This window comes from Actinoplanes sp. ATCC 53533, from assembly GCF_003947245.1.
In genome coordinates, this window is the sequence record NZ_QHHV01000059.1 from 170,724 (window position 1) to 223,099 (window position 52,376).

Here is a 52,376-nt window from a genome sequence, read left to right on the forward strand (position 1 = left end):
CCCGGCGACCTACCGGCTGATCGGGGAGCGGGCGGTGGCGATCGCCGACCACACCAACCGCGCCGACGACGGCACCTCGAAGATCAAGGAGGGCACCGTCCAGTACCTCGTGGTGCGCAGCGGTGCCGCGATCGTCGACACGCCCGGCCAGACCGGCTGACCCGTTGCCCCGCCCTCGCTGCTCCTTGCATTTTCCCGAACGTTCGGTAAACTATGGCCATGGGCAGAGCCGCGAGTGTCGACGATGAAGTGATCTACGCGCGGCTCGCCGAGGTCTTCCGGGTGGCCGGCTATGCGGGGGCCTCGCTGTCCGCGCTGTCGGAAGCGGTGGGGCTGCGGCGGGCCAGCCTGTATCACCGGTTCCCGAGCGGCAAGCCCGCGATGGCGGCGGCCGTTCTGGACAGCGTCGAGGTCCAATTCGCCCAGATCCTGCAGCCGCTCGCATCGGCGCCGGAGGTCGCCAGTGGCGTGGCCGAGATGGCCAGCCGGATGGCACGCTTCTACACCGACGGCCGCCTGGCCTGTGTCCTGGACACGATGACCCTCGCCGGGGCGCCTGAGGAGCTCAAGGCGCAGGCTGCCCGCCTCGCCCGGGGATGGATCCAGGCCATGGCCGACGCGGCGGTCCGGGCGGGGGCGACCGAGACCGAGGCGAGCGGCCGGGCCCGCGCGGCGCTGGTCCGCATCGAAGGCGCCCTGGTGGTGTCGCGCGTCCTCGACGACCCCTCCGTGTTCGAGCAGGTCCTCGCCGACCTGCCCGGCCTGCTCGCGCCCTGACTCGACCTGCCCGACCTGCTCGCGTCCTGAGCCGACCTGCCCGGCTGCTCGCGCCCTGGGCCGGCCTGGGAGAGGGCTGCCCGCAACACCTTCCGACTCGCCTGGCGGCGACCCCATCGAGGAGCAGCGGATGTCGCATTCCATCGACCAGCGGCCCCGGTCCGGACCGGCCCGGACCACATCGTCTACCAGGGACGGCTTGGGCGCCGATCACGCCGGCGAGCAGGCGATCCAGCAGCAGGCGCACGAGGGCGGCCCGGGCTGGGGATCGTCCATGTTCGGCCCGGAGATCCCGCACGGGTTCTACCCGTTCATCCGCGCCCAGCGCATGCTGATCATCGGGGCGGCCGACGACGAGGGCGCGATCTGGTCGTCGATCGTGTCCGGGCCGCCCGGCTTCGCTCAGCCGCTGGATGACCGCACCGTCGTCATCGACGCGCTCCCCGCGCCCGGGGATCCGCTTCGCGAGGTCTTCGCGGCGGAGCGGGACATCGGCATCCTCGCCCTCCAGCCGCAGACCCGGCGCCGCATCCGGGTGAACGGAGTGGCCAGGCGCGAGGGGGACCGGCTGCTGGTGCGCACTGAGCAGGTGCTCGGCAACTGCCCGAAATACCTGCAGGCCCGAGTCGTGACCGGAACGGCCGAAGCCGAGTCCGCGGGGGCCGCGGTGACCGGCCGGGAGCTCACCGAGGGCCAGCGGCGCTGGATCGAGGAGGCGGACACCTTCTTCATCGCCAGCCGCTCGCCCGAGCACGGGGCCGACTCGTCGCATCGCGGTGGCATGCCGGGCTTTGTCGCCGTGCCGGGGCCGCGCCGGCTCCGCTGGCCCGACTACACAGGCAACCAGTTCTACATGACGTTGGGCAACCTGCACCTCAACCCGGCGTCCGGCCTGCTGTTCCTGGACTGGGAGCACGGACACACCCTGCAACTGACCGGCGCGGCCCGGATCGACGCGGATCCCGGCAGCGCCAAGGCATACCCCGGCGCTCTGCGGGTCGTGGAGTTCGACATCGACACCGTGGTGCAGATCGACAAGGCGAGCCCACTGCGGTGGGAATTCCAGGAGTATTCCCGCTTCAACCCGCCCACCGGCGCCCACTGACGGGTGGTCGACGATCGCGGCCCAAGGTCTCCTATGCGACGTCGGGGCGTGTCATCAGCGGCGACCGCAGATGCAGCGCCAGGCTGGGGCCGGTCAGAGGCACGGTGCTCCACGTCGCGACGGCTGTCTCGGCGTCGGCGTCGATCACCAGCCGGACCCGGTGCGGGGTGGTGATGACGTAGAGGTCGGCGACGAAGGTGTCGTCCTGCCAGGCGCCGGCCGCGACGACGGGGCGGCCCAGCGGTGAGCTTTCCCGCCATTCACCGTGGCCGACCCCGACGGCGAGGGACGGCCCGAGCCGCAGGAGCCACCCACGGTCGGCGGGATCGACGATCACCGTGGTTCCGTCGGGCAGGGCCGAGTCCTCGGCGCGGGCGTCGAGTCTCGCCTTGACGGAACGCTCCGGGGCGGCCGAACCCGGCACCGCCGCGAGTGACAGCCGCCGCAGCCGCGCGGCGAGGACCTCGTCGTCCCGGGTGCTCGCCGCGTCGTCCAGGCCGGGCAGCAGGCACTCCCAGAGAGCGTCGAACACGCCCTGAGCCTCCCCTTGGGCGGTCACGGCGACCACGAGATCGTGCTCCGGCACCACCACGCACTGCTGGCCGAAGGCGCCGTGACCGTGGTAACCGTGCCGCGACATCCAGAACTGGTAGCCGTAACCGCAGCCGAAGTCGACGTCGTCCGACCCGTCGTCCTTGAATTGCACGCTGTCGATGTGCCGTCCGGTCGCGAGCCGCACCCATTCGCGCGGGACGAGCTGCCGGTCGCCCCAAACGCCGCCGAGCAGCAGCAGTTCTCCGAAGGCGGCGACGGCCTCGGTCGTGAGGTGCAGTCCGTGGAAGCCGAAGGCGGCGCCGCTGGCCACCCGATCCCATTCGGCGTGGTCGACACCCATCGGCTTGAAGAGGCGGTCGTCGAGCAGCTCCGGCAGGCCGCGCCCAGTGACCCGTTCCACCATCCGGGCCAGGACGTAGCTGGTCGGGTTGTCGTAGGCGTGCCGCGTTCCCTCGGCTTCGGGAAACGGTACGCGCAGGAAGCCCTTCACCAGGTCGTCCGGTTCCAGTCGCCAGGCCTCGGCGAGGCTGTCTGTACGGTGCCCGGTCGTCATGGACAGCAGGTGGTGAACGGTGAGGCGGCGTGCGCGTGCCGAGATGCCGGCCGGCACGTGCTCGGGCAACACGTCCACCACCCGGTCGTCCAGCGAGAGCAGCCCGTCGGCGATCGCGAGCCCCACGGCGACCGAGGTGAACGACTTGGTCAGCGAGTAGAGCAGGTGCGGGCGCTCGGCCGAGTACGGCGCCCACCAACCCTCGGCGACGACGTGACCGTGACGCATGATCATGATGGAGTGACACTCGATGGAATCGGCTTCGAGCCGGTCCAGCAGCGCGGCGATCGCACGGGACGACGTCCCCGAGGCGGCCGGTGTCGACCGCGGCAGCAGGGCGCGCTGAGAAGGCATCCAGGCACCCTAACAAGGCCGCTCCCTCGATCCTCGCGCCTGTTGAGCCATCAACCGTGTGGAGGCCTTCCGGCCCCGTGATCTCAGGCCGGTCATTCGCCGATGTCGTTCCAGTAGCCGCAGCCGGCAGCGGTGGTCGATCTCGACGACGTCACAGACCTCGGGTTGTCCAGCAACGCGCTCCATCCATTGTGCAGTCGGCGCCCCGTGCACCGTCGGAACAGTCGCCGACGATCCGCGACCTGTGCTGTCGGTTCGATGTTCACCGGCGGCGCGCGACTCTCGGCCATATGGTCGGAGATAGCGGACCGATCCTGTCCGCTAGGGGTGGCAGGGTGGGCTCATGGACCCGAACGGCTCGACGGCCCCATCCCGAGGCGCCCGGAGCCGATCCGGTGCCGGTGCGACGTCTGTCCGCACCCGAAACCGTCCGCACCCGAATCTATCCGCACCCGAAACCCGACACGAACGGAGCAACCCGATGAGCCGCGAGATCCAGGTCACCTTCGATGCCCACGACCCGGCGGCGCTGTCGTCCTTCTGGCGCGACGCGCTGGGCTACGTCCACCCCGGTCCGCCCGGAGTCGATCTGCCCGCGGGTGCCGACCCGCTGGCCGCATGGGCCGAGTTCCTCGACCGCATCGGTGTGCCCGAGGACCAGCGCAACACGCGATCGGCCATCGAAGACCCGGACGGGCGGGGCCCGCGGTTGTTCTTCCAGCAGGTGCCGGAGGACAAGGTCGCCAAAAACCGTCTCCACCTCGACGTTCGTGCGGCCCCCGGCCTGCAGGGCGAAGAGCGCATGGCTGCGCTGGAAGCCGAGTGCGGCCGGCTCGAGGCGCTGGGAGCGACCAGGATTCGCCGGTACGAGCCTGAACCGCCCATGAGCGCCGGCTTCATCGTGATGGCCGACCCCGAAGGCAACGAGTTCTGCCTCGACTAGTGCGCTGACCTTGAAGGACCGCCGGACTCGGCCAGTGCTCCGGGTGTGCGGTGTTGGCTGCCGCGAGGTGCGCTCGGTAGCCTCGGCCCGTGCGCGCTGATCTGCCCGTGACCCAGTTCGCCTTTCCTGGTCCGCTGCGCGACAAACTGGTCGCGGCAGTGCTCGACGGCACCAAGACCGCCACGACGGGTCTGCTCCAGGACTACGAGCTCGATGACGAACCGCTGCCGGTTGTCGGCGCTCGATCTGCCGTGGTCGACTCGGCCGGTCATCGGGTCACGGTGATCGAAGTGACCGAGGTGCGTGTCACCCGACTCGGCGATGTCGATCTCGACCATGCCCGAGACGAGGGTGAGGGGTATGACTCGGTCGCTGCCTGGCGAGCCGGTCATGAAGAGTACTGGCATGGCACTGACTACCGAAGCTGGTTGGGCCGGCCAGGATTTGTCGTGAACGACGACACGCTGGCGCTCCTGAAGCGGTTCCGTCTGGTCGAGAGGCTCTGACCCCTGGCAGGTCGCCGGGAGTCGGTCGGGATGTTCACGAGCAGCCCAGCAGGTGCCGTGGCAAGGGCGGATAACAGCGTGCCCAGGAAGGCGCCCGGGTTGTCGGCTGCCACCGTGGTCAGTGGCTTGAACTTGCTCACCAGGATGACAATCTTCGTCCTGCGGATTGTGGCTTCCGCCGGCACTTCGATGCGCCCGTACTGGGCTGAGTCCTGGATGTCCCGATCAATTTCACAGTTTGTCGCGAAGCGCGAAGCGATCTGTCGTGCGAGACGACTGAATGAATCTGCGACCTCGGCCCGACCGTAGTCAGCCGGAAATTCCGGCCATTCGGGATCATCCAGGGCTATTGAGTAATTCTTCAGGCATTGAGCGTAGCGAGACGCCGACCGGTCGCGAGGATGGGCGTCCTTGCCTGCTGCCGACGTGAGTGTCGGCCTCGCCGCAGCCCTGACGACCGCCCTCATCACGCGCGGGCTGGCAAGCGCGTCGCTGGGCCGGGGGAACCTTCGGGCGGGTCCAGAGCCCTTAATAGGGGTATGGGCTTGCATCGTGGGGCGGATCCCGCCGGCTATGAGGATTTCGTCGCCAGCCGGTACCGCGAACTCGTTCGCTTCGGCGCGTTGCTGATGGCGGACGCCAGGCTGGGTGAGGACCTCGCGCAGGAGGGGCTGATCGCGGCTTATCGGTCGTGGCGCAAGCTGGCTGTTCCGGAGGGGCGACCCGAGGCGTACGTCAGGCGGGTGATGGTCCGTGCCGCGCGGCGGGCCCGGCGCCGGCGTTGGCGCGACGAGGTGCCGACCGGGGAGCTGCCGGATGCGTCCGGGCTTGATTTCGAGGGCCAGTCGGATCTGAGCGTTCAGGTGTTCACCGTCCTGCGCGGGCTGCCCGTCGGTCAGCGTGCGGTGCTCGTGTTGCGGTTCTGGGCCGACGCCTCCGAGGCGGAGGTGGCGCAGGAACTCGGCATCGCCGTGGGCACGGTCAAGAGCCGCATGTCGCGTGCCCTCGCGGCGTTGCGCCCCGTCGGCCTGTCTTTCGAGACTTCCAAGGAGACTTCGTGACTTCCGACAGCATCGGTGAGCTGCTGGAACGGGCCGCCGCGTCGGTGACGCCGACCGAGCCGGATCCCGCCGCCACAATGGTCAGTCTTGGGCGGCGCAGCGTACGTCGCCGCCGTGCCTGGGGGGCCGCCGGGGCCGTCGCCGCCGCGGTGGCGGCGGTCGTGGCCGTACCCCTGGCACTGTCTTCGCCGGAGCGGTTTGACTCCGCTCAGCCGAAAGGTACAACGGTGGAATACGGCGGCCTCAAGGTCGTCGTCCCGCAGGGCTGGCGGACCAGCAGGTCCGCGCAGTTCGACGCCTGCAACGCCGAGGAGCACACCGTCTACCTGGCCGAGCAGTGGGACTTCCGGGCCGGGCCGCAGTCCGGTGGCACCTGCAAGTCCGAGGGCAAGGTGTGGATGGCCGTCACGCTCAACGGCGTCGGCCAGCCCCTCAGCCCGAACCTCCTGATGGTCAAGGACGAGCAGGTGATCGATGTCGAGCAATCCGACCGGCTCCCGTCCGTGTGGACCTACGTCGCGCTCGACAACGGGACACCCCATCCGGCCGCCTTCATCTCGGCGGACGAGGCGGGCCGCCAGAAGCTGCTCGAGCGCATCACCTGGCCGGCCGGCCCACCGGCACCACCCTCGGGTGGCCTGGCGTTGCCCGACCGTCCCACCAGCATCGTCGCCGACGGGCCGCCGCCCAGCAACTTCATGGCGGTCGTGGACGACGCCAAGACGGTCGCGCGGATCCGGGGAAAGCTCGCCGAACTGCGTGATCCGGTGCCGGCCGGCGAGGCCTGCATCCTGCGGAAGCCCGGCTCGGTCGGATTCTCGCTCGATGCCGACAAGGATGGAGTGCTGATCGTGGTGGGCGACGCGTCCTGCCCGCAGGCGATCTCCACCGGCGGCGGCCGCGTCCAGGTCCCGGCCGGGCTCGGTCAGGAACTGTACGACCTCATCGTCGCGAAGAGCATCAAGTGAGCTGACAGGCGAGAGTCCCGCCGCGGCACAAGCCGGAGACGCGCGCGCGAAAGTGAACGCTTCTGGCTACCGTGGCCGGATGGATCATCCCGATCAGGTGGCCGGTTACGTCGCCCGGACCGTGCTGGGCGAAGCGAACACTCCGGAGTCGTTGGCCGCCGGGGCCTGGTCCACGGCGTACGCGCTGACCATCGCCGGGCGGGCCATGGTGCTGCGGGTCAGCCGGTACGGCGGGGACTTCGCGAAGGACGAGGCCGTCAGCGCGGTCGTGGGTGGCATGCTGCCGGTGCCGGCGATCACCGCCCGGGGCGAGGCCGCCGGGTGGGCGTACGCCGTGTCGGAGCGGCTGACCGGCACGGCGCTCGACGATCTCGACGCGAGTGCCGTCGCCGCCGTCCTGCCCGACCTGTTCGATGTCATGGACGCCATCGGCCGGATCGAGGTCAACGGCCACGGCTACGGCACCTGGGATCCGTCCCGAACGGCTCCCTACCGCTCCTGGCCGGAATACCTGCTCGCTGTCGAGCACGAGACGCCGCGAGTGCCGGGTTGGCGGGCCGCCCTGGCCGCGTCCGACATCGGTCTGGAGCCGTTCGAACGGGGCCTGGCCACGCTGCGCCGGCTCGCGCCGGACCTGCCGGACGAGCGCCGCATGATCCACGACGACCTGCTCGCCCGGAACGTGCTGGTCGAGGGCGACCGGATCTCGGGCGTCCTGGACTGGGGCAGCGCCTGCTTCGGCGATCCGCTCTACGACGCCGCCTGGCTGCTGTACTGCTGGGGGTGGTATCCGCAATGGTCCTCGGTCGACATCGAGGCGGCGATCGGACGCCGCTGGAACCCGGATCCTGCGGCGTTGCGCGCGTACCGGATCCATATCGGCCTGGGCTCGATCGGCTACTGCGCCACCCGCGACCGCTGGGACGACGTGGCCCTCAACGCGGAGTGGCTGCTCGCGCTCGCTTGACCCGAGCAGGTCTGGCTGTGCTCCGGGGGGCCGCCTCAGCAGCACGCCGACCGAAGCGTCATGCGTTGCTGCGGGCCCGGCCCGGTGCGGTAACAGCAGCAACGTCGCCCTCGCCGCCGCCGTGCACCGGCCGGTCGCGAGACCGGCCGGCAGCTGTCGGGCCGAGCCGCTGGTCACACGCTGATGGTGAGCCGCACGATGGTGGACCTCGGTGCCTCCTGGCTTCCGCCGCCGGAGGCGAACGGCACGACGTACCACTCGAAGGTGTGGCCGTTGCGGCCCGGCTTCAGCAGTGGTGCGTCCTGCGCGGACGGGGTCGTGCTCCACAGGTCGCGGCGGACGAAGTTCTCGCCGGCGGTGACGTCGCGCGAGTAGATCCAATACCACATGTCCCGGCCGTAGTCGTCCCAGCTCAGGTTCACGGTGCCGCCGGGAGTGACTGTCGCGGTGAGTGTCGTGGATCGGGTCAGTGGCGGACAGCCCCCGTTCGCCTGCTGGGCGGGCGCCCAGGCGTCATACCAGGTGTTGTCCGGAGCTGCCGCTGCCGCTGCCGCTGCCCTGCCGGTCGGGGCCGGCACGTCGGCCGGGCGTGCCGGGCCGGCGGGCCCGGGGAGGCCGGTCGCGGTGCGGATGCCGGGCCGGTACGCGGACGGGCCCGGGGTCGCGGTCGTGGGGACCCCGGACGTGGCGGCACCGGCCTGGAACATCTGCACCGGCACGTTCAGGAACCGGGGCCGGTAGATGCTGCCGTCGTGGTCGACCCGGGTATGGCAGCCGATGCTGACGTCCGAGCTGTTGACGTTGTACGAGACGACGACCGTGCCGGCCGCACCGAGGCCGGGATGCAGCCGTGCCTCGTAGAAGAACTGGCGCTTGTGCGCGGCGTCCCGTGGCCCTTCCGGCGGGGTGTAGAGGCGCACCTTGCCGCTGCCGAAGCCGTACGGCGTCGTGGCCGGGTGTGCGACGATGTCGCCGCCGTTGAGGTCGGGCTCGTGCTGGATGAGCCAGTAGGAGCCGTTGACGGACGCCACGCTGAACCCGTTCTCCACGTACAGGTCGTCGGAGACGGGCCCGGCGGCGGCCTGATCTCCCGCGGCCGACCAGGTGTTCTGCCCGTGCCCGGTGTTGAAGAGCCAGCGGCCGGGGTTGGTGAGGTCCGCAGGCGCGGCGGAGGCCAGGTAGAGCTTGCGGTTGTTGAACTGGTCGACGACGCCGGCGCCGTAGATGTAGACCGTCGAGCCCACCTGGAGCAGGCCCACACCCCAGTTGATCGGGTGGCTGCCGTAGGTGTGGCGCGGCGGGATGAGCGTCGGCTGGATGGAGATGGGGTTGGCGCTCTCCAGCGCGCTGACCGGGATCGACGCCACGGCGGCGTTGGTGTCCGTCCACGATGAACCCTGCCGCACGTTGCGGTAGAAGAACTTCACCACGTTGCTGCCGACCAGGATCCCGTCACCCGGCCAGTAGAAGCCGGCCCCGGACTCCGCGAACGGCGTCTTGGCGTACCGCTCCGCGAACGGGATCGACGTGTCGGTCTCCCGGCAGGTGTTTCCGCCGGTCACGGTCCGCAGGCTGGTGCCGTTCTGGATGATGATGGAGTTGTTCAGGAAGCTGCGGTAGAAGCCGAGCGGTCGCTCGCTCACCGCGTTGAGGTAGGTGTCGGCGAAGAACCAGGCCCGCTTGCCGCTGGGCAGCCGCACCGACTGGGTCGCGTCGGCTCCGCTCCAGTCCGCGCAGCCGGCCGCGTCGCCGTAGCCGTTGAACATGGTGTTGAGCGCCGTGTTGGGGGTCGCCGCGGCGGCCGCCTCGGCGCGGGCCGGCTGCGCTCCTGGCAGCAGGGCGGCAGCCGCGAGCGCTGCGATGAGGATCCTGGCCGGCTCGGTGATTCGTCTGCGCATCGAGACTCCTCTGTGCGTCGGGTACGTCCTCAGTCAACCCGACGGGAAGCTCTACAGTGTCGCGATGCATAGACGAACTTTCTTGGGTGCACTTGCCGGCACGGCCCTGGGCGCACCCGCCGCGGCGTTGCTCGGCGACGAGCCGGCGGAGGCGGCGACCTCCTACGTGATGGCCACCGAACAGGCGACCGGCCGCATTCTGCGGTTCAACCCGGCGCGCTGGAGCGGCGGAACGGTGCTGTGGAAGGCGCCCAGCCGCACCGGCACGTGGACCAACCTGTCCGACGTGAAGCGTCGCAGCACGAGCAGGTGGGGCAACGTCATGCTGGTCACCGCCTCCGGCGCCGGGAACTACCTGGGCAAGGTGGCGATGATCGACGAGAGTGCGATCGGCTCGGGAGGCACCGGCGGGATCGTCTGGCAGGCCAATGTGGACGGCAATCCGCACTCCATCGAGCGCATCGAGGGCAAGGGTGCGATCGTGGTGGCGACCTCCAAGGGCCCGACCGGGTCGGCCGGCGGCGGCGGGCTGAGCCTGTTCGTGCCCGCCAGCAACGGAGGTAAGCCGGCCACCTCCCGGGTGAAGTTCTACAGCTTCCCGGGTGCGCACGGGGTGCTCTACAGCCGCTCCGGCCACCTTCTCGCGGTGGGCAAGGGCGAGGTGCGGGCCTACAAGGTGACCGGCAACGGCGCCGGCACGAGGCTGGCGCGGGACTTCGGGGCCAGCTTCAGCGACGGGGCCGGCCGGGCGAAGACGGGCCACGACATCCTGCCCGACCACGACGCCGCCGACACGTTCTTCTTCACCTCGTCGTACAACGTGCGGAAGGTGAAGCTGGTGTACGACCCGCTCGGCTGGCGTTTCAGCACGCTCTCCACGGTCAGCACGGCCGACCACGTCAAGGCGTACACCCGGCTGCCCAACGGCGTGCGGACGTGGATCGTGCCGGGTAGCGGTGAGGGCGACTGGAGCAAGACGATTCACTTCTCCTCCGGCAACCACGCCAAGAGCGGAGCGCGCTTCTACCGGGTGCGCTACTACACCACCGCGTTCCACTGATCTGGATCTGACGGCGATCTGTTCGTTGCGGGCGGGTCAGGCGGAGGCCCGCCCGGCCGCGGCCATGCGGGCGCCCCGGCGGCGGTGCCGGTCGGCGGGGACGACCATGGGGGTGCCGGTCTCGGGGTCGTCGATGACGCGGCACGGCATCGAGAACACCTTCTCGACGAGGTCGGCCGTCATCACCTCGGCCGGTGCGCCCTGGGCGAGCACCTCGCCGGCGCGCATGACGATGAGCTCGGTGGCGTACCGGCAGGCGTGGTTGAGGTCGTGCAGCACCGCGACGACGGTGCGGCCTTCCTCGTGGAGTTCGGCGCAGAGGTCGAGGACCTCGAACTGGTGTGCCAGGTCGAGGAAGGTGGTCGGCTCGTCGAGCAGCAGGATGGGCGTCTGCTGGGCCAGGGCCATGGCCAGCCAGACGCGCTGACGCTGCCCGCCGGAGAGCTCGTCGACGAAGCGGTCGGCGAGGTCGGCGACCTCGGTCAGGCGCATCGCCTCGGCCACCGCCGTCTCGTCCTCCGGCGACCATTGCCGCAGCATCCGCTGGTGGGCGAACCGGCCGCGGGCGACCAGCTCCTCCACCACGACACCGCCGGGCACGACCGGCGACTGGGGGAGCATGCCCAACTGCTTGGCGATGTGCTTCGACGGGTACGAGGCGATCGCGTTGCCGTCCAGATAGACCGCCCCGGCCTGCGGCTTCAGCACCCGGGCCAGCGCGCGCAGCAGCGTCGACTTGCCGCACGCGTTCGGGCCGACGATCACGGTGAAGGATCCGTCGGTGATCCGGACGTCGAGGTTCTCGGCGACCACCCTGCGGTCGTAGGCGAGGGTGAGGGAGTCGGCCTTGAGCCGGGCGTCGTCGGTCATCGCGTCTTCCTCATCCTCGGGTGCGTCGTTCGCGGAACAACAGCCAGGTCAGGTAGACACCGCCGAGGGCGGCGGTGATGACGCCGACCGGGATGTCGTTGCCGGGCAGCGTGTGCTGCGCCGCCCAGTCGCCCGCGGCGAGCAGGGCGGCGCCCATCGCGGCGGCGGGCAGGATCCCCGCCTGCGGCGACCGCGTCAGCCGGGCGGCCAGCGGCGGGGCGGCCAGCGCGACGAAGGCGATCGGGCCGGCGGCGGCGGTCGCGCCCGCCGACAGACCCACGGCGGCGAGCGCGAGCACGGCCCGGCTGCGCTCCACGGGTACGCCGTGCAGCACGGCGATCTCGTCGCCGAGGGAGAGCATGGTGAGGTGCCGCCCGTAGTGCAGGGCCACGGGGAGCAGAACAGCCAGGGTGCCGCCGACGATCACGACCTCGGTCCAGCCGCGGCCGTTGACGCTGCCGATGAGCCAGACCTGCGCGGCGAGCGCCTCGTCGAGGTGGCTGCGGTAGATCAGGTAGGAGTTCGCGGCCTCCAGCAGGGCGGACACGCCGATGCCCATGAGGATGAGCCGGAACGGCTGGGTGCCCCGGCGAAACGCCAGCAGATAGATCGCCGCCGAGGTGATCAGGCAGCCGATGATCGCGCCCGCGGAGACCTGGATCCCGCCGCCGCCGAGGATCAGCATGACCACCAGCGCGCCGGTCGCCGCGCCCACGGTGAGACCGACGAAGTCGGGGCTGCCGAGCGGGTTGCGGGTCAGGCCCTGGAAGATCGTGCCGCTCGCGCCCAGCGCCGCGCCAACCAGCAGGGTGACCAGCACCCGGGGCAGCCGCAGCTGGTAGACGATGAAGTCGGTGCCGGCGTCGCCCCGCCCGGCGAGGCTGCGGAGCACGTCCGCGACCGGGACCGGGAAGTCGCCGCTGGACAGGTTGACCAGCGCGATGGCCAGCGCGGCGAGCAGCAGCGCGGCGCCGACGGCCAGCGCCCGCACGTGTACCCGTACCGAAAGACCGCCGCCGCGGAGCACGACCCGGGCGCCCTGGGCGCTCACAGGACACTCAGCCGGCGCCGGCGGCACAGCGCGATGAACAACGGCGCGCCGAGGAACGCGGTGACCACCCCGACCGGCAACTCGGCCGGCGCGACCAGCACCCGGCCCAGCACGTCGGCGCCGAGCAGCAGCGTCGGGCCGAGCACGAGGGAGTAGGCGAGAATCCAGCGGTGGTCGGAGCCGGTGACCACCCGGGCGATGTACGGGACGGCGAGGCCGACGAACCAGATCGGCCCGGACGCGGCGGTGGCGCCGCCGCACAGCAGGGTGACCGTGAGGATGCCGAGGACCCGGATCCGGCCCGGGTGCGCCCCCAGCGACGTCGCCGACTCGTCGCCCATGCTGAGCGCGTTCAGCTGCCGGCCGAGGACGACCGCGAGCAGGATCCCGGCCAGCAGGAACGGCATCACCTGCAGGATGGTGGCGGTCTCCCGGTCGGAGAGGGAACCGACGTCCCAGTGCCGGTAGCGGTCGAAGGCGCCGCGGTGGGTGACCAGGACGGCCCAGATGATCGCGCCGAGCACCGCCGAGAGGGACACGCCGGCCAGCACCTGTCGTTCCGGGGTCGGCGCTCTGCCGGAACCGCCGAGCGCGAACACCGCGGCCGAGGTGAGCGCGGCGCCGGCGAAGGCGAACCAGACGTATCCCGTGGCGGTGGAGACGCCGAGGAAGGCGACGGCGATCACCACGCCGGTGGCGGCGCCGAGATTCACCCCGAGCAGGCCGGGCTCGGCCAGCGGGTTGCGGGTCAGCGCCTGCATCACGGTGCCGGCCAGGCCGAGCGCGGCACCCACGCCGATCCCGAGAAGGGTACGCGGCAGGCGGAGCTGGTGGACGATGACGGACTCCGGCGATCCGTCCTCCTGCCACAGCACCCGCCAGACCGTGGCGAGGCCCACGGTGCGGCTGCCGATGGCCACGCTCAGCGCCACCGCGGCCAGGAGCAGGGCTACGCCGATCGCCAGACCGATCCACCGGCGCCCGGATCGCACGGACGGTCTGCGGGCGGCCCCGTCCGGCGTGGCCGTCCGCTGCGCCAGGGGTGTGCCGGTGCCCTGGGTCAACGCGCACTCCGTCCATCCGCCTGTTGCTGTTAGGTGAGGCTAACCTACACTTCGGCTCGAGGTCGCCGCCCAGGGGCCTCATTTACCGAGACTCACCGAGATTTACCGAGACTCACCGAAGGGATGCAGCCGTGCGGCTACTTTCGATCCGGCGGACCGCCACGGTGGCGGCGACCGGGCTCCTCCTCCTTCTCGCCGCCTGCGGCCCGAACTCGGAGCCGGACGAGGCCGCCGGGGGCAGCAGCCAGGCGGCCGCGGCTACCGGCTTCCCGGTCTCGCTGGAGAACAAGTTCGGCACGACGACGATCGCCGCGGAGCCGAAGCGGATCGTGACCGTCGGCCTGGTCGAGCAGGACGCCCTGCTCGCCCTCGGCGTGGTCCCCGTCGCCACCACCGAATGGTTCGGCAAGAAGCCCGGTGCGGTCTGGCCCTGGGCCGAGGCCGCGCTCGGCAGCGCGCCGAAGCCGCAGGTGCTCACCAACACCGACGGCGTCCAGTTCGAGAAGGTCGCCGCCCTGCGCCCCGACCTGATCCTGGCGGTCTACTCGGGCCTGACCGCCCAGGACTACGCGACCCTGTCGAAGATCGCGCCGACCGTGGCGCAGCCGAAGGACCAGGTCGACTACGGCGTCTCCTGGCAGGACCTCACCCGTACGGTGGGATCCGCCGTGGGCCGCAAGGCCCAGGCCGACAAGCTCGTCACCGACACCGAGGCCCGCTTCGCCGCCATCCGCGAGGAGCACCCGGAGTTCGTCGGCGCGACCGGCATGATGGCCACGACCTGGGAGGGCTATTACGTGTACGGCCCGCAGGACCCGCGCGGCCGGCTGCTCACCGACCTGGGCTTCAAGCTCCCCGACGGCCTCGCCGAGGTGACCGGCAAGGAGTTCGGGGCGAACCTGAGCAAGGAGCGCACCGATCTGCTCGACACCGGCGTGCTGATCTGGCTGGTCGAGAAGTACGCCCCGGACAAGGCGAAGGTCCAGTCCGACCCGCTCTACGCCAAGCTCAAGGTCAAGACCGAGGGCCGGGACATCTACCTGGAGAACGAGGAGCTCGTCGGCGCCGCCACGTCGTTCATCTCGGTCCTGAGCCTGCCGCTGCTGCTCGACAAGCTGGTGCCGCAGATCGCCGCCGCGGTGGACGGCAACCCCGCCACGGCCGTGGTGCGCGCTCCCGCCAGCTGACCGCGCCGACCGGGAGCGAGGCGTGCCGAGCCCGGCACGCCTCGCTGCCCCGGCGCCTCGCTGTCAGTCCATGACGGCGGTGGCTTCGACCTCGACCAGCAGATCCGGGGCGGCGAGTGCGCTGATACCCAGCCCGGTGATCGGCGGGGCCGTGGTGACTCCCAGCTTTGCGACCGCCCGCGAGATCCCCTCCACCAGCAGGGGCATCTTGTCGGGCGTGAAATCGACGATGTAGACCGTCAGTTTCGCCACGTCGTCGAAGGACCCGCCGGCCTCGGCCAGGGCGGTGCCGACGTTGAGGTAGCACTGCTCGACCTGGGCGGCGAGGTCACCCGGGCCGACCGTGCCGCCGTCGGCACCCCAGGCGACCTGCCCGGCGAGGAAGACCAGCTTTGAGCCGGTGGCGATGGACATCTGCATGTGCGTGTCGACCTTCGGGAGCCCTGCGGGGTTCACCAGCGTGACGGCCATGTTGCCTCCTTGGAAATTGGAGCTCGCGAAGTGCTTCCCGGAAAACATAGCACAGCTATGCTATGTATCCTGGTGTGATGGCGAGAACAAGAGACCCCGCGGCCCGCACCCTTCTCGTCGAACGCGCCGCGACGATGCTGCGCACCCGCGAACCCATCACCCTGCGCTCCCTGGTCGCCGGGACAGGCGTGTCGACCATGGCCGTCTACACCCACTTCGGCGGCATGGACGGCATGTGGCGAGCCGTGCGCCAGGAGGGCTTCACCCGCCTGGCGGCGAGGTTCGCGGCGGTGCCCACGTCCGAGGACCCGGTTCGGGATCTGACCGCCCTGGCCGCCGCCTACCTCGGCAACGCCCTCGACCACCCCGACCTGTACCGGGTCATGTTCGACGCGAACTTCGACCTCGAGGACCTCAAGGCCGCGGACGCCACCCTGGAATACATGGTGCAGGCCGCCGGGCGATCCAGGCGGGCCGGCCGCTTCCGCGCGGACAGCGATCCGCTGGACGTGGCGACCCAGACCTGGACTGTCACCCACGGGCTGGTTTCCCTGGTCGCCAACGGACCCCTGCCGCCCCGAACGCTTGCCAACGGCGTCACCCTGCTGACCGCACTGTTCATCAACACGGGCGACGACCACGAGAGATGCCGTCTATCGGTCGAGGACGGCTGGCGGCAGCCGCACGCTACCGCCGGTTCTCCCGCGTCCCTGCCTCGGCGCGTCTAGTGCCGGATTCGACGATGTGCTGACGGCGCCGAGGCGCTGATGCCGACATGGGCCCCTTCGGCCGCCGCGTGCGGCGGGACGGCGAGCAGCCGCTCATCCGTCCGGATCGTCCGTCGCGTTCCGCGGCCTTCTCGCCAGCTCGGCGAGCCGGTTCCACGCCGGCGAGGACGCGCCCGCGGAGGCGGCGGCCAGCCGGGCGATGGCCGGATCCGTCCCGCCGGCCTGCTCGCCGGCCTGATCCTGGCCGGTGAACCAGCGCCGTGCCTGGTCGGCCAGCGCGGGCAGCCGCGGGTCGTCCGGTGACCAGTCGAACGCCGCGTCGTAGGCCAGGTAGAGAGCGCGGAACTCCGGGTCGTCGAGGGCCCTGAGTTTGTCGGCGATCCAGCCGTTCGCCTCCTCCGGCGAGACTGCGTGCAGCAGGATCCACAGGTCGCGTTCCAAGTGCGCCGATTGGTCGCTGACGCCCATCTGGCGCAGGCGCTCCAGGTAGTCGGCGACCTGCGCCGACACGAAGAGCCGGTCGCCGGCGTGCAACTCGGCGATCCGTGCCCTGCTGCGGCGGATCCGCCTGGCCTGGGCCACCAGGTCGCGGTCGATCGCGGCGATCGCCGCGGCGAACTGGTCGGCGCCGGCGGCGAGCAACTCCTTGACGCGGGCCAGCGGGACCCCGGCGTCGGCGAGTGTCTTGATCTTGACAAGGTGGATCGCGTGCTGGGCGCTGTAGCGGCGGTAGCCGGACTGGTCCCGGGGAGGCTCGGGCAGCAGGCCGCGATCGTGGTAGTGGCGTACCGCCTTGATGGTGACGCCGGCGTAGTCGGCGAGCTGGCCGATGGTGAGCTGGTGCCGCCCGCCGGCCGGCTCGTCGATCATGGCCCTCATCCTCTCAGCGCGAGCCGGCCGGCACGCGCCGGGTCATCCGGCCGCCGGCGCACCGGTGGGTCGGGCCGCCGTCGCCGGTGCCGTGGTACGAGACGAGCAGCTGCCGCGCGTGCCCGTCGAGTCCTTCGAGTGGCATCCCGGCCGGTGCGAAGAGGCCCTCCCCGACCGGCACGTACCGCTGTGCCGGGATCGGGAACCCGCCGCCCGCGAACCGGCTGAAGATGCCTTCCTGAACCTCGTCCGCCGGTTCGTAGGTCATCTGCTCCTCCAACTGGCCGTCGACGATCCGCACGTCGACGCGGAGCTGATTCGACCGGTACGTGCCCGCGTACGGGAGGAGATCGATCGTCCTGGGCTCGAGATCCGCGGTCTTGACCTCCGGCAGGAGGCCCCGCAGCAACTCGTCGTGCAGGGCGAGCGCCCGCGGATCGTTGCCGAAGGCCGCGAAGACCAGATCCTGATCCGGTACGACGGCCAGGACCGCCACGCCACCGGGCGACGCCCCGGACATCGAGAGCACGGTCGTGTCGCCGTACGGGGTGAGCAACCAGCCTGTCCCGACGGGCGGAACGTTCGGCGTACCCAGGTCGTGCGAGACCGTCCGCATGCGCGCGGTCGACTCGGGGGACAGCACGCGCGCTCCCGACGGCGACACGCCGTCCGCGAGGTGGACGCGGCCCAGGGCCAGCAGGTCGCCGATGGTGCCGATCGGGGTGCTGCCGGCCGGCGCCCAGGTGTCGGGCAGCATGAACATGCCGGTAGGCCGGACCTCGCCGGTGGCCGGGTCGGGGAAGTGCCCGACCGCGGTGCTGCGCAGGATGGCCTCCTCGGCGGAGGTGCACGAGCCGGTCATGCCGGCTCTCGCGTACACCTCGCGCTCGAGAAGTTCGTGGTACGGCGTGCCGGTCACCACTTCGAGGAGGCGCCCGGCGACGATCATGCCCCCGTTCGAGTAGCTGACGTACTCGCCGGGCTCGAAGAGCGTGCCGCACTGCCGGCCCAGCCCGTCGAGGTAGACCCGCAGCGCGCCGGGGCCGCGGGCGTCGGGAAAGTACAGGTCGGCGTCGATGCCGCTGGTGTGCGTCACCAGATGCCGTACGCGGATCTTGTCGGCCGCGCCGGCGGCGGCGAGGGTGAACTCGGGCAGGTACGTGACGACCGGTTCGTCGAGGTCGAGGGTGCCCCGTTCGACCTGCTGGAGCACGAGGGTCGTGGTCATGATCTTGGTGATGGACCCGAACAGGAATCCGGTGTCCTCGTGCATCGGTGCGCCGGTGGCGACGTTGGCCGTCCCGTGAGCCAGGATGGTGTGCTCGCCGGCGCGGTAGACGCCGGCGAGGTACCCGGGGACCTTGGTGGTGTCGCAGAAAGCGGTGACCCGTTCGCGCATGCTCGCCATGTCGTTCATGCGGACCATCGTCGAGGCCTGCCCCTGGGGCAAGGTCAAGCCTGATCGGATCAGCGGCAGTTCGCACGCTTGTGGACGGGCAGCTTGTAGGTCTTCACGCGGTGCGACTTGACCTCGGTGACGCGGACCCGGGTGAAGACCTTGCGGCAGTCGGAGGAGCGGACCCGGGTGAACTTCAGCGTCACCTTCGTGCGCTTGTAGTTGCTGGCGGCGCAGCTCGGAACGCAGGTGTTGACGTTCCGGACAGCGGTGGCGCGCCCGGTCGACTTGGTGAGCGACGTCCAGCGGATCTTGCTGAAGTAGAGGTCCTTGAACGGGTAGATCGTCTTCGGCTTGACCTTGATCTTGTGGTACGCGTAGTCGACCACGACGCCGGGCTTGGGCGCCGCCGCCTGGGCGGGGCTGGCGATCAGGCCCGAGAACGCGACAACGACGACGGTCGTGAGGGCGGCAAGGCGGGTCAGTCTCATGTGATGTCCTTTGTGGTGTGCGTCGTGCTTGCGGCTGTGCCGACAAAGGTCATCCTGGTCAACCGCGACCATCCACAGTGGCGTCCGGCCGAGGTGTGGCACGAAGCGGGGACCGGCGTGCTCCGCGGCCGATCCGCCGGCGGCGCCGAGGCGTCGTTGCTCAGTAGTCGCCGAGGTCGCGGACCTTCTGCAGCGCGCAGGCGAGGATGAGCCGCGGGTCCAGCAGGCCCGCCGCCGCGGACACGTCCACCTGATACTCGCGCACCCAGATCCGCCGAACCTGCTGAATGCGCGCGACGCGGACGCCGTTGACGGTGACGTCGTACCGGTTTCTGCCGATCAGCAGCCACTGCCCGATCAAGGCCGTGACGGGCTGGGTCAGCTGCCCCAGCACCTGCTGGGACGGCCCATAGATCACCGTACGCGCGGGGCGAACGAACCCGCCCGTCGCCTCCAGCGTCCCGATGACCACGCCGAGCCGATGGTCGACGACGTCGTAGTGGTACGGCTCGAAGAGGGACACCGCCGACGACGGACGGTATGCGCGGCGCTCGCAGAGCACGAGCAGGGCGGCGACCGGCGAGGCGCCGCAAAGCTTGATGCCGGGCGGCAGGTGCGGCGACTGCGGGTACGTCTCCTTCAGCACGAGCATGGCCGGCTCCCCGCCGATCCGGAGGTGCAGCCGGCGTTTCCGCTTCTTGTCGATCAGGCCGTCGGTGAGCAGGTCGACCGCTTCGAACAGCCCCTGCACCAAGCCGTCCCGCCGGCGGGTGGCGAAGGAATATCGCCCGGTCAGTATCTGCTCGGGCCAGCCCCGCCGCAGCATGTCGATCTGCACGCCCAGGACGGTAGACCTGTGCGGCAACATCGGCGGGGAGGCTGGCGCGCGGTGCCTACGCTGTGTCGTGGCGCATCGGCCCCATGATGTCCGGGCCGCCCCGCGACTGACACAATCATGGTGCACTCTCACCATGTTCGCGGGCGGAGGATCGGTTGCGGTTCCAGGTCCTCGGTCCGTTGGCGATCATCCTGGACGGCACGCCGATTCCGCTGGGGCCGCCGGTCCAGCGCCGCGTCCTGGCCGCACTGCTGCTGCGTCGCAACGAAACCGTCGCCCGTCGCGCCCTCATCGCCGAGGTCTGGTCCGCCGACGCCGAGGTGTTCACACCCATGGAGCTGGAGGAGCGCAAACGGGGCGTACTTTTCACCTACATCGCCCGGTTGCGGGCGGCCCTCGAGCCGGTGGCCGCCGCCATGGGCGAGGATGCGCTGCTGTTCACCGAGGACAACGGTTACCGCCTGGCCGTGGCCGACAAATACGTCGACGAGACCGAGTTCCGCGGTCTCGTCCTGCTCGGCCACGCCGCCCTCGACGCGGGACAGCCCGCGGCCGCGACCCAGCACCTCGATATCGCGCTGGAGATGTGGCACGGCGAGCCGATGGGCGACCTGAGCACCGAACCGTTCGCGCTCGAGAACACGGCCCGGCTCGATGCCGTCCGACTGAGCGCGATCGAGGCGTGGGCCGACGCCCAACTGCGCCTGCGGCGGCACCGCGATCTCGTGGCGGCCGCCGGGTTCCGCCGCTGGATGCTGCGATATCCATCGAGCGAGCGGCTGCGCCACGCATTCGCCGTCGCCCTGCACCGCAGCGGCCGGACGGCCGCTGCGGTGTCCGCCTGCCGCGAGGGCATCGACCACTTGGCCGACGGTGGCGCGACGGCGGCGAGTCTGCAGCAGTTGCTTGACGAGCTGACCGCGCCGCCTGCCGCCGGGGCGGTGTCCCTGGCACGTCCCTCGCCGGCGGCTCCGAGCACCGCCGGTCTGCTGGACGCGGCGGCCGAGGCGCTGAGCCGGGTGATCCGCTGGCAGTGGCAGGCGGAGGTCGCCGTCCGGCAGTTGCCCGATCCGCACCCCATTCCCGTGCGCTGGCTGCCGTCCGATCCGGACGGTGTGCCGGCCGATATTCGCGGGGTCCTACGCACCGACGTCATCGAGCCGGTCGCTACGGCGTTTCAGGCCCTGCACCGGCGGCGCCTCGTGGTGCTGGGGCCCGCCGGGTCGGGTAAGAGCACGTTGGCGATGTTGCTGACGGTGGAGCTGGCCACCCGCCGGCGCCCGGACGAGCCCGTGCCGGTCCTGCTCTCCCTGGACTCCTGGCAGTCCGGCGAGGAACACCTGCACACCTGGTTGCGGCGGCGGCTCGCTGAGGAGTATCCCGTGCTGCTGGACGCCGGCCGGTTCGGCGGCTCCGCGATCGCGGACCTGGTGGCGGACCGGCGGATCCTGCCGATCCTGGACGGCCTCGACGAGTTGCCGGCCCGCCGACGGTCGGCGGCGCTGCGAGCGCTCAACCGTTCCCTGCTGGCGACCGATTCGGTCGTGCTCACCTCCCGGCCGGACGAATACCAGGCGGCAGCCGCTGAGGGGGAGCCGCTGGCCGGCGCCACGACCATCGAGTCCTTGCCCGTGCGCGTGCGGGACGCCGTCGGCTATCTGCGGGCCAGCACCGGCCCGGCCCGCGCCGAACGCTGGGCCCCGGTGTTCACCGAGCTGTCCGGCCGGCCGGACGGGCCGCTGGCCACGGCGCTGACCAACCCGCTGGCGCTGATGATGACCCGGCTCGTCTACGGCGGCTCCCTGGATCCAGCGGAGCTGGCCGACTCCGGGCGCTTCACCGACCGTACCGCGATCGAGGGGCACCTGTTGGGTCTCCTCGTGCCGACGCTGGTCGAGCTGGACGGCCATCGCCAGGCCCGGACCCGGCTGCGCGGCTGGGAGGCCGCGACGTTCCAGGGCTGGCTGGCCTTCCTCGCCGGCCTCACGCACCGGCAGGGCACCTACTCCATCATGTGGTGGCGGCTGCCGGAGGCGGTCGGCCCGCTCGCCGGCCGCACCGGCCGCTCGGTGGTGGCCGCCGTACTGACGGCACTGGTCGGCCTCCTCGTCATCGCGCCCACCGCGCTGCCCGCGTACGGTGTCGGGCCGGGCTTGTTGATCTCCCTCAAGCACTGCCTGGCCTACGGGTTGGGGACGCTGGCCGCCGGGCTCCGCACCGACCCCAGCCCGGCAGCCGGTGCGGTCGGCCGCGACCGGCCCCGGCGCATCCTCACCGGTGCGCTGCGCACCGGGCTGGCCGGCGGCGCCGCGCTCGGCGCGATCGAGGGGATCGGCAAGGCGATCCAGGCCGGTGCGGGTCAGGGAGTCATCACCGGAACGGCGTACGGGCTCGGCATGTCCGTGGCCTTCGGCATGGGCGCGGTGATCGCCGCCGTGCCCAGCCCGACGACCACCGACCTGAGTCTGCGCCTGCGCGGCCGGGCCTTGCTGCGGATGCTGGGCTGGGGGTTGGCCGCCGGCGCGGCCGTCGGCCTCGCGATCGGCGCGGCCTCGCAGGCGGCTTTGGCGATCGTCGGCCGGGGCGGCGTCGTGGTGGAGGAAGATCTGGTGATCGGCTTCTTCCCGGGGCTGACGTTCGGCCTCGTCGCGGGGGTCGCCTCCGCACTGATCCACTGGAGCCGGCAGCCGGTCGTGGTGGAGGAGGCGCACAGCCTGCGGTCGACTTTGGTCGCTGACCGCCGGCAGTATCTTGCCCTGCTCGGGATGGTCACCGCGACCATCATGGTCGCGTTCACCCTCGGCGCGGTGATCTCCGTGCGGGCCGACCTCGCGAGCAACGTCCGGCGCGGCATCCAGGCCGGTCTGGCCGGCTCGGTGGTGCTGGCTGTGGCGTTCGGCTTCACCGCGGCTTGGCCCCGATACCAGGTGGCGCGGGCCTGGCTGGCCCTGAACCGGCGGTTGCCGTGGCGGTTCCTCGCCTTCCTCGAGGAGTCGCACCGGATCGGCGTACTCCGCCGAGTCGGCGCGACCTACCAGTTCCGGCACGTCACACTCCAGGACCACCTCGCCGCACGCGACGAAGCGGCCGGCTGACCCTCAGGCCACCACCAACCCCACCCACACCGGCACCCCCACCGGCGGCAGCACCCCGGGGCCCCGGCGCAGGCGCGCGGCCAACGGTCAGCTCCGCGGCCGACCTGGTGGCCCAGCGCGGCCCCGCGCCCGATCAGGGTGGTGACCACGGCCGTCAGCTGTCGCGGCGGCATGCCCGGGCCGGTCGCCGATCGATCACCCGGTCCCGCGCAGTGGCCAGGCTACCCAGCTCGTGCGGGGTGGCGCCGAGCTGACGGACCAGTTCGTCGAACCGGTCGACCGGCGGCACGATCTGGCCGGTCAGGTAGGCGCCGATGATGCCGTGTGACCAGCCCGTCCGGCCCGCCAACTCCCGGTAGGACATGGCCGGCGCCCGCTGGGTGCGGGCCTGACGGTTGCGCAACCGGCGAAGCAGACCCGCGAGTTCGGCGGGAGTGGAGACCATCGTCGCGGCATCGGCCACCGTGTCGCTTGCCATCGGTTCCCCTTCGCACCCGGCCCGACCGTCGCGCCGGGCTCGCGTACAGCACAGCAGAGCACCACTTGACGACTGCTGTCCGAACGCTTGACGAGCATGGAACGCCCTGGTCAGACGGCTTGCCGGCAGCCACCGGCCGGGCCGGCCACGCGCGTGCCGACGGCCGAGGCGGTGCGCTCGGCGGTCACCGTGATGGCGGTGTGGGTCGATCCGTGTCCAGCGTTGTCCAAGATGCGGTCGTGGGCGTCGGCCGGAACAGCACAATGCTTGCGTGGTCAAGCCGACTGCGGTGCTCACCGGCGCGGACGGCGGCACCGCGCCGATCGCGGTCGGCACCGTGACCGTCAAGCGGGACACGGCGAAGCCGAAATCGGCGGTGACCAAGCCGAAGCGTCCGGTGACCGCTGTGTCGACCGACTGGTCCGACCGGGCCGGCACCACCGCCAAGGTGACCCAGAAGTTCACCCGCGCCTGACGCGACCGAGCGGGCATCGCCCCACGGGGCGATGCCCGCTCGGGATCCTCCCCAACTGCCCGAGGGCTATCCGGTCAGTGACTGTGGCCGGTGCGACAGCGGCCGGTGGGTCACTGACGCCGACCATCGACTGCCGTCAAACCGGCGCAGTCCGAGACAGTCGAGGATTCTCAGCTTGTCGGCGTTCGTCGCCAGGTAGGCGAGGTTCTCGAAGTAGCTCCAGTAGGCTTCGGCATCGCAACTCAGCGTCCGTTCCGCTTCGGCGTATGGCTGCAAGATCTTCCACGCCACCTGAACCCTGCCATGGACGTAACTGAGTATTTGCGCCCTGTCGGCGGTAGGAAGCATGACCAGCAGGCCATAATCGCCGTAGTGATGGCCGACCCGGTAGACGTGCGCTCGCACCTCCGGGGAGAGGCCGGACAATCCGACGTCGGAGCTGAATTCGTCGGTCAGTTGGCGCAGAACGAAATGTTCGCTCTGCTGGAACGCGTCGGTTCGATACTCCGCACTCAGGCTCAACAGGAGTGTCCTGGTATGTGAGTCCCGGCTCGTCGAGCGAGCGATCCGATGTTGCCGAGCGGTCAGCACGAGAGCAATGATCGAGAGCGATACCGCTACCAGGCTCTGAATCGTCCCGACGGCCATGAGATCTCCTGAGGTACGCCCCGTTTCCGCCAAGGAGGTACAGCGGCACCAGGGTATGAGATTCAGGCAAGTCGATCGTCGATGCGCCGTATCGCAGCACCTCAGTCACATCTCGGCCCGGTCGGTGATCTGCCCCGGATCGGGGGGATGCCAGCTCAGTCACCCCAGTCGAGCTGATGATCCGGCACGCCGGCGGCGCGGCCGTGCTCCACCGCGGCTCGCCTGCCGGACTCGTCGCCTATCGCGTAGCGGAACACCCGCCGCGGAAAGACAACCACGTGCTCATCGCCGACCCGAAAGTCGGCATACCACCCCCGGTCGTCCGCGAGCCCGGCGGCCAGCGCCTCGGCGAGCTCGTCGGCGGTCCGATCCGGCGCCTCGACGTCGAGCAAGGTCCACGTGTCCGGCTGGCCCGCTGCCGCCGAGCGGGACACGTCCTCGCGGGCGATGCGGACGATGCGGAGATCGGGCACCCGGATGTCACAGCCGACGCGGAGACTCTCGGCCAGGATCCGTCCCTGAAGCATCGGAGAATTGTGCCACCTCAGTCGGGCAGGCGCAGCGCATCGATGGCGTCGACGTATTTGAGCAGCAGCCTGGCGAAATCGAGCCGTTCGGATTCCGGCCAGTCGCGGGTGATGAACTCGAACGCGGCGCGCTGGTGCTGGCGGAAGCGCTCCAGGGTCGCGGTGCCGTCGGGGCTGAGCCGCAGGACCGTGCGCCGGCCGTCGCGCTGGGATGCGGCCCGGACCAGGTAGCCGGCGCCGATGCAGTCCGAGACCATGCGGCTGGCGACCGACGGGTCGATCCCCAGCCGCTCGGCGACGTCGCCGACGGTGATCTCGTCGTCGGCGGCCTCGTTGACGATGTTGAGCACGAGCGTGCGGGTCAGGTCCTTGGGCGACACCGGTTGCTGCACGTCGAGGAGCACGCTGCGTCGCAGCCGGGAGAACGCCGGACCGACCGCGTCGAGCAGGCGGGCCGACTCTTGCTTCGCTGCCATGGCCAGACCTTAAACGATTGACGGCCATGCTGCATGTGTTAGCTTGCAGACATGTGCATGACAACATGCATATCCACGAAACCCAGGGAGAAGCCATGACCATCCTCATCACCGGCGCGCGCGGCACGGTCGGCGGCGGCGTCCTCCGGCGGCTGCACGCCACCGGGCATCGCCTGCGCGCCGCCAGCCGCGAGCCGGATCGCCTCGCCGTACCCGAAGGTGTCGAGACCGCGCTGCTCGACCTGGCCAAGCCGGAGTCCGGCGCGCTGGACGGCGTCAGCCGGGTGTTCCTCTACGCGGAACCCGAGGGCATCGACGAGTTCGTCCGCGCCGCCGAGGCGGCCGGCGTCGAGCGGATCGTGCTGCTGTCGAGCTCGGCGGTGCTGTCACCGACCGCGATGGACAGCCCGCTCGGCCGCCACCACCTGTTGGTCGAGCGCGCCCTGCTGCGCTCCGGCATCCCCGTCACGATCCTGCGACCCGACGCCTTCGCGGGCAACGCGTTCGGCTGGCTGCCCGCGATCCGCGCCGGCGGCCCGGTCGAACAGGCGTATCCGGAGGCCGCCGTGGCGCCCATCCACGAGGACGACATCGTCGACGTGGCCGTGCTGGCGCTCACCGGCGACCGCCTCGCCGACCAGACCCTCACGCTCACCGGACCGCGGTCGATCAGCCTGCGCGAACAGATCCACGTGATCGCGCACCGGCTCGGCTGCGAGGTTCGCGTGCGCGAGCTGACCCGGGCCGAGGCCGAGGAGAAAATGGCCCGGTCCATGCCGGCCGAGTTCGTCACCTCGCTGCTCGACTTCTGGGCCGTCGCCGTCGCCGGTCCGGCCACCGTCAGCGACGCCGAGCGGGTGACCGGCAAGCCGGCCCGCACCTTCGAGCAATGGGCCGACGAGCGCCTCGAAACCGGCCGCTGATCTGGGCCGAAGCGTGGCCGCCGGGCCGAAGCGTGTCGCAAGCCTGGAGTGCACAGAACCGCCAGAAGCAGCCGCCGGCCGCGACGGCGCTCACGCGCTGCGTTACCCGGCGGCTCTCCGCGCTGGGGGAGGGGCGGTGCTGCCGCGGACGACCAGGTGGGGTTCGAGCACGATCTCCTGGGTCTGGGTTCGGCCGCCGTCCAGGCGTTCGATGGTCGCCTCGACGGCGAGCCGGGCCTGTTCCCGTGGTTCCTGGCTGACGGTCGTCAGGTTCACGCGGTGCAGCTGGGCCAGGATGCTGTTGTCGTAGCCGGTGACCGACATCGTCCCGGGGATGCTGATGCCGGCCCGGTCGAGGTTGTCGAGGACGCCGATCGCGCACCGGTCGTTGTAGGCGACGATGGCGGTGACCCCGGCGGCCGGGTCCAGCGCGTCGGCTGCCTGGATGCCGGTGGATTCGGTCTCGCCGCCGGGAAGGATCAGCGGCGCGAGCCCGTGGTGCTCCATCGCCTCGGTGTACGCGCGGCGGCGCTCGGCGGAGACGAAGCCGTCGCCGCCGTCGGCGTGCGCGATGCGCCGGTGGCCGAGCCCGACGAGATGGTCGACGACCAGGCGGAAGCCCTGCCGGTCGGCGGTGCGGACGACGTCGAAGCCCGGCAGCTCGATGGGCCGGCCGATGGAGACGACGGGAATCCCGGTGGTGAGCTCCGCCAGGTCCTCGGCCGGTAGCCGCGAGCCGAGCAGGAGCAGGGCCTCGCAGCGGAAGTCGAGCAGGGTCTCGATCGCCAGCCGCTCGCCGTGCGACGGGGTCACGCCGCCGAGCCCGACCTCGTAGCCGCTGAGGTCGGCCACCCGCTGGATCTCCTCGATCAGTTCCGCCTGGAACGGGTTGCCCGGGGTCATGGTCACCCCGATCATCCGGGACCGGCGCCGGGCCAGCAGGCTGGCGGTCCGGTTGGTGCGGTAACCCAGCCGGTCGGCGATCGCCAGGACGCGGGCCGTGGTTTCCGCGCTCGGGCCCGGCGTGCCGCTGAGGATCATCGATACGAGCCCCTTGGAGACTCCCGCCTCCGCGCAGATGTCGCGGATCGTCGGGCGTCGCCGGGACTCGTCCCGCGGCTGCTTCGGTGGCTGCTCGCTGGCCAAACTCGCACTCCAGGGTCGGCATCAAGCCCGAAACATGTTGTTGACACGCACGGGGGTGTGACGGATGCTACAGCCATCGTTTGAACCGGTTTAAAGGATCCGTACAGCAGAGCGAAACGCCTGCTGGGACCGGTTTCATCAGCCTGCCCAACAGTGCTCGGGAGGAGTCTGCATGCGCAATGATCGCATGGGGGTAGCGGTGATCGGGGCCGGCATGGCGGGCCGGTCCCACGCGGCCGGTTACCGTGCCGCCACCACCTGCTACGAGTCCGGCCTGCCGCCGGTTGATCTGGTCGCGATCGCCGACCTCAACCCAGGGTTCGCCGAGGAGACCGCCCGCCGGTTCGGCTACGCCCGCGCCGAGTCGTCCTGGCAGGCGATCGCCGCGGCGCCGGACATCGACGTGGTCAGCGTGGTGGTCGCCAACCACCTGCACCGGGAGGTCGTGCTGGGGCTGCTGGCGGCCGGCAAGCACGTGCTCTGCGAGAAGCCCTTCGCGCCGACCGTCGGTGACGCCGAGGCCATGGTCGCCGCGGCCGCCGCCGCGCCGCACCTGCAGGCCGGCGTCGGGTTCACCTTCCGGCGGTCGCCGGCGATCGCGGCTGTCAAACACCGGGTGGAAAGCGGCGCGATGGGCCGGCTCCGGCACTTCAACGGCCGCTACTGGTGCGACTACGGCAGCGACCCGAACGGCCCGATGAGCTGGCGTTACAAGGGCGGCCCGGGCTCCGGCGCGCTGGCCGACATCGGCAGCCACCTGGTGGACCTGGCCGAGTTCCTGTGCGGCCCGATCGCCTCGGTGCGCGGCGCGACGCTGTCCACCTTCGTCGAGCGGCGGGCGCTGCCGCTGACCGCCGGGGTGGGCCACGCCGCCACCCAACTGAGCGACGTCACGGAGCCGGTGGAGAACGAGGACCTGGTGACCTTCTCCGCCGCGTTCTCCTCCGGGACCACCGCGACGATGTCGGCGTCGCGGGTCGCCATCGGCCTGGCCAACAGCCTCGGCTTCGACCTGTTCGGCGAGCACGCCGCGGCGAGCTACGAGCTCGACCGGCCCGGGCAGTTCGGCTACTTCGACCGGGCGGTCACCGACGACACCACCGGCTACCGCACGGTGCCGGTCGGCCCGGCACACCCGTACGTGTCCGGCGGGTTCCCGATGGACTTCCCGGGCGTCGGCTTCGGGCAGAACGACCTGTTCGTCTTCCAGGCGCGCGCCTTCCTGGAACAGGTAGCCGGCCTGGACGGGCTGCCGCGGGTGCCCTCGTTCGCCGAGGGCCTGCGCAACCTCCGGCTGCTCGCCGCCGTCACCGAGTCCGCCCGCCTGGGCGGCGCCGAAGTGGAGATCCGATGAAGCTGGGTGCGTACACCGCCTGCCTGCACGACCGTTCGCTGCCCGCCGCGCTCTCCATTCTCGCCTCGATGGGGCTGGAGAGCGCCGAGGTCAACTCCGGGGGATTCATCCCGGAGCCGCACCTGCCGGTGGCCGACGTGCTCGCCGGCGAGCAGGCCCGGCAGGACTACCTGGGCGTCTTCGCCGAGCACGGGATCGCCCTGACCGCGCTGAACTGCAACGGCAACCCCCTGCATCCGCACCCGGAGGTGCGGGAGAAACATTCGGCGGACCTGCTGCGCTCCATCGAGGTGGCCGCCCGGCTCGGCGTCCGGCGGGTGGTGGCGATGTCCGGTACGCCGGCAGCCAGCGCGACCGGCACCGGCCCGGCGTGGAACGTGATGCCGTGGGACAGCGCCTATCTCGACGTGCGGGACTACCAGTGGAACGAGGTCGCGATCCCGTTCTGGCGGACCGTGCAGGAGCGGGCCGCGCACTTCGACGTCAAGGTCGCCATCGAGATGCATCCGCACAACGTGGTCTACAACCCGGCCACGCTGCTGCGGCTGGTCGAGTCGATCAACGCCACCCACGTGGGGGCGGAACTCGATCCCTCGCACCTGTTCTGGCAGGGGATCGAGCCGATCGAGGCGGTCGGCCACCTGGGCGACCTGGTCTACAACGCGGCCGCCAAGGACACCCGGATCAATGCCGCCGCCCGGATCAACGGGGTGCTCGACGACCGCTTCGCCCGGGTCCGGCCCGATGAGCCCGGCGCCGTCGGCCTGGGCGGGCCGTTCACGCTCAGCCGCTGGCCGGAGAACTCGTCGTGGGACTTCGTGGCCGTCGGCCGCGGGCACGACGTCGGCTGGTGGCGCGGCTTCCTGCGGGCGCTGGAGCAGATCGACCCGGACATGGCGGTCAACATCGAGCACGAGGACCAGGAGCTCAGCCAGCTCGACGGCCTTGGCTTCGCGGCCAAGACGCTGCTGGAGGCCGCCGGCCGCTGACGCCGGCAAGCATCGCTTGCTTTGTGAGCACGGGGGCGAAACACCCGCATTCCTCTTCCCGTAAAAGGAGCATAAAACCATGGATACCACCGTGCTGCGCCGCATACGCGGTCTGGCCTTCCTCGCCTCGGCGGGGTTGATCCTCACCGCCTGCCAGAGTGGCTCGACGTCGAACACCGACGCGAAACCGGACGCCTCGGCCGCTCCGACCGCCGCCGGCGCCGCCGCACCCAGCGGAGCCATTTCGATCTTCGTGGTCGGCGGCAAGTCCGACGACCCGTTCTGGTCGAAGGTGAAGCGCGGCGTCGACGACGCCGCGAAGGTGGTCGAGGCCAACGGCGGCAAGGTCACCTGGCTGGGCCCGCAGAACTACGACAACCTCGGGCCCGACGCCGCGAAGCTGATCTCCACCGCGAAGAGCCAGGGCGCCACGGCCGTGATCGGGGCCGACTGGGTGCCCGACGCGCAGGACCAGGCGTTCAAGGCGGTCACCAGCAGCGGTGTGCCGGTCTTTCTGTACAACGCGGGCGGGACCGAGGCCGCCAAGAAGATCGGCGCGCTGACCTACACCGGCTCCGACGAGCTGGTGGCCGGCAAAGCGGGCGGCCAGTTCTTCGCCCAGAACGGCGCCAAGAACGTCCTCTGCGTCAACACCCTGCCCGGCGCCGCGAACACCGAGGCGCGCTGCAAGGGAATCGCCGAGGGCGCGGCGCCCGGCAAGTCGACCCAGCTTCCGCTGGCCTCCTCCAACTTCGGTAACCCGACCGCGGTGACCCAGGCGATCAAGGCCGCGCTGCTGAAGGACAGCGGCATCGACGGCGTCGTCACGATCAGCACGACGGACGCCGACAGCGCCGCGGCCGCGATCGAGCAGGCCGGCGCCGGCGGCAAGGTCAAGCTGGGCACCTTCGACATGGACGACAACCAGCTCTCCCGGATCAAGGGCGGCAAGCAGCTCTTCTGCATCGACCAGCAGCCGTACCTGCAGGGCTACCTGGCCGTGTCGCAGGCGTACGCGTACAACGCCTACGGCCTGCTGCTGCCGCAGAGCGGGCTGCTCACCGGCCCGGCCGTCATCAACTCCACCAATGTCGACCAGGCCCTCGCCGGCGCGAAGGCCGGAGTTCGCTGAATCGCCGAGATGGCGGGCCCGCTCAACCGGGCCCGCCCGAGTGGATGGAGTGCAAGTGACTGTTGATAGTTCTCGTGCCGCGCCCGCGATCGCTGCCAGCCGCGACCTCTCGGCCGGGCGCCCGCTGCGCGAGCTGATGCGCCGGCCGGAGGCCGGCGCCCTGATCGGGACCCTGGGCGTGTTCGCCTTCTTCGCCGTCTTCGGCGGCGACAAGTTCCTCTCCGCCGCCGGCGCGGCCAGCTGGCTCAACGTGGCCGCGGAACTCGGCATCATCGCCGTACCCGTCGGCCTGCTCATGATCGCCGGCGAGCTCGACCTCTCGGTCGGTTCGGTCGTGGCCGCCAGTTCCATGACCCTCGCGGTCGTCTCCGGGCACTGGGGCGGGCCGATGATCCTCGGCATCGGGCTGGCCCTGGCCGTCGGGCTGGCCACCGGGCTGGTCAACGGGCTGGTCGTGACCCGGACCAACGTGCCGTCCTTCGTGGTCACCCTGGCCACCCTCTCCGCGCTGGCCGGGCTCACCCTCGGGCTGTCCCGGGTGATCACCGGCACCACCAGCGTGGGTCTGCGGCCCGATCCGGCGTCCAAGGGCGCCCTCGGCACGCTCATCGGCGGGCAGTTCGAGGTGGCGATCTTCTGGTGGATCGGGGTGGCCGCCTGCGTGGCGTGGATGCTGCAGGAGAGCCGTTACGGCAACTGGATCTTCGCGGTGGGCGGCGACAAGGAGAGCGCGCGGGCCACCGGCATACCCACCGAGAAGGTCAAGATCGCCCTCTACGCCGGCAGCGGCCTCGGGGCCGCGCTCGTCGGGGTGATCCAGACGATCATGTACAACGGCGCGCAGGTGGCCAACGGCCAGTCCTTCGTCTTCAACTCGATCATCGCCGTGGTCATCGGCGGGGTGCTGCTCACCGGCGGCTACGGTTCCGTGATCGGCGTCATCCTGGGCACGCTCACCTTCGCCATCGTCAACCAGGGCATCTACTACACCGGCTGGAATTCCGACTGGGCCGCCCTGATCCTCGGGATCCTGCTGCTGGTCGCCGTCCTGATGAACAACACCTTCCGCCGGCTCGCGCTCTCCTCCGGCCCCCGTACGAACAGGAAGGCATGACGATGGCCGCGCCCCTGCTGAAACTGGAAGACGTCGGCAAGTCCTATGTGGGCACCAACGCGCTGTCCGGCGTGTCGCTGGAGGTCGACGCCGGCAAGGTGCTCTGCCTGCTCGGCGACAACGGCGCCGGCAAGTCCACCCTCATCAAGATCCTCTCCGGGGTGCACACCCCGTCCGAGGGCACCATCGAGATCAACGGCACCCCGGTACGGTTCGCCAGCCCCCGGGACGCCGCGGCCCGCGGCATCGCCACGGTGCACCAGTTCGGCGGCACGTTCCCGCTGATGAGCGTCGGGCGGTCGTTCTTCGTCGGCGCCGAGCCGATGAAGCGGTGGGGGCCGCTGCGCCGCTTCGACAAGAAGCTGGCCGGCGAGATCGCCGTCCGCGAGATGCAGTCGCTGGGCATCACCCGGGTCACCGACGGGCGGCGCCTGGTCGGCAGCCTCTCCGGCGGTGAGCGCCAGGCCCTCGCCATCGCGCGGGCGGTCTACTTCGGCGCGACCGTGCTGATCCTCGACGAGCCGACCGCCGCGCTCGGCGTCAAGGAGGCCACGCACGTCCTACGGATCATCATGCAGGCGCGGAGCAAGGGCATCGCGGTCATCTTCGTCACCCACAACGTGCTGCACGCGATGTCGGTCGGCGACCACTTCGCGGTGCTGATCCGCGGGGAGAAGGCGGACGACTTCCGCAAGGGCGAACGCACCCGGGAACAGATCACCGACCTGATGGCCGGCGGCGAGGCCATGGCCGCCCTGGAGGCCGAGCTCGCCGACATGCAGGCCGACGCCGACCAGGCCGCCCGATGAGGAGCGCATTCGACCGATTCTGACGCCCTGAGCAGGGGAATGTGCCGTGGAGCACTTGGTGCCGCAGCTGAGGCCCGTCGTCGCGTCGTCATGCAGCAGACCCGCGCCGATAGCCCGTCCGGATGCGACCGTTCCGCTGCCCCCGGCTCGCCGGACGGTAGGTGGTGGAGGCCATGGACTGGATGCCGCCGCAGCGCTTCTGGCCGTGGGGCGGTTGCGGTCCTGTCGCCCAGAAGAGGCGCGCACGGTCCCGTCCTCCCAGATCACCGGGTCGGGGGAGCTCGCGTATCCGTCGAACATCGCCTTGTTCCGGCTGTCGACGGCTATCCCCCGCAAGGCGAAGGCGAGCCCGTCCGGGGGACGACGCCCACCCGGTCAGCTCCGTCTTGTCGCCCGTCGAAATACTGGGAGACGCGGCGGGGTTCAGGCGGTGGCCCGCATCGAGGCACCAATCGATTCCGTCGTCGGAGGCGGCGCTCGTGATGACGGCAGCTGATCGGGAGCCCGCGGGGGATCGTCGGGAGTACATCCGGAACCGGCCGGTGCCCACTCGATCGGTCGGCGGCGCGGCGACCTTAGGGGGTGCGCGGCGATCCGGGGCGTCAGTGGTGCAGTCAGTGGTGCAGGTGGATGCGGGTGGTCGTGCCGGCCGGGGTGGTGTGCACGCGGACCAGGTCGCAGAGCTGATGGATCATCAGCAGCCCTCGGCCGCCGGATAGTGAACCGGCCGGCACCGGGATTCGCCCGGCCAGGGGGTGGCTGAGGTAGCCGCGGTCGGTCACCTGGCAGACCAGCCGGTCCGGCTCGGTCCAGAGCGCGATCTCGCCGGTGCCGTCGCCGTGCTCGACGGCGTTGGCGGCCAGCTCGTTGACGGCGAGGGTGAGGTCGGCGACCCGCTCGGGGGTCAGCCCCGCCCGGTTGGCGTGGTCGGTGATGAAGCGGCGGACGGCCGGCAGGTTGCTGGGGCCGACCGTGATGGTGGCCGCGTCGGTGGGAGGGCCGGGTAGGGGCAGGTTGAAGCCGGCTGCGACCACGGTGGGGTCGTCGTAGTGGGCACTGTCGAAGCGGCGATCGCCGTCCCAAATGACAGGATGTGTGGTGTATGCGTCGGTTATCCACTCCGGGTCGAGCAGTTCGGTGTTGTAGGGGCACAGGATGGTGGCCGCCCGGCCGGTGAACGCGGCGTTGATCAAGGCCTCGTGCTGGGCGCAGGCCGGATACTCGGTGGCGCTGCGGCCGGCCCAGATGGGTTCGCCGATCAGCCGTACCCGCTGCCCGGGGTGGGCGTCGGCGAAGGCGAGCAGGACGGTGGGGATGATCCGGCCCGGGTTGCGCCCGGCCGCGGTCATGTCGCGCAGCAGCACCCGCTGCGCGTCCGCGCCGAGGGCCTGGCGGATCAGTTCCAGGTTCGGCCCGGGGACGGCGACCGCGACCGGCTCCCCGGCGGCCAGCCCGTCGCGGATGAACGGCACGGTGCCGGCCAGGTATTCCTCGTCGTCGCGGTAGAACAGCGCCGGGTGGACGAACTCCTCCTGCATGGTGGCGGCACTCATGCGACCAGCTCCGTCCCTGGGCTGTCGATTTCCGCGGCCCGGGTCAGGCACGTCTGGGACAACTGTAGAACGCCGCGATGATCGAGGACCCACTCCACCACCCCACAGGGGGGTGCGGTGGCCCGGCGGACCTAACACGTTTCTGACTTCCGGGCGAGAGGCTGGCCGCCGGCCCGGGGCACGTCCCGGCGCCGGCCGGACAGAGAGGCAGCTACATGCGGAGAAGTCGGTTACTCGTGGTGATCGCGATCGCGCTGACCGCGTTGCCGGGGTGCGGGTCGGGCCTGTCTGCGGCGGACGGGGGAGCGGCGAACGGGGGAGCGAAGGTGGCCACCCTGACCAGCGCCGGGACCGCGCCGAGCGCCTCGGCGCAGCCGAAGGCGGAGCGCCCGCGCGAGCGGCTCGACAGCACGCCCGAGGAGTACGAGGCGCTGATGGTGCCCTACAACAAGTGCATGCAGGAGCACGGTGGCGCGGTCAAGTCGAACGCCAAGGCGGGGGCGCGGGCGGTGACGAAAAAGGAAGCCGACCAGGCCGAGGAGGCGAACCGGATCTGTGAGCCGCAGTTCCTGCCGCTGCCGCCCTGGGAGAAGGACCCGGCCAATCCGCAGGCCCGGGACTTCGCGATCGCCGTGGTGAAGTGCCTGAAGGAGAAGGGCGTCAAATACGTGGAGGTCAGCGAGGACGGCATCAGCCTGGCGCTCGGCGGCGACCAGAACGACTCCCGCTCGATCAGCAAGGGCATGGACCTCATGCCCGAGTGCGAGCGCGCGGTCGCCGCCCAGCTCAAGTAGCCGACGGTGCCGACGAGCGCGGCGGCCGGATCTCCGGCCGCCGCGCGTCCCGGTCAGACGGTGGCGAGGGCCTGGGTCGGGGTCAGGCGGGCCGCCCGTACGCACGGGTAGACGCCCGCGATCACCCCGATGACGACGGCCCCGCCCACCCCGGCGGCGGCCGACCCGGTGGGCACCACGATCGGCCACTGCTGCCAGGTCGCGTAGCCGATCGTGGCGAGCAGGCCCAGCCCGGTGCCGGCCAGTCCGCCGATCGCGGCCAGCACGACCGACTCGGTGAGGAACTGGCCGCGGATCTGCCCGCGCGTCGCGCCGAGCGCCCGCCGCAGGCCGATCTCGGAGCGTCGCTCCAGCACCGAGACGACCATCGTGTTGGCCACGCCGATGCCGCCGACGATCAGGGCCACCGCGGCCAGGGCGAGGAAGAGCACCGAGAGGCTGCTCTCGGTGGCCCGCTTCGCGGCCAGCGCGTCCGAGGGCCGGGTGACCAGCACCTGGCCGGGCCGCTCGGGGTAGATCGTCTCGGCCAGGACACTGCGGACCGCCTCGATCTGCGGCTCCTCGCACTGCACGTAGAGGACGGTCGGGTGGCCGTCGAAGCGCAGCTCGGTCCGGGCCGCCGCCCAGCCGATCAGCACCGACCGGTCGATGTCCGGCGAGAGGGGGGTCGCGGCCAGGACACCGATCACGGTGAACCGGCGGTCCGCGATCATCACCTGCGGCGCGGCCTGGCCGGCGGGCAGATCGGCGATGCCGAGCCGGGTGGCGGCCACCGAGCCGAGGACGACCGTGGGAAACGCCGCCGTGGCCGGGTTCAGCCACTCGCCGTACCGGATCCGGGCGTTGATCGTGGGCAGCAGGTCCAGCTGGCTGGCGAGCACGGTCAGCCCGGAGCCGTCGTCCGGGTCGGTGCGGTCGTTGCGGCGTACCAGGGTGTGGGTGTTGCCGACCGCGCTGGCCGCGGTGATCGGGCCGATCCGTCGCACCATGCCCAGGGCCGATTCCGGCAGCCGCACCGGCGGATCCTGGTTGGGCACCGCCGTGGCCTGCAGGGTGTTCGTGCCGAGCGCGGTCAGCTTGTCGAGCAGGTCCGCCTGGCTGGACGCCGGGATGCCGGTCACCACGACCATCGTGGCGATGCCGACCGCGATGCCCAGCGCGGACAGGATCGCCTGGGCCGGCCGGGTCCGCAGCCCCATCAACCCCAGCCCGAGCAGGTCCAGCGGAGCCAGCCGGACCGGGCGCGCCGGCCGGGTCATCGACCGGCCGCCGGCGACCCGTCGCGGACCAGCCGCCCGTCGCGGATCTCGATCTGCCGGGGCAGCGAGGCCGCGATGTCCCGGTCATGGGTGATCAGGACGATGGTGGTGCCCTCCTCGTTGAGCCGGCGCAGCAGCCCCAGCACGGCCTGCCCGGTGGCGGTGTCCAGCGCCCCGGTCGGTTCGTCGGCGAGCACCAGCGACGGCCGGTTGACCAGCGCCCGGGCGATCGCGACGCGTTGCCGTTCGCCGCCGGACAGGTGCTGCGGGCGGTGGTCGGCCCGATGCGCCAGGCCGACCCGGGCCAGCGCCTGCCGGGCCCGCTCGCGCCGGTGCCGGCGCGGCACCCCGGCGTAGAGCAGGCCGGTGGCGACGTTGTCGGTGGCGCTGAGGCCGTCGGTGAGGTGGAACTGCTGGAAGACGAAGCCGATCTCGCGCGCCCGGAGGGCGGACAGGTGCCGGTCGCCGAGCCGGGCGACGTCCTGGCCGGAGATCCGGACCGTGCCCGAGGTGGGCCGGTCCAGCGTGCCGATGATGTTGAGCAGGGTGGACTTGCCCGATCCGGACGGCCCCACGATCGCCACCAGTTCCCCGGCGACGATGTCCAGGGCGGCGCCGGCCAGGGCGGTCACCCCGCCGGGATAGACCATCCCCACATCTCGCAGGGACAGGACGGGTGCCACGGTCACGAGGAGACCACCACGTCCGTGCCCTCGGTGAGTCCCTCGCCGGTGACCTCGACCCACCCGTCGGCGAACATGCCGGTGCGCACCGCGACCAGGCCGGCCGGCCCCTGCAGGGCGTAGCCGCCCTCGGTGAGCGCCACCAGCGCCTCGACCGGCGCGGCGAGCACGTCCCGCACGGACCGGCCGGCGAAGTTCACCTTGACGTCGGCGGAGTCGAGCCCGGCGATGCTCTTCGGGTCGTCGACGGTCACGGTGACGGTCAAGGTCGGGGCCCCGTCGGCGCCGCTGCCCTCGGCGGTGGCGAGGTCGCGGCCGACGGAGACGACCCGGGCTTTCGCAGTACGCTCGTCGGGCAGCACCACCGTGACCTTGTCGCCCCGCTGGATCGAACCGGCGTCGGACAGTTCCGCGGCCACGGTGACCACCTTGCGGGTCGGGGTCACCGACATCAGCACCGCGTTCGCCGGGGAGCCGGGCTGCACCGTGACCGCCTCCACCCGGATCGCGCCGCTGAGCACCTCGACGTCACCCAGCGTCACTGTGCCGGTGACCGGTTGGCCGGTGTCGTTCTGCCAGCTCTTGATCGCCTTGATCAGCCGCGCCGTGAGGACGCCCTCGCCTTCTTTGACCCGTACGGAAGTGGTCTTGCCGGCTGCGGGTTTCGGGTCGGTGGTTTTGGGATCGGCGGTTTTGGGATCGGCGGTTTTGGGGCCGGCGGGCGGCGTGGACTGCACGACCCGCTCGCCTTCCGCGGGCTGGCGGCCGATCGAGTAGCCGAGCGCCGCGAGATTCCGCGCGATGATCTGGACATCGCGGCCGACCATGTTCCCGCCGGCGATCGCGCGGTACAGCGGCATGCTGCCGTAGAACAACGTCACCGGCCGGTCGTCGGCCCGGAGCAACTGCCCGCCCCGCTTGATCGTGGCGCCGGCCGGCGGCAGCCAGGTCACCGTCGCCTCCTTGTGCGCGGCCAGCGGGCGCGGCGCGCCGTACCCGATGCTCCCCGGCAGCGACGTGGTGGTGGAGAGGTCCCGGCGCTCGATCTTCGCCGTCGCGACCGCGCCCGGCTGCTCCGGCCGCGGCGCGCCGGCGGCCCGGTGCCGGGTCACCACGACCGCCGCGCCGGCGGCCAGTGCCGCGACGACGAGGCCCGCGACCAGCCACCGGACGAACCGGCGCCGCCGCGGTGGCGGGTCGGTGACCAACGGTATGAGCTCGGTAGCGGCGTCAGGCATCGGATGCATGCCGACGAGCGTGACCGGTACTCGTTAGGAAGCTGTCAGATCTCGTCGGGCAATCGGGCGGACGGCCCCGGCCCTGCGAGAGAGCCGGGGCGACCGCCGGGTGCGCTAGATCAGGTAGCCGGCGAGGGCGATGCTCTGGTCGCGCAGGGCCTGGGCGACGGTGCGCGAGATCCGCGCCGCGCCGGCGGCCTCGAAGTGCGTGTGGTCGTTGCAGAAGAACGCCCCGACCGCACCCTGGGTGTAGTCGCCGTTGTTGGGGCACAGGCGGAGCGAGTTGTAGAGCGCGACACTGCGCTGGTGCAGGTCGATGACGGGCACGCCGTTGGCTGAGCCGGCCGCGAAGGTCTCGTTGACGAAGCCGCGGTTCCCGACGGCCGTGCTGCCCGAACACCTGATCGCGGCGACCGGCGTGACGAAGACCGGGTTGGCGCCGCGCTGACGGGCGGCCTGCGCCAGCACGCCCAGCAGTTCCCGGTAGCGCGCCGTGCCGACGTGCCGCGGACAGGCACGGTCCCCGTCGTTGATGCCGAACTGGATGAGCAGATAGTCGCCCGCCTTCATGCCGGTGCTCGTGTTGAGCATCGCCTGCCATCGGGCGGAGTAGGTCTTCGGGTTGACGACGCACTCGCCGGCGGCGTCCATGGTGCTGGTGACGTTGGGGTCGTACAGCCAGGTCTGGATGCTGCGGCCGCCCTGCGCGCTGTTGACGACGGTGACGTCGGAGGTGAACAGCGCGTCGAACTCCCGGCCCCAGCCGATCGGGCACGCTCCGCTGGAGGAGCCGTTCGCCACCGTGGAGTCACCCGCCAGCCACACCTTGATCGGTGCGGCGGCCGCGACCAGGTCCGAACCGGAGCCTTCGGTGGCGGACGCGGTGGAAGACGCGGTGGTGTTGCAGGTGGCCGCGGACCCGCCCGCGCCGGCGGCGGCGCTGTCGATCTCGTAGCCCGTGCTCAGCGGCAGGGCGAGGGCCAGGACCAACAGCCAGCGCCGGGGCTTCCAGACGTTCTTCATCGGTTCTCCCCACAAGGGTGCGACGGGTTCAGAGTCGGGCGGCGATGATCGGGGCGAGGCGATCAGCGATCTTCCGCTGGCCCTGGTCGTTGGGGTGCACGTTGTCGACCGTGTCGGTGGACTCGGTGATCCAGCCCTCGGTGTTGACGAAGAACACGTTGCGGTCGCCGGCGGTGGTGCGCGCGGTCACCGCGTTCTGGGTCTGCGTGACGAAGCGCTTGCGGAACGTCTGCATCGCGAAGATGGCGGCGTTCGGGTATTTCTGCCGGACGCGCTCCAGCAGCGTCACGTACGTGGCCTGGAACTCCGGGGTGTGCACGCCGTGGCCGGAGTCGTTGGTGCCGAGGTTGATCACCACCGCGTCGGCCCGGTAGCGCGCGAAGTTCCAGTCCGGTGAGCCGGGCTCGGCCCCGGTCTTGAGGAACTGCACGCTCAGGCCGACGCAGCCGTCGGCCGTGGCGACCAGGCAGGCGCCGCCCTGGGCGATCTGGGTGTGCTCGACCTTGAGCCGCTCGCCGACCAGCCAGCCGTACGCGGTCAGCGCCTGCTTGGAGGACAACTGGCCCACCGTGATGGAGTCACCGATGAACTCGATGGTCCGCGCGGAGACCGGCGGGGCGAACGTCTGCGCGCCGGCGTCGAGGACCACACCCTGGTACACGGCGTCGCCATGGTAGGAGCCGGCAACCGGACGGTACGACACCCGGAGCGTGTGGTTGCCGGCGGCGAGCGAGGTCGGGGTGAGGTTCACCGTGCCGCTGACGTTCTTGTACGCCACGTCCGGGCCGCCGTCGATGCTGGCGAAGAAGTCGATCGCGTTGCGCTGTTTCAGCTTCACCGTCCGGCCGGTGAAGCCGACCTTGACGTAGCCGCCGGCCCACTTGGACACGTACCGGGCGGTGGAGCTGGTGTCCCAGCGCCCGACGAACTTGACGTTCGGGTCCGTCGGCGAGCCGTCGCCGACCGCGGCGGTGGCGGGCAGCCCGGTCAGCGCTCCCACGGCGACGATCGCCACCATGGCGGCGGCGAGCAAGGCACGTCCTGGCAATGCGGCGATCGGCACGACAATGTCCTTTCTGGAGTGGCCTACCGGAGGAAGCGGACGAGGGACAGGCCACGCTCGCGGATGCCTCGCACGACGAGGTCGGCCATCTGGGTGGCGCCGTCCTGCGAGAAATGGGTGTTGTCGGTGACGCCGTCGGTCGCGGCGCTCAGGAACAGCCGCGTCGAGTTCGCCGGGCCGAGCGATTCGACCAGGGCCTCGCTGCGCGCGGTCAGGTCGATGACCGGCACGTTCCGGGCGGTGCCGAGGGCGCGCATCTCGGCGGGCAGGTCCACCCCGAGGCCGTTGACGTGCAGGGCGGTCGGGGTGAGCTGACTGCCGCTGAACAGCCGGCGCACGGGCGGGGTCACCAGCACCGGCACCCCGCCCCGGGCCCGAACCTGGCTGATCATGGTGGTCAGGTTGTCGCGGTAGGCGGCCGCGGTGGTTTGCTTGTCGTTGTGCCCGAACTGAATCAGCACCAGATCGTGCTGCCGGATCAGCGGCCGCACGGTCGGGAACAGGGCGGCGTCGGCGAGGAAACTGCCGGAGCTCTCGCCGGAGTCGGAGTAGTTGGCGACGACGGCGCCCGGGCCGACCCGGCCGGTGATCATCTGTCCCCAGCCGGTGTAGGGCTGAGTGGGCTGGTCACAGACCGTGGAATCGCCGGCCAGGTAGACGGCGAGCGGGGCACGTGCCGGAGTGACCGTTACCGCGGTGACCTTCGGCGCCGTCCCGGCGAACGTGATGTCGAGGCCGGGTGTGCCGGTGCCGCCCTGGCCGGTCGGCTGCCCCTCCGGCTGGCGCACGTTGACCGTGGCGGAATATCTCGCGACCGTTCCCGGCGCGGTGCTCACGGCGGGCAGGATGAGACGTCGGGCCTCGACCCACATCGAGGTGTTCCCGGCCGCCGCGGTGTCACCGATCGACACGGCGACGTCATAGTTGCCCGGAGCGAGGGCGTAGTGGCAGGTGACCGGTGACGTGCCCGTGCACTGCACGGGCAGCGCGGCGGTGGCGGTGGCGCCGGCGGTGGCGGGCATGGTCATCCCGATCGGGGTGCTGACGATCAGGCCCGTCACGGCGGCAGCCACCATGACACGGGCCCGTGGTTGCTTCCTCAAGCCTGTCCTCCAGCGCCGACGGCCAGCGTTGACGACCAGCCCTTAGTTAGTTTGATACCTCAACTTATCGCTTACATTCACGACAGTCAATGAAAGGTCTTCCCGATGAGATCTCCCTTCGGCCTGGAAGGTAAGACCGCCCTCGTCACGGGCGGAAACCAAGGGCTCGGCAAGGCGTTCGCCCTGGGCCTGGCGCAGGCGGGCGCGCGAGTCGCCATCTCCGGCCGGCGGGCGGAGGCGAACCGGGCAGCCGCCGCGCAGGCCGCGGAGGCGGGCTTCGACTACGTCACCATCACGGCCGACATCACCGATGACGCCCAGGTCTCAGCCATGACGGAGCAGGCGCTCAACGCCTTCGACGGCCGGATCGACATCCTGGTCAACAACGCGGGAACGTGCTATCACGCGCCGTCCTTCGACGTGACCGACGACGAGTGGTCCGGCGTCTTCGACCTCAACGTCCGCGCGCTCTGGAAGACGTCCCTCGCCGTGGGCGCCGGCATGCGCCGCCACGGCGCCGGCTCGATCGTCAACATCGGCAGCATGTCGGGCATCATCGTCAACCGCCCGCAATGGCAGCTCGCGTACAACGCGTCGAAGGCCGCGGTGCACCACCTCACCAAGTCGATGGCGGTGGAATGGGCGCCGTACGGGATCCGGGTCAACGCCGTCGCGCCCGGATACGTCAAGACCGAGATGGCGCCGGTGGACCGGCCGGAGTTCCGGCGCCACTGGATCGAGGACTGCCCCCAGCAACGCTTCGCGCTGCCGGAGGAGATCGCTCCCAGCGTCGTCTTCCTCGCCAGTGACGCCGCGTCCTTCATCACCGGGTCGATTCTCGTGGCCGACGGCGGCTACACCGCGGTCTGACGGTCTCGCCCGGTGCCGGGGCGGGATGCCCGCCCCGGCTCGCCGGTCAGCCGCAGCGCTTGCCGCTGTTGATGCAGGCGGCGATCTTCTTCATCTGGCGGTCGGAGTTGACGTTGACGAAGTCGTTGTGGTCGGAGAAGGGGTTGTGGTTCTCCTCGGGGAAGGAGTCCAGGGCGAACTGGCCCTTGTCCTGCACGGCGCGGGGGATGTCGTAGGAGATGCTGATCCGCAGCTGGGGGATGGCGGTGAAGCCCTGGGGACAGGCCCCGGTCCTGGTGTCGGCGAAGGACAGGTGGGCGCGGTGGTTGTCGCTGTCGATGTCCTGGCCGTTCCAGCAGCCCGGGAAGTCCTGGACGCGCATGACCTGGCTGCCGCCGGGGCAGATCGGGTATTTGTCGGAGAGCCGGTCGGCGAAGCCGGAGCAGGTCCAGGTGGCGCGGGCGTTGGCCGGGCCGCGGCTGGTGGGCTTGGCGTCGCCGGTCAGGGCCCGCAGGAAGCGCGGCATCGGGGTCACCTTGCTCGTGGCGTTGCCGCGGTATTCGATCAGGACGGCGGCGGGACGGACGATGGCGCCGGTGTTGCCGGGGAGTTCGAGGTTCGGGCCGCTCGGGGCCTGGAGTTCCTTGTCGCCGCCGGCGGCGGGCGGAGTGCTGGCCGGCGGGGCGCTGGGCGCCGGAGCCGGGGTGTCCTGCCCCTTGCCGATGGTGCAGGCGGCGAGCTTGTCCAGCCCGGCCGGCCGGGCTGCGCGGCGGCTGATGGCGATGCCGATCCGGTCGATCGTCGCGGTCCGCTTCGACTGCAGGGCGCCGAGCACGCCGCCGTCGCCGGGGGCCTGGACCAGGCGCTCGTCGGCGTTGGCGATCTGCTGGTCGAGCTCGGCCAGGTTGCGGTTCACCTCGTCGACGGCCTGCTCCGGGACGTCGGCGAGCTTGTCGCGTACGGAGGGGCAGCGCACGTTCGGGTTGGCGACGCTGCGGGTGTTCGCGGTGGCGTGCCCGGCGTGCATGCCGTCGTAGCTGACCTCGCACTCGACCAGGGAGACCAGCCCGGCGGGTTTGCGGCCCTGCCGGGTGAGCATGCTGCTGATCTTCTTCAGCGCGGTGGCCCGCTGGGCGCGGAGCGGCCGGATCACCGAGTTGTTGAAGTCGGCGTCGATCTGCCCGCGGCTGGCGGCGATCCGCTCGTTGGCGGCGGCCTGGGCGCGGTCCAGTTTGGCCAGTTGGCGGTCGACGGCGGCCCGTACGCCGGCCGGCATGGCCGGGAGCCGGTCGCGCACGGTCGGGCAGGAGACCGTCGGCACGGTGTCGGCGAGGGCGGCGGCGGTGTCGGCGCGGACAGCCTTGTCGATGCGGACGACGGGCCAGAAGTAGGAGGACTTGTCGCCGTTGCGGCAGGTGGTGCCGGAGGCGGCGAGGACCTCATCGGGGGTGTCGGCGGTGATGGCCTGGTTGCCGACGAAGTCGTGGACGTGCTCGGCGCCGTTCTTGATGCCGGGCTGGGCGACCGGGTTGTCGGGGCTGAACTTGCCGTTGCCGTTGGTGCCGCAGTCCACAGTGAACACGCCGGTGGCGGCGCCGCGTTGTGGTCGCGGGATCACGACGTTCGGCGCGACCTTCGCGATGGCCACGAAGTCGGCGAGGCTGGTCTCCGCGGCCGCTTCGCCCTTTCCGCCGCTGGACACGAAGTAGCCCGTGGCCCCGGCTGTCACGATGAGCGTCGCCGCCACCGCGACCATGCGTCCGGTACGGGTTCTCTTTCTGGCCTTCATCGAGGGGTCTCCTTCTGTGGGGTGAAGGGCGCGGATCGCGCTTATGTGCCGGGGTACGCACGCCCCCGGCCGGGTCGATCAGCCTTCGCCGGGTGCGTCACCGGTCGGTAAGATCTCCGCACCTTCAGGCCCGATGCGACTACGGAACGTTCAGCTCGGCGTCGTCGGCGGGAAGGCATTACGCACTGACGGCCGGTCGACCCGTTGGCGTCGCAGGAATCCCTCGTCTTCGACCGCAGGCACCACGTGATGATCGCGGTGAACGCCGGCAGCAACTCGGTCACCACCTTCCAGGTGCGGGACGGCAAGCTCACCCACCCGCGCACGGTGAAGTCCGGCGGCGACTTCCCGGCGAGCATCGCGGTGTCCGGTCGGACCGTGTACGTCCTCAACGCCGGCGGCACCACGAACGTGACCGGCTTCCGGCTGACCCACGACGGGCTGCGCCCGCTCGCCGGCTCGACCCGGAAGCTGGGCATCACCAACGACGCCGTGCCGCTGTTCACCGATTCCCCGCCGCAGGTCGGCTTCAGCCCCGACGGCCGGCAACTGCTGGTCACCACGAAGAGCAAGAACACGATTGAGGTCTTCGCGGTAGCCGAGAACGGCCTGCTCTCCGACGAACCGGTTTCCACCGCGTCGACCGGGGCCGTGCCGTTTTCGTTCGTCTTCGACCAGGCCGGTCACCTGCTCGTCACGGAGGCCGCCAAGTCCGGGGTCACCTCGTACACGCTGGGCGAGGACGGCACCCTGGACGTCATCACCCCGTCGGTGGAGTCGGGTCAGCAGGTGCTGTGCTGGATCGCCCGAGCCGGCGAGTTCTTCTATGGCACCAACCCGGGCAGTTCGACCATCAGCCTCTACACGGTCGACGGCGAGGGAAAGGTCAGCATCGGCGGCGAGGACGGCGAGCTCACCCTCGTCGAGACCGAGAACCAGGGCCTGCCCGTCTTCGCCGACGGATCCGGCATGGCGGGCCTGGTCGTCTGGTAGCAGGCGCGAGCCGCAGAAACGTATACGGGCGGGCCCTCGGGCCCGCCCTTTCGTGTGCCGCAGAGGTACGCGGTTCTGTCACCAGGTGGTGAGCAGGAGATGATTGACCACCAGCGCGAGCGTCGCCTGCACGATGAGCCAGCCGCGCCTGGTCGCGGGCGGGAGCAGCGCGGCGCCCGCCATGAGCCAGACGGCGAACGGCAGCCAGATCCGCTCCACCTCCGCCTTGCTGAGCCCGGACAGGTCGGCGGCCAGAACGGCGACCAGAGCCGCGGCGGGCAGCGACACGACCGGTCCGAGGCCGAGCATCGACGACGGGTGACGCCACACAGTGGACGGAAAGACCCGGGACACCGCTCGCCGCAGGACGACGGCGGCCACCGGGCCGGCGCAGGCCACCACCAGCGCGAGGTCGGCCCACACCCAGTACCCGTAGGGCCGGTCGCTCGCGATGCCCTGGTAATAGCGTTCGACTACCAGGCGGTAGCCGTCGAGCCACCAGAAACCGGAGAGCGTGAACGCCGCCAAGACGGTGACGCCGGCACCGGTCATGGCGCCGAGCGTGCGCCACGGCAGGGGTCCGCTCCGCCGGGCGAGGAGCACCACCGCCAGCATCGGCACCGCGATCAGGGTCAGGCCGTAGGACAGGTAGAGGCCGAGGACCAGGAGCGCGCCGGAGGCCGCGCCCGCCCAGATCCACCGGCGGGTCAGGGCGACCGCGAGCAGCGCCAGCCCGGTCGCGGCCACCCCGGCGAACAGCCCGTCGGCGGACGCGCCGATCCAGATCGCGCCGGGGAACAACACCAGGAACGGCACGGCCGCGCGGGCGGCGTCCTCGTCGCCGAGCGCGCGGATCGTCACCGGCACCGCCACCGCGACAAGTGCGCCGACGGCCACGCAGGCCAGCGCGGCCCAGGCGCCCCCGCCGAGACCGATCCGGTCGAGACCGACGAAGACGAGCAGGGCGCCGGGCGGGTGACCGGCGACGTGGGTGGTCCACGAGTCCGGCTGGAAGTCCAGGATCCGGCCGGCGAACCCGCGCAGCATGGCCGGCACGTCGGTGACCCCGTCGACCTCGCTGAGATACTCGTGCCCGGTGGTGAGCCGGCCGGCCAGCCCGCGCTGCCAGCCGTCCACCAGCGCGAGCGACACGATCCACGCGACGGCGGCGCCGTAGCCGGCGAGCATCAGCCGCCGCCAGCCCATCGTCCCGGCGAGCCGCTGTCCGTGCCATCCGACCAGCACCGCGACGGCGAGCGCCAAGGGCGTGCCCGGGCCGATGTGCGGCAGCCAGATCGCGGTGAAGGGTGCGGCGCTGGCGTGCACCGGGCGCCCGGCGAGATACAGCGCGGCACCCACGACGGATGCCAGCACGGTGAGCCCGAGGGCGCCGCCGCCGGTGACGAGGTCGGCCCGAGCGTCCTCGACCCCGGCCGGCCCGTGGATGGTCATCCGCGCAAAGCGGCGTGCGCGAACTCGGTCAGGCCGGCGACGAGGCCGACCCGGGCGCGGAAACCCAGCTCGGCGGCCGCACGGGCGGGCTCGGCGACCACGTGCCGCACGTCGCCGAGCCGGAACTCGCCGGTGACCACCGGCTCCGGGCCGTCGACCACGCGGGCCAGGGCGGCGGCCATCTCGCCCACCGTCGCGGGCTGCCCCGAGGCCACGTTGTACGCCCGCAGCCCGGCCAGGTCACCACGGGCGGTCGCGGCGAGCGCGGCGACGTTGGCCCGCGCCACATCGCTGACGTGCACGAAGTCGCGGCGCTGCGCCCCGTCCTCGAACACCCTCGGGGCGCGGCCCGCCGCCAGCGCCGACCGGAAGATCGCGGCCACCCCGCTGTACGGCGTGTCCCGCGGCATCCCCGGCCCGTAGACGTTGTGGTAGCGCAGGGCCACCACCGAGCCGCCGCACTGCCGGGCCCAGGCCGCGCTGAGGTGCTCCTGGGCGAGCTTGGTGGCCGCGTACACGCTGCGCGGGTCGAGCGGGGCGTCCTCGCCCACCGGCACGGACGTCAGCGGGAGCCCGCAGGAGGGGCACGTCGGCTCGAACCTGCCCGCGGCCAGATCGGCGACGGCGCGTGCGGCCGGGCGGGTCGGGCCGTCGGCGGGGCAGGCGTAGGCGCCTTCGCCGTAGACGACCATCGAGCTGGCCAGCACCAGGCGGTGCACGCCGGCGCGGGCCATCTCGGCGAGCAGCACAGCGGTGCCGAGATCGTTGCAGCCGACGTACTCCGGTAGGTCGTCGAGGTCGACGCCCATCCCGACCATCGCGGCCTGGTGCACGACGGCGTCGACGCCACGCAACGCGCCCGCGACGGCGGCCCGGTCACGGACGTCCGCGCGCACAACCGGTACGGAGTGGACAGTCGCGGGCAGCGGGCCAGGGTGCGCGGCCGGGTGCCCGACGTCGAGGATGCTCACCTCATGCCCGGCTTCGCGCAGGGCTGAGCTGACATGGGTGCCGATGAAGCCGGCGCCGCCGGTTACGAGTACGTGGGTCACCGCGCCGACGTTAGGCGGGTCGCGGGGCGTCGGCCGCCGATCGGCGCATCATGTCAGCGGATCGTAAGGACTTCGTACGCGTAAGAAAGCCGTAATGCCGGACCGTGGCCGGCGGCCTATGTTCGCGGGCTAGCTTCCGTTCGTGACCGATGTCGTTCTTCCCTGCCTCAACGAGGCTCCCGCGCTGGCCTGGCTGCTGGCGCGGATGCCCGCCGGATACCGGCCGATCGTCGCCGACAACGGCTCGACCGACGGCTCGGCCGAGGTGGCCCGCCGCCTCGGTGCCCGGGTCGTGACCGTGCCACAGCCCGGCTACGGCGCCGCCGTGCACGCCGGGATTCTCGCCGCCGACCCGGCCGATGGCCTGGTCTGCGTCATGGACGCCGACGGCTCCTTCGATCCCGGCGAGCTGCCGCTGGTCGCCGACCCGGTCCGCGGCGGTACGGCCCGGCTGGCGGTCGGCAGGCGCAGACCGGCCGGCCGGGGCGTGTGGCCGCCGCACGCCCGCCTCGGCAATGCCGTGCTCGCCCACCGGTTGCGCCGCACCACCGGCCTGCGGGTGCACGACATCGGGCCGATGCGCGCCGCCCGCCGCGACGATCTGCTCGCCCTCGGCCTGCGGGACCGCCGGTTCGGCTATCCCCTCGAGCTGCTGATCGCCGCCGCCCGGGCCGGCTGGGAGGTCATCGAGGTCGACGTTGCCTACCGGCGGCGGACCGCGGGCACCACGTCGAAGGTCACCGGCACGGTGCGCGGCACCGCCCGGGCGATCCGCGACATGAGCGCGGTGCTCGCCCGATGAGCGTCCAGGTGCTCGTGCTGGCCAAGACGCCGGTGCCGGGACGGGTCAAGACCAGGCTCTGCCCGCCGTGCACTCCCGGCCAGGCCGCCGTGGTCGCCGCCGCCGCGCTCGCGGACACCGTGGCCGCCGTCACCGCCGCGCCGGCCACGCGTCGCTGCCTCGTCGTCGACGGCGACCATCCGGCACCGCCCGGCTGGCACCGGACGGCCCAGCGGGGCGTGACCCTCGGCGAACGCCTGGTCCACGCCTATGCCGACACCCGGCTGGACGGCGTGGGGAGCCTGTTGATCGGCATGGACACCCCGCAGATCAGCGCCGGGCTGCTGGCCGACGCCGTTCAACGGCTCGACGAGGGCGACGCCGTGCTCGGGCTCGCCGACGACGGCGGCTGGTGGGCTCTAGGACTCCGGAATCCGTCGCACGGCAAGGCGTTGTGGCGGGTGCCGATGTCCACTCCGGACACCGGGGCACCGACCCTGGCCGCCCTGCGGGCTCGCGGTCTCCGCGTCGCGGCGCTGCCGACGCTGCACGACGTGGACACCTACGCCGACGCCCAGGCCGTGGCCGCGCTCTGCCCCGCCGGCAGTCGCTTCGCGTACGCCGTATCCGAGCTGGCCCGCCCGGTGGCGGCGGCATGACGACCACCGTCATCACCACCTCGCCGGCGGCTGCTCCCGCCGCCCTGGCCATCTTCGAGGAAGCCATCCGCCGCGCCGACGCGGGACGACCCGCCACCGCACTGCGCCGCGACGTCTTCGGTCCACTGCCGGGACACGGCCGGTGGCGGCACCTGCTGCTCGCCGACGGCAAACATCGGCATCGGCGGCGAACCCGAAACACTCCTGCGCCGATGCCGCGAGCTGCTCTCCCGCGATGGCCGGCTGCACGTCGAATTGGCTCGCCCCGGAACCCGCAGCTGGTCCGGCAACGCCCAGCTCCGGCACGAGGCGGGCGGCCCGAGCGCGCCGTTCCGCTGGGCACCATCCAGTCCGGGGTGTTCCAGGAGAACACCGCCAGCCTGGCCCTGCACCGTTCCTGCGGGTTCCGCACGGTCGGCGTCCGCGAGCGGGTCGGCCGGCACACCGCCCGGGGCAACCGGTGGCGTGATGTCGTGTTCATCGAACGCCGCAGCCCCGCCATCACCTGACATCTCACCGGGCCACACACGACCCCCTCGACTTGTTGACCATTGCTGTAAGACAGGAGCCGCTCGTGAGCACTCACCTCGACCAGTACCGGTCGTCGTCATCGGCGCCGGCCCTGTCGGGCTTGCCGCCGTCGCCGGCGCGCTGACCGCCGCCGTGCTCACCTGGGCAGTCGTCGCGATCCCGGTCGGCCGCTGGCTGGACCGGCACGGCGGCTTCTTGCACCGGAAGGACCCCAACTCCGCATGGCCGCCATCATCTACACCGACTCGCCCGCCGCCCGCGAAGCCTTGCACCGCAGAACCCTCGTCGTCGTGATGGCCTCCCAGGTATTCAGCGGTGCCGGGCTCGCCGCCGGCATCACCGTCGGCGCGTTGCTGGCCGCGGACATGCTCGGCACCAGCAGCCTGTCCGGGCTACCCGTCGCCCTGTTCACCGCCGGATCCGCCGGCGCCGCCCTCATGGTCGGCGGGCTCTCCCAGCGCTTCGGACGCCGCACCGGGCTGACCGCCGGGTACACCACCGGCGCGCTCGGCGGCGCCGGAGTCGTGCTCGCCGCCGCCGTCGACAGCATCCCGCTACTCATGCTGTTCCTGCTCGTGTACGGGGCCGGCACTGCCACCAACCTGCAGGCCCGCTACGCCGGCGCCGACCTCGTCGGACCCGGGCGCCGCGGCCGCGCCGTCAGCTCCGTGCTCGTCGCCACCACCCTCGGCGCCGTCGCCGGCCCCAACCTCGTCGCCGCCACCGGGCACGTCGCACAGCACTGGGGTATCCCCGCCCTGGCCGGACCCTTCGGGCTCGCCGCCCTCGCCTACGCCGTCGCCGGCACTGTGCTGTTCGCCCTGCTGCGTCCTGACCCTCTGCAGATCTCCCGCCGCATCGCCGCCGCCGAGCAGGAGACCGTCGCCGCCGACGTCGGGCCGGCTCCGGCCCGAGCGAAGCGCTATGCCGGCGGCGTGACCGCCGGGGCCGTCACCATGGTCATCACCCAGATCGTGATGGTCGCGGTGATGACCATGACCCCCATCCACATGCAGGCCCACGGCCACGACCTGTCCGCCACCGGTCTGGTCATCGCCGTGCACATCGGCGCGATGTACCTGCCGTCCCCGCTGACCGGGCTGCTCGTGGACCGCCTCGGCCGGATACCCGTCGCCGCGGCAGCCGGGCTGGCCCTGCTCGCCGCCGGCGTCGTCGCCGCCACCGCCCCCACCGGCTCAGTCGCCGCCCTCGCCGCGGCCCTGGCGCTGCTCGGCCTGGGCTGGAACCTCGGCCTCGTGTCCGGCACCGCCATGATCACTGATGCGCTGCCGCTGCACACCCGCGCCAGGACGCAGGGAACCGTCGACCTCTGCGTCGCACTCGCCGGCGCCGGAGGCGGCATCGCCAGCGGCATGGTCCTCTCGGCCACCAGCTACGCCGCCCTCGCCCTGGGCGGCGGGATCCTCGCGCTGGCCGTCATCCCGCTGATCACTCTGCGACGCCCGGACAGCGCGACCGCATAGCCGAATCCTGCGCCGCAGCAGTCGGCTCTGTTCGCATCGAGGCAGTCCAGGAGTCTTGACTCCGCCATCGGTAAGTCGTAGCTTACCGTTCGTGGCTACTTACCAAGCCGGTGCCGGCTGGGACGCCCTGGGCGACCCCACCCGGCGCGCCATCATCGCGTGCCTGGCGGAGCGGCCGCGGGCCGTCGGTGAGCTCGCCGAGGAACTGCCGATCAGCCGGCCCGCGGTGTCCCAGCACCTGAAGGTGCTCAAGGACGCCGGCCTGGTCACCGACCGCACCGCCGGCACTCGCCGGGTCTACCGGCTCAACCCCGCGGGTGTCGCCGCCCTGCGCGATCAACTGGACACGTTCTGGCATCGCGCGCTGGACGGTTACCAGGACGTCGTCGAACAACCGACCGAGGAGGACTCATGACCCAGGCACCGGATGTGGTGGTGCGCCGGCAGATCATCGTGAATGCGCCGCTCGAGCGCGCCTTCACGGTGTTCACCGAGCGGTTCGGCGACTTCAAGCCGCCGGAGCACAACCTGCTCGGCGTGGCGATCGCCGAGACCGTGTTCGAGCCGAAGGTCGGCGGCCACATCTACGACCGCGGCGTCGACGGCACCGAATGCCGCTGGGCCCGGGTGCTCGCCTACGATCCGCCGGACCGGGTCGTGTTCAGCTGGGACATCAGCCCGCAATGGCAGGTCGAGACCGAGCCGGACAACACCAGCGAGGTCGAGGTCCGGTTCGTCGCCGAAACACCCCAGCGTACGAGGGTCGAGCTGGAGCACCGCCACCTCGACCGGCACGGACCCGGCTGGGAATCCGTCCGCGACGGCGTCGCCCACGACGAAGGATGGCCGCTCTACCTGAACCGCTACGCCGCCCTGTTCACCACAGCAGCCTGACCGTCGCCGGATGGACCGGACGTCCCGCTTCCCCGCGTACCAGCAGGACGTCCGACCGGGTCTGGTGACGTGCCGTTCGCGTTGTTCCGGTCGGTCCGGATGGCCCGGGATGCCGCTTCGCCCAGCGTGAGATTGCCCCATGCGTAGAACCCGCACCGATGGGCGGCGATCGGAATGACGTTGTACCAGTCGCCGCCGTAGGCGGCGAGGAGCTGGTGCCATAGTGGCGCCATTATGACTTTACGTGGCGCCATAGATGTGCCATCTTGGCACCATGAACATTGAGAACAACGTGTT

Annotated in this window: 54 protein-coding genes (1 of these 54 only partly in view); 28 read left to right on the forward strand and 26 right to left on the reverse strand. The window is 71.3% G+C overall.

What is annotated here, in order from left to right; genetic code table 11:
* The 3 genes from DMB66_RS20635 to DMB66_RS20645 all read left to right on the forward strand — a co-directional run.
* Positions 1 to 160: the final stretch of a CU044_5270 family protein gene (locus tag DMB66_RS20635; protein WP_125805733.1), read on the forward strand. It extends 848 nt beyond the left edge of the window; only the last 160 of its 1,008 coding nucleotides appear in the window; its start codon lies beyond the left edge, outside the window; its stop codon occupies positions 158 to 160.
* Positions 161 to 219: 59 nt separating this feature from the next.
* On the forward strand, positions 220 to 777 hold the full coding sequence (locus tag DMB66_RS20640; RefSeq protein ID WP_158647301.1) for a TetR/AcrR family transcriptional regulator: 558 nt from the start codon (positions 220 to 222) through the stop codon (positions 775 to 777).
* A gap of 130 nt (positions 778 to 907) precedes the next feature.
* Positions 908 to 1,882 (forward strand): pyridoxamine 5'-phosphate oxidase family protein, encoded by a 975-nt coding sequence (locus tag DMB66_RS20645; RefSeq protein ID WP_125805735.1) that lies wholly within the window; start codon positions 908 to 910, stop codon positions 1,880 to 1,882.
* A gap of 31 nt (positions 1,883 to 1,913) precedes the next feature.
* On the opposite strand, the gene DMB66_RS20650 is transcribed toward DMB66_RS20645, so the two are convergent.
* Entirely contained in the window at positions 1,914 to 3,344 is a 1,431-nt protein-coding gene (locus DMB66_RS20650) for a serine hydrolase (RefSeq protein WP_125805736.1), read from the reverse strand.
* Between the two features lie 481 nt (positions 3,345 to 3,825).
* Here DMB66_RS20650 and DMB66_RS20655 point away from each other — a divergent pair, with 481 nt between their 5' ends.
* The 5 genes from DMB66_RS20655 (at position 3,826) to DMB66_RS20680 (ending at position 7,789) form a co-directional block, all read left to right on the forward strand.
* Positions 3,826 to 4,287, forward strand: coding sequence for a VOC family protein (locus DMB66_RS20655; RefSeq protein ID WP_125805737.1), 462 nt, complete (start codon positions 3,826 to 3,828; stop codon positions 4,285 to 4,287).
* Positions 4,288 to 4,376: 89 nt separating this feature from the next.
* Entirely contained in the window at positions 4,377 to 4,793 is a 417-nt protein-coding gene (locus tag DMB66_RS20660) for an ASCH domain-containing protein (protein WP_125805738.1), read from the forward strand.
* A 539-nt stretch (positions 4,794 to 5,332) separates the two neighbouring features.
* On the forward strand, positions 5,333 to 5,854 hold the full coding sequence (locus DMB66_RS20670) for a SigE family RNA polymerase sigma factor (protein WP_158647302.1): 522 nt from the start codon (positions 5,333 to 5,335) through the stop codon (positions 5,852 to 5,854).
* Positions 5,851 to 6,822, forward strand: a complete 972-nt coding sequence (locus DMB66_RS20675; protein ID WP_125805740.1) for a hypothetical protein — start codon at positions 5,851 to 5,853, stop codon at positions 6,820 to 6,822. Before DMB66_RS20670 ends, DMB66_RS20675 begins: the two co-directional genes overlap by 4 nt.
* A gap of 79 nt (positions 6,823 to 6,901) precedes the next feature.
* Positions 6,902 to 7,789, forward strand: a complete 888-nt coding sequence (locus DMB66_RS20680) for a phosphotransferase family protein (protein ID WP_125805741.1) — start codon at positions 6,902 to 6,904, stop codon at positions 7,787 to 7,789.
* Between the two features lie 173 nt (positions 7,790 to 7,962).
* On the opposite strand, the gene DMB66_RS20685 is transcribed toward DMB66_RS20680, so the two are convergent.
* Positions 7,963 to 9,687: a hypothetical protein gene (locus DMB66_RS20685; RefSeq protein ID WP_125805742.1), complete on the reverse strand. Its 1,725-nt coding sequence runs from the start codon at positions 9,685 to 9,687 to the stop codon at positions 7,963 to 7,965.
* 64 nt (positions 9,688 to 9,751) lie between these two features.
* Between DMB66_RS20685 and DMB66_RS20690 the strand changes: the two genes are divergently transcribed.
* The gene (locus DMB66_RS20690; RefSeq protein ID WP_125805743.1) at positions 9,752 to 10,747 is read left to right on the forward strand and encodes a hypothetical protein; all 996 of its coding nucleotides are present in this window, start codon (positions 9,752 to 9,754) and stop codon (positions 10,745 to 10,747) included.
* Between the two features lie 36 nt (positions 10,748 to 10,783).
* On the opposite strand, the gene DMB66_RS20695 is transcribed toward DMB66_RS20690, so the two are convergent.
* Genes DMB66_RS20695 through DMB66_RS20705 form a run of 3 tightly spaced genes read right to left on the reverse strand, consistent with a single transcriptional unit; the run spans position 10,784 to position 13,732 of the window.
* Positions 10,784 to 11,617: an ABC transporter ATP-binding protein gene (locus tag DMB66_RS20695; protein ID WP_125805744.1), complete on the reverse strand. Its 834-nt coding sequence runs from the start codon at positions 11,615 to 11,617 to the stop codon at positions 10,784 to 10,786.
* A 10-nt stretch (positions 11,618 to 11,627) separates the two neighbouring features.
* Positions 11,628 to 12,668 carry an iron chelate uptake ABC transporter family permease subunit gene (locus DMB66_RS20700; protein ID WP_125805745.1) on the reverse strand — a complete coding sequence of 347 codons (1,041 nt, stop codon included), beginning with the start codon at positions 12,666 to 12,668 and terminating at the stop codon, positions 11,628 to 11,630.
* Positions 12,665 to 13,732: an iron ABC transporter permease gene (locus DMB66_RS20705; protein WP_233624730.1), complete on the reverse strand. Its 1,068-nt coding sequence runs from the start codon at positions 13,730 to 13,732 to the stop codon at positions 12,665 to 12,667. The genes DMB66_RS20700 and DMB66_RS20705 overlap by 4 nt, the downstream gene beginning before the upstream one ends.
* Positions 13,733 to 13,863: 131 nt before the next feature.
* Between DMB66_RS20705 and DMB66_RS20710 the strand changes: the two genes are divergently transcribed.
* Complete coding sequence (locus DMB66_RS20710; RefSeq protein ID WP_125805746.1) at positions 13,864 to 14,919, forward strand: iron-siderophore ABC transporter substrate-binding protein; 1,056 nt, start codon at positions 13,864 to 13,866, stop codon at positions 14,917 to 14,919.
* A gap of 63 nt (positions 14,920 to 14,982) precedes the next feature.
* Here DMB66_RS20710 and DMB66_RS20715 read toward each other — a convergent pair whose 3' ends face one another.
* Complete coding sequence (locus DMB66_RS20715) at positions 14,983 to 15,390, reverse strand: RidA family protein (RefSeq protein ID WP_125805747.1); 408 nt, start codon at positions 15,388 to 15,390, stop codon at positions 14,983 to 14,985.
* Between the two features lie 77 nt (positions 15,391 to 15,467).
* Here DMB66_RS20715 and DMB66_RS20720 point away from each other — a divergent pair, with 77 nt between their 5' ends.
* Positions 15,468 to 16,118, forward strand: a complete 651-nt coding sequence (locus DMB66_RS20720) for a TetR/AcrR family transcriptional regulator (RefSeq protein ID WP_125805748.1) — start codon at positions 15,468 to 15,470, stop codon at positions 16,116 to 16,118.
* A 93-nt stretch (positions 16,119 to 16,211) separates the two neighbouring features.
* Here DMB66_RS20720 and DMB66_RS20725 read toward each other — a convergent pair whose 3' ends face one another.
* The 4 genes from DMB66_RS20725 to DMB66_RS20740 form a co-directional block, all read right to left on the reverse strand.
* Positions 16,212 to 16,988 carry a MerR family transcriptional regulator gene (locus DMB66_RS20725; protein WP_125805749.1) on the reverse strand — a complete coding sequence of 259 codons (777 nt, stop codon included), beginning with the start codon at positions 16,986 to 16,988 and terminating at the stop codon, positions 16,212 to 16,214.
* Positions 16,989 to 17,001: 13 nt separating this feature from the next.
* Positions 17,002 to 18,405, reverse strand: coding sequence for a serine hydrolase (locus tag DMB66_RS20730; protein ID WP_233624731.1), 1,404 nt, complete (start codon positions 18,403 to 18,405; stop codon positions 17,002 to 17,004).
* A 50-nt stretch (positions 18,406 to 18,455) separates the two neighbouring features.
* On the reverse strand, positions 18,456 to 18,875 hold the full coding sequence (locus tag DMB66_RS20735) for a hypothetical protein (protein ID WP_125805750.1): 420 nt from the start codon (positions 18,873 to 18,875) through the stop codon (positions 18,456 to 18,458).
* Positions 18,876 to 19,035: 160 nt separating this feature from the next.
* Positions 19,036 to 19,713, reverse strand: a complete 678-nt coding sequence (locus tag DMB66_RS20740; RefSeq protein ID WP_125805751.1) for a hypothetical protein — start codon at positions 19,711 to 19,713, stop codon at positions 19,036 to 19,038.
* 155 nt (positions 19,714 to 19,868) lie between these two features.
* Between DMB66_RS20740 and DMB66_RS20745 the strand changes: the two genes are divergently transcribed.
* Entirely contained in the window at positions 19,869 to 22,808 is a 2,940-nt protein-coding gene (locus tag DMB66_RS20745; RefSeq protein WP_125805752.1) for a BTAD domain-containing putative transcriptional regulator, read from the forward strand.
* Positions 22,809 to 22,962: 154 nt separating this feature from the next.
* Here DMB66_RS20745 and DMB66_RS20750 read toward each other — a convergent pair whose 3' ends face one another.
* Positions 22,963 to 23,286: a helix-turn-helix domain-containing protein gene (locus DMB66_RS20750; protein ID WP_125805753.1), complete on the reverse strand. Its 324-nt coding sequence runs from the start codon at positions 23,284 to 23,286 to the stop codon at positions 22,963 to 22,965.
* 271 nt (positions 23,287 to 23,557) lie between these two features.
* Here DMB66_RS20750 and DMB66_RS20755 point away from each other — a divergent pair, with 271 nt between their 5' ends.
* On the forward strand, positions 23,558 to 23,761 hold the full coding sequence (locus tag DMB66_RS20755; protein WP_125805754.1) for a hypothetical protein: 204 nt from the start codon (positions 23,558 to 23,560) through the stop codon (positions 23,759 to 23,761).
* 66 nt (positions 23,762 to 23,827) lie between these two features.
* Here DMB66_RS20755 and DMB66_RS20760 read toward each other — a convergent pair whose 3' ends face one another.
* From DMB66_RS20760 to DMB66_RS20770, 3 genes are all read right to left on the reverse strand, one after another.
* Complete coding sequence (locus DMB66_RS20760; RefSeq protein WP_125805755.1) at positions 23,828 to 24,409, reverse strand: hypothetical protein; 582 nt, start codon at positions 24,407 to 24,409, stop codon at positions 23,828 to 23,830.
* 155 nt (positions 24,410 to 24,564) lie between these two features.
* Positions 24,565 to 24,936: a hypothetical protein gene (locus DMB66_RS20765; RefSeq protein ID WP_125805756.1), complete on the reverse strand. Its 372-nt coding sequence runs from the start codon at positions 24,934 to 24,936 to the stop codon at positions 24,565 to 24,567.
* Positions 24,937 to 24,953: 17 nt separating this feature from the next.
* Entirely contained in the window at positions 24,954 to 25,412 is a 459-nt protein-coding gene (locus tag DMB66_RS20770) for a MarR family winged helix-turn-helix transcriptional regulator (RefSeq protein ID WP_125805757.1), read from the reverse strand.
* A gap of 95 nt (positions 25,413 to 25,507) precedes the next feature.
* Between DMB66_RS20770 and DMB66_RS20775 the strand changes: the two genes are divergently transcribed.
* On the forward strand, positions 25,508 to 26,335 hold the full coding sequence (locus DMB66_RS20775; RefSeq protein ID WP_125805758.1) for an NAD(P)H-binding protein: 828 nt from the start codon (positions 25,508 to 25,510) through the stop codon (positions 26,333 to 26,335).
* Between the two features lie 102 nt (positions 26,336 to 26,437).
* Here the strand turns inward: DMB66_RS20775 and DMB66_RS20780 are convergent, their stop codons facing one another.
* Complete coding sequence (locus DMB66_RS20780; RefSeq protein WP_233624732.1) at positions 26,438 to 27,481, reverse strand: LacI family DNA-binding transcriptional regulator; 1,044 nt, start codon at positions 27,479 to 27,481, stop codon at positions 26,438 to 26,440.
* Between the two features lie 172 nt (positions 27,482 to 27,653).
* Here DMB66_RS20780 and DMB66_RS20785 point away from each other — a divergent pair, with 172 nt between their 5' ends.
* From DMB66_RS20785 to DMB66_RS20805, 5 genes are all read left to right on the forward strand, one after another.
* Positions 27,654 to 28,835, forward strand: a complete 1,182-nt coding sequence (locus DMB66_RS20785) for a Gfo/Idh/MocA family protein (protein WP_125805759.1) — start codon at positions 27,654 to 27,656, stop codon at positions 28,833 to 28,835.
* A complete protein-coding gene (locus DMB66_RS20790) occupies positions 28,832 to 29,824 on the forward strand; it encodes a sugar phosphate isomerase/epimerase (protein WP_125805760.1) in 993 nt (330 codons plus the stop codon). Before DMB66_RS20785 ends, DMB66_RS20790 begins: the two co-directional genes overlap by 4 nt.
* Before the next feature lie 79 nt (positions 29,825 to 29,903).
* The gene (locus DMB66_RS20795; RefSeq protein WP_125805761.1) at positions 29,904 to 30,956 is read left to right on the forward strand and encodes a substrate-binding domain-containing protein; all 1,053 of its coding nucleotides are present in this window, start codon (positions 29,904 to 29,906) and stop codon (positions 30,954 to 30,956) included.
* 55 nt (positions 30,957 to 31,011) lie between these two features.
* On the forward strand, positions 31,012 to 32,070 hold the full coding sequence (locus DMB66_RS20800) for an ABC transporter permease (RefSeq protein ID WP_199752526.1): 1,059 nt from the start codon (positions 31,012 to 31,014) through the stop codon (positions 32,068 to 32,070).
* 2 nt (positions 32,071 to 32,072) lie between these two features.
* Entirely contained in the window at positions 32,073 to 32,879 is an 807-nt protein-coding gene (locus DMB66_RS20805) for an ATP-binding cassette domain-containing protein (RefSeq protein WP_125805762.1), read from the forward strand.
* 614 nt (positions 32,880 to 33,493) lie between these two features.
* Here DMB66_RS20805 and DMB66_RS20810 read toward each other — a convergent pair.
* The gene (locus tag DMB66_RS20810) at positions 33,494 to 34,432 is read right to left on the reverse strand and encodes a sensor histidine kinase (protein WP_125805763.1); all 939 of its coding nucleotides are present in this window, start codon (positions 34,430 to 34,432) and stop codon (positions 33,494 to 33,496) included.
* Positions 34,433 to 34,647: 215 nt separating this feature from the next.
* Between DMB66_RS20810 and DMB66_RS20815 the strand changes: the two genes are divergently transcribed.
* Complete coding sequence (locus tag DMB66_RS20815) at positions 34,648 to 35,226, forward strand: hypothetical protein (protein ID WP_125805764.1); 579 nt, start codon at positions 34,648 to 34,650, stop codon at positions 35,224 to 35,226.
* Positions 35,227 to 35,279: 53 nt separating this feature from the next.
* Here DMB66_RS20815 and DMB66_RS20820 read toward each other — a convergent pair whose 3' ends face one another.
* The 6 genes from DMB66_RS20820 to DMB66_RS20845 form a co-directional block, all read right to left on the reverse strand.
* Positions 35,280 to 36,485, reverse strand: a complete 1,206-nt coding sequence (locus tag DMB66_RS20820; RefSeq protein WP_125805765.1) for an ABC transporter permease — start codon at positions 36,483 to 36,485, stop codon at positions 35,280 to 35,282.
* A complete protein-coding gene (locus DMB66_RS20825) occupies positions 36,482 to 37,135 on the reverse strand; it encodes an ABC transporter ATP-binding protein (protein WP_125805793.1) in 654 nt (217 codons plus the stop codon). Before DMB66_RS20825 ends, DMB66_RS20820 begins: the two co-directional genes overlap by 4 nt.
* A 35-nt stretch (positions 37,136 to 37,170) precedes the next feature.
* The gene (locus DMB66_RS61275; RefSeq protein WP_158647303.1) at positions 37,171 to 38,415 is read right to left on the reverse strand and encodes a hypothetical protein; all 1,245 of its coding nucleotides are present in this window, start codon (positions 38,413 to 38,415) and stop codon (positions 37,171 to 37,173) included.
* A gap of 105 nt (positions 38,416 to 38,520) precedes the next feature.
* Entirely contained in the window at positions 38,521 to 39,429 is a 909-nt protein-coding gene (locus DMB66_RS20835) for an SGNH/GDSL hydrolase family protein (RefSeq protein ID WP_125805766.1), read from the reverse strand.
* 28 nt (positions 39,430 to 39,457) lie between these two features.
* A complete protein-coding gene (locus tag DMB66_RS20840) occupies positions 39,458 to 40,492 on the reverse strand; it encodes an SGNH/GDSL hydrolase family protein (protein WP_233624733.1) in 1,035 nt (344 codons plus the stop codon).
* A 23-nt stretch (positions 40,493 to 40,515) separates the two neighbouring features.
* Complete coding sequence (locus tag DMB66_RS20845) at positions 40,516 to 41,553, reverse strand: rhamnogalacturonan acetylesterase (protein ID WP_199752530.1); 1,038 nt, start codon at positions 41,551 to 41,553, stop codon at positions 40,516 to 40,518.
* A gap of 147 nt (positions 41,554 to 41,700) precedes the next feature.
* Here DMB66_RS20845 and DMB66_RS20850 point away from each other — a divergent pair, with 147 nt between their 5' ends.
* Positions 41,701 to 42,465, forward strand: a complete 765-nt coding sequence (locus tag DMB66_RS20850) for an SDR family NAD(P)-dependent oxidoreductase (RefSeq protein ID WP_125805767.1) — start codon at positions 41,701 to 41,703, stop codon at positions 42,463 to 42,465.
* Between the two features lie 46 nt (positions 42,466 to 42,511).
* Here DMB66_RS20850 and DMB66_RS20855 read toward each other — a convergent pair whose 3' ends face one another.
* Positions 42,512 to 44,233, reverse strand: a complete 1,722-nt coding sequence (locus DMB66_RS20855; RefSeq protein ID WP_125805768.1) for a DUF1996 domain-containing protein — start codon at positions 44,231 to 44,233, stop codon at positions 42,512 to 42,514.
* A 204-nt stretch (positions 44,234 to 44,437) separates the two neighbouring features.
* Here DMB66_RS20855 and DMB66_RS20860 point away from each other — a divergent pair, with 204 nt between their 5' ends.
* Positions 44,438 to 45,226 (forward strand): beta-propeller fold lactonase family protein, encoded by a 789-nt coding sequence (locus DMB66_RS20860; RefSeq protein ID WP_125805769.1) that lies wholly within the window; start codon positions 44,438 to 44,440, stop codon positions 45,224 to 45,226.
* Between the two features lie 78 nt (positions 45,227 to 45,304).
* On the opposite strand, the gene DMB66_RS20865 is transcribed toward DMB66_RS20860, so the two are convergent.
* Entirely contained in the window at positions 45,305 to 46,678 is a 1,374-nt protein-coding gene (locus tag DMB66_RS20865) for a hypothetical protein (RefSeq protein ID WP_125805770.1), read from the reverse strand.
* Positions 46,675 to 47,730: an NAD(P)-dependent oxidoreductase gene (locus tag DMB66_RS20870; RefSeq protein WP_125805771.1), complete on the reverse strand. Its 1,056-nt coding sequence runs from the start codon at positions 47,728 to 47,730 to the stop codon at positions 46,675 to 46,677. The genes DMB66_RS20865 and DMB66_RS20870 overlap by 4 nt, the downstream gene beginning before the upstream one ends.
* Positions 47,731 to 47,872: 142 nt before the next feature.
* On the opposite strand from DMB66_RS20870, the gene DMB66_RS20875 reads away from it, so the two are divergent.
* From DMB66_RS20875 to DMB66_RS63870, 3 genes are read left to right on the forward strand one after another with little or no spacing between them, the layout of a single operon-like run.
* The gene (locus tag DMB66_RS20875; protein WP_125805772.1) at positions 47,873 to 48,532 is read left to right on the forward strand and encodes a glycosyltransferase family 2 protein; all 660 of its coding nucleotides are present in this window, start codon (positions 47,873 to 47,875) and stop codon (positions 48,530 to 48,532) included.
* On the forward strand, positions 48,529 to 49,170 hold the full coding sequence (locus tag DMB66_RS20880; protein WP_125805773.1) for a DUF2064 domain-containing protein: 642 nt from the start codon (positions 48,529 to 48,531) through the stop codon (positions 49,168 to 49,170). The genes DMB66_RS20875 and DMB66_RS20880 overlap by 4 nt, the downstream gene beginning before the upstream one ends.
* The gene (locus DMB66_RS63870) at positions 49,167 to 49,679 is read left to right on the forward strand and encodes a GNAT family N-acetyltransferase (protein WP_233624734.1); all 513 of its coding nucleotides are present in this window, start codon (positions 49,167 to 49,169) and stop codon (positions 49,677 to 49,679) included. The genes DMB66_RS20880 and DMB66_RS63870 overlap by 4 nt, the downstream gene beginning before the upstream one ends.
* 73 nt (positions 49,680 to 49,752) lie before the next feature.
* On the opposite strand, the gene DMB66_RS65260 is transcribed toward DMB66_RS63870, so the two are convergent.
* Positions 49,753 to 49,887, reverse strand: coding sequence for a hypothetical protein (locus DMB66_RS65260; RefSeq protein WP_255440870.1), 135 nt, complete (start codon positions 49,885 to 49,887; stop codon positions 49,753 to 49,755).
* Between the two features lie 35 nt (positions 49,888 to 49,922).
* Here DMB66_RS65260 and DMB66_RS20895 point away from each other — a divergent pair, with 35 nt between their 5' ends.
* The 3 genes from DMB66_RS20895 (at position 49,923) to DMB66_RS20905 (ending at position 52,079) form a co-directional block, all read left to right on the forward strand.
* A complete protein-coding gene (locus DMB66_RS20895; RefSeq protein ID WP_125805774.1) occupies positions 49,923 to 51,185 on the forward strand; it encodes an MFS transporter in 1,263 nt (420 codons plus the stop codon).
* Positions 51,186 to 51,276: 91 nt separating this feature from the next.
* Positions 51,277 to 51,600 (forward strand): helix-turn-helix transcriptional regulator, encoded by a 324-nt coding sequence (locus DMB66_RS20900; protein WP_199752532.1) that lies wholly within the window; start codon positions 51,277 to 51,279, stop codon positions 51,598 to 51,600.
* Complete coding sequence (locus DMB66_RS20905; protein ID WP_125805775.1) at positions 51,597 to 52,079, forward strand: SRPBCC family protein; 483 nt, start codon at positions 51,597 to 51,599, stop codon at positions 52,077 to 52,079. The genes DMB66_RS20900 and DMB66_RS20905 overlap by 4 nt, the downstream gene beginning before the upstream one ends.
* Positions 52,080 to 52,376 lie beyond the last annotated feature (297 nt).

What these genes read in the sequence shown, in the direction of transcription:
- DMB66_RS20640 (WP_158647301.1), top strand. Translation starts at nt 220, where the DNA reads ATGGGCAGAGCCGCGAGTGTCGACGATGAAGTGATCTACGCGCGGCTC.
- DMB66_RS20645 (WP_125805735.1), top strand. Translation starts at nt 908, where the DNA reads ATGTCGCATTCCATCGACCAGCGGCCCCGGTCCGGACCGGCCCGGACC.
- DMB66_RS20650 (WP_125805736.1), bottom strand. Translation starts at nt 3,344, where the DNA reads ATGCCTTCTCAGCGCGCCCTGCTGCCGCGGTCGACACCGGCCGCCTCG.
- DMB66_RS20655 (WP_125805737.1), top strand. Translation starts at nt 3,826, where the DNA reads ATGAGCCGCGAGATCCAGGTCACCTTCGATGCCCACGACCCGGCGGCG.
- DMB66_RS20670 (WP_158647302.1), top strand. Translation starts at nt 5,333, where the DNA reads ATGGGCTTGCATCGTGGGGCGGATCCCGCCGGCTATGAGGATTTCGTC.
- DMB66_RS20680 (WP_125805741.1), top strand. Translation starts at nt 6,902, where the DNA reads ATGGATCATCCCGATCAGGTGGCCGGTTACGTCGCCCGGACCGTGCTG.
- DMB66_RS20685 (WP_125805742.1), bottom strand. Translation starts at nt 9,687, where the DNA reads ATGCGCAGACGAATCACCGAGCCGGCCAGGATCCTCATCGCAGCGCTC.
- DMB66_RS20690 (WP_125805743.1), top strand. Translation starts at nt 9,752, where the DNA reads ATGCATAGACGAACTTTCTTGGGTGCACTTGCCGGCACGGCCCTGGGC.
- DMB66_RS20695 (WP_125805744.1), bottom strand. Translation starts at nt 11,617, where the DNA reads ATGACCGACGACGCCCGGCTCAAGGCCGACTCCCTCACCCTCGCCTAC.
- DMB66_RS20715 (WP_125805747.1), bottom strand. Translation starts at nt 15,390, where the DNA reads ATGGCCGTCACGCTGGTGAACCCCGCAGGGCTCCCGAAGGTCGACACG.
- DMB66_RS20720 (WP_125805748.1), top strand. Translation starts at nt 15,468, where the DNA reads ATGGCGAGAACAAGAGACCCCGCGGCCCGCACCCTTCTCGTCGAACGC.
- DMB66_RS20725 (WP_125805749.1), bottom strand. Translation starts at nt 16,988, where the DNA reads ATGATCGACGAGCCGGCCGGCGGGCGGCACCAGCTCACCATCGGCCAG.
- DMB66_RS20730 (WP_233624731.1), bottom strand. Translation starts at nt 18,405, where the DNA reads ATGAACGACATGGCGAGCATGCGCGAACGGGTCACCGCTTTCTGCGAC.
- DMB66_RS20735 (WP_125805750.1), bottom strand. Translation starts at nt 18,875, where the DNA reads ATGAGACTGACCCGCCTTGCCGCCCTCACGACCGTCGTCGTTGTCGCG.
- DMB66_RS20750 (WP_125805753.1), bottom strand. Translation starts at nt 23,286, where the DNA reads ATGGCAAGCGACACGGTGGCCGATGCCGCGACGATGGTCTCCACTCCC.
- DMB66_RS20760 (WP_125805755.1), bottom strand. Translation starts at nt 24,409, where the DNA reads ATGGCCGTCGGGACGATTCAGAGCCTGGTAGCGGTATCGCTCTCGATC.
- DMB66_RS20765 (WP_125805756.1), bottom strand. Translation starts at nt 24,936, where the DNA reads ATGCTTCAGGGACGGATCCTGGCCGAGAGTCTCCGCGTCGGCTGTGAC.
- DMB66_RS20770 (WP_125805757.1), bottom strand. Translation starts at nt 25,412, where the DNA reads ATGGCAGCGAAGCAAGAGTCGGCCCGCCTGCTCGACGCGGTCGGTCCG.
- DMB66_RS20775 (WP_125805758.1), top strand. Translation starts at nt 25,508, where the DNA reads ATGACCATCCTCATCACCGGCGCGCGCGGCACGGTCGGCGGCGGCGTC.
- DMB66_RS20785 (WP_125805759.1), top strand. Translation starts at nt 27,654, where the DNA reads ATGCGCAATGATCGCATGGGGGTAGCGGTGATCGGGGCCGGCATGGCG.
- DMB66_RS20790 (WP_125805760.1), top strand. Translation starts at nt 28,832, where the DNA reads ATGAAGCTGGGTGCGTACACCGCCTGCCTGCACGACCGTTCGCTGCCC.
- DMB66_RS20795 (WP_125805761.1), top strand. Translation starts at nt 29,904, where the DNA reads ATGGATACCACCGTGCTGCGCCGCATACGCGGTCTGGCCTTCCTCGCC.
- DMB66_RS20805 (WP_125805762.1), top strand. Translation starts at nt 32,073, where the DNA reads ATGGCCGCGCCCCTGCTGAAACTGGAAGACGTCGGCAAGTCCTATGTG.
- DMB66_RS20810 (WP_125805763.1), bottom strand. Translation starts at nt 34,432, where the DNA reads ATGAGTGCCGCCACCATGCAGGAGGAGTTCGTCCACCCGGCGCTGTTC.
- DMB66_RS20815 (WP_125805764.1), top strand. Translation starts at nt 34,648, where the DNA reads ATGCGGAGAAGTCGGTTACTCGTGGTGATCGCGATCGCGCTGACCGCG.
- DMB66_RS20820 (WP_125805765.1), bottom strand. Translation starts at nt 36,485, where the DNA reads ATGACCCGGCCGGCGCGCCCGGTCCGGCTGGCTCCGCTGGACCTGCTC.
- DMB66_RS20825 (WP_125805793.1), bottom strand. Translation starts at nt 37,135, where the DNA reads ATGGTCTATCCCGGCGGGGTGACCGCCCTGGCCGGCGCCGCCCTGGAC.
- DMB66_RS61275 (WP_158647303.1), bottom strand. Translation starts at nt 38,415, where the DNA reads ATGCATCCGATGCCTGACGCCGCTACCGAGCTCATACCGTTGGTCACC.
- DMB66_RS20835 (WP_125805766.1), bottom strand. Translation starts at nt 39,429, where the DNA reads ATGAAGAACGTCTGGAAGCCCCGGCGCTGGCTGTTGGTCCTGGCCCTC.
- DMB66_RS20850 (WP_125805767.1), top strand. Translation starts at nt 41,701, where the DNA reads ATGAGATCTCCCTTCGGCCTGGAAGGTAAGACCGCCCTCGTCACGGGC.
- DMB66_RS20855 (WP_125805768.1), bottom strand. Translation starts at nt 44,233, where the DNA reads ATGAAGGCCAGAAAGAGAACCCGTACCGGACGCATGGTCGCGGTGGCG.
- DMB66_RS20865 (WP_125805770.1), bottom strand. Translation starts at nt 46,678, where the DNA reads ATGACCATCCACGGGCCGGCCGGGGTCGAGGACGCTCGGGCCGACCTC.
- DMB66_RS20880 (WP_125805773.1), top strand. Translation starts at nt 48,529, where the DNA reads ATGAGCGTCCAGGTGCTCGTGCTGGCCAAGACGCCGGTGCCGGGACGG.
- DMB66_RS63870 (WP_233624734.1), top strand. Translation starts at nt 49,167, where the DNA reads ATGACGACCACCGTCATCACCACCTCGCCGGCGGCTGCTCCCGCCGCC.
- DMB66_RS20895 (WP_125805774.1), top strand. Translation starts at nt 49,923, where the DNA reads ATGGCCGCCATCATCTACACCGACTCGCCCGCCGCCCGCGAAGCCTTG.
- DMB66_RS20905 (WP_125805775.1), top strand. Translation starts at nt 51,597, where the DNA reads ATGACCCAGGCACCGGATGTGGTGGTGCGCCGGCAGATCATCGTGAAT.